At 37.1% G+C, this 57671-nt stretch carries 53 protein-coding genes (2 of these 53 running past the window's edge); 21 read left to right on the top strand and 32 right to left on the bottom strand.

The features are described 5' to 3' along the window. The 6 genes from LUD75_RS14870 to LUD75_RS14845 all read right to left on the bottom strand — a co-directional run. Positions 1–961, bottom strand: partial view of an ABC transporter permease/substrate-binding protein gene (locus LUD75_RS14870; protein WP_232706609.1) — the 5' portion only. The gene continues 605 nt to the left of window position 1, outside the view; only the first 961 of its 1566 coding nucleotides appear in the window; it begins with the start codon at positions 959–961; the stop codon falls past the left edge of the window. Beyond that, on the bottom strand, positions 958–1878 hold the full coding sequence (locus LUD75_RS14865) for an ABC transporter ATP-binding protein (protein ID WP_232706608.1): 921 nt from the start codon (positions 1876–1878) through the stop codon (positions 958–960). Before LUD75_RS14865 ends, LUD75_RS14870 begins: the two co-directional genes overlap by 4 nt. Positions 1879–1884: 6 nt before the next feature. Next, on the bottom strand, positions 1885–3075 hold the full coding sequence (gene egtB, locus LUD75_RS14860; protein WP_232706607.1) for an ergothioneine biosynthesis protein EgtB: 1191 nt from the start codon (positions 3073–3075) through the stop codon (positions 1885–1887). An 18-nt stretch (positions 3076–3093) separates the two neighbouring features. Continuing rightward, on the bottom strand, positions 3094–4077 hold the full coding sequence (locus LUD75_RS14855; protein WP_232706606.1) for an L-histidine N(alpha)-methyltransferase: 984 nt from the start codon (positions 4075–4077) through the stop codon (positions 3094–3096). A gap of 246 nt (positions 4078–4323) precedes the next feature. Continuing rightward, positions 4324–4500 carry a histone H1 gene (locus LUD75_RS14850; RefSeq protein WP_232706605.1) on the bottom strand — a complete coding sequence of 59 codons (177 nt, stop codon included), beginning with the start codon at positions 4498–4500 and terminating at the stop codon, positions 4324–4326. A 184-nt stretch (positions 4501–4684) separates the two neighbouring features. Then, positions 4685–7684: a LamG-like jellyroll fold domain-containing protein gene (locus tag LUD75_RS14845; RefSeq protein ID WP_232706604.1), complete on the bottom strand. Its 3000-nt coding sequence runs from the start codon at positions 7682–7684 to the stop codon at positions 4685–4687. Positions 7685–7945: 261 nt separating this feature from the next. Here LUD75_RS14845 and LUD75_RS14840 point away from each other — a divergent pair, with 261 nt between their 5' ends. Further along, complete coding sequence (locus LUD75_RS14840; protein ID WP_232706603.1) at positions 7946–10240, top strand: GH92 family glycosyl hydrolase; 2295 nt, start codon at positions 7946–7948, stop codon at positions 10238–10240. Positions 10241–10317: 77 nt separating this feature from the next. After that, positions 10318–10800 carry a histidine phosphatase family protein gene (locus tag LUD75_RS14835; protein ID WP_232706602.1) on the top strand — a complete coding sequence of 161 codons (483 nt, stop codon included), beginning with the start codon at positions 10318–10320 and terminating at the stop codon, positions 10798–10800. Between the two features lie 95 nt (positions 10801–10895). Here the strand turns inward: LUD75_RS14835 and LUD75_RS14830 are convergent, their stop codons facing one another. The 5 genes from LUD75_RS14830 to queG form a co-directional block, all read right to left on the bottom strand. Continuing rightward, positions 10896–13349 (bottom strand): hypothetical protein, encoded by a 2454-nt coding sequence (locus LUD75_RS14830; protein WP_232706601.1) that lies wholly within the window; start codon positions 13347–13349, stop codon positions 10896–10898. Positions 13350–13533: 184 nt separating this feature from the next. After that, on the bottom strand, positions 13534–16137 hold the full coding sequence (alaS, locus tag LUD75_RS14825) for an alanine--tRNA ligase (RefSeq protein WP_232706600.1): 2604 nt from the start codon (positions 16135–16137) through the stop codon (positions 13534–13536). A 123-nt stretch (positions 16138–16260) separates the two neighbouring features. Next, positions 16261–17853 (bottom strand): T9SS type A sorting domain-containing protein, encoded by a 1593-nt coding sequence (locus tag LUD75_RS14820; protein WP_232706598.1) that lies wholly within the window; start codon positions 17851–17853, stop codon positions 16261–16263. A 53-nt stretch (positions 17854–17906) separates the two neighbouring features. Beyond that, positions 17907–18587 (bottom strand): TIGR02117 family protein, encoded by a 681-nt coding sequence (locus LUD75_RS14815; RefSeq protein WP_232706597.1) that lies wholly within the window; start codon positions 18585–18587, stop codon positions 17907–17909. 233 nt (positions 18588–18820) lie between these two features. Continuing rightward, complete coding sequence (gene queG, locus LUD75_RS14810) at positions 18821–19744, bottom strand: tRNA epoxyqueuosine(34) reductase QueG (protein ID WP_232706596.1); 924 nt, start codon at positions 19742–19744, stop codon at positions 18821–18823. 113 nt (positions 19745–19857) lie between these two features. Here queG and LUD75_RS14805 point away from each other — a divergent pair, with 113 nt between their 5' ends. Beyond that, positions 19858–20145, top strand: a complete 288-nt coding sequence (locus LUD75_RS14805) for a rhodanese-like domain-containing protein (protein WP_232706595.1) — start codon at positions 19858–19860, stop codon at positions 20143–20145. Positions 20146–20204: 59 nt separating this feature from the next. Here the strand turns inward: LUD75_RS14805 and LUD75_RS14800 are convergent, their stop codons facing one another. Together LUD75_RS14800 and LUD75_RS19150 are read right to left on the bottom strand one after the other, a co-directional pair. Further along, a complete protein-coding gene (locus LUD75_RS14800; protein WP_232706594.1) occupies positions 20205–20369 on the bottom strand; it encodes a phosphatidate cytidylyltransferase in 165 nt (54 codons plus the stop codon). A 129-nt stretch (positions 20370–20498) separates the two neighbouring features. Further along, the gene (locus tag LUD75_RS19150; RefSeq protein WP_262908217.1) at positions 20499–20624 is read right to left on the bottom strand and encodes a hypothetical protein; all 126 of its coding nucleotides are present in this window, start codon (positions 20622–20624) and stop codon (positions 20499–20501) included. Positions 20625–20741: 117 nt separating this feature from the next. Between LUD75_RS19150 and LUD75_RS14795 the strand changes: the two genes are divergently transcribed. Next, positions 20742–20942: a YqaE/Pmp3 family membrane protein gene (locus LUD75_RS14795; protein WP_232706593.1), complete on the top strand. Its 201-nt coding sequence runs from the start codon at positions 20742–20744 to the stop codon at positions 20940–20942. Between the two features lie 106 nt (positions 20943–21048). Here LUD75_RS14795 and LUD75_RS14790 read toward each other — a convergent pair whose 3' ends face one another. The 6 genes from LUD75_RS14790 to LUD75_RS14765 all read right to left on the bottom strand — a co-directional run bounded on the left by LUD75_RS14790 (position 21049) and on the right by LUD75_RS14765 (position 27796). Further along, on the bottom strand, positions 21049–22461 hold the full coding sequence (locus LUD75_RS14790) for a T9SS type A sorting domain-containing protein (RefSeq protein WP_232706592.1): 1413 nt from the start codon (positions 22459–22461) through the stop codon (positions 21049–21051). A 21-nt stretch (positions 22462–22482) separates the two neighbouring features. Next, positions 22483–25395: a M16 family metallopeptidase gene (locus LUD75_RS14785; RefSeq protein ID WP_232706591.1), complete on the bottom strand. Its 2913-nt coding sequence runs from the start codon at positions 25393–25395 to the stop codon at positions 22483–22485. Between the two features lie 431 nt (positions 25396–25826). Further along, a complete protein-coding gene (locus LUD75_RS14780) occupies positions 25827–26354 on the bottom strand; it encodes a hypothetical protein (protein WP_232706589.1) in 528 nt (175 codons plus the stop codon). Continuing rightward, positions 26341–27057, bottom strand: a complete 717-nt coding sequence (locus tag LUD75_RS14775; RefSeq protein ID WP_232706588.1) for a serine protease — start codon at positions 27055–27057, stop codon at positions 26341–26343. The genes LUD75_RS14780 and LUD75_RS14775 overlap by 14 nt, the downstream gene beginning before the upstream one ends. A 121-nt stretch (positions 27058–27178) precedes the next feature. After that, the gene (locus tag LUD75_RS14770; RefSeq protein WP_232706587.1) at positions 27179–27364 is read right to left on the bottom strand and encodes a hypothetical protein; all 186 of its coding nucleotides are present in this window, start codon (positions 27362–27364) and stop codon (positions 27179–27181) included. Between the two features lie 123 nt (positions 27365–27487). Beyond that, positions 27488–27796: a hypothetical protein gene (locus tag LUD75_RS14765; protein ID WP_232706586.1), complete on the bottom strand. Its 309-nt coding sequence runs from the start codon at positions 27794–27796 to the stop codon at positions 27488–27490. Positions 27797–28543: 747 nt separating this feature from the next. Here LUD75_RS14765 and LUD75_RS14760 point away from each other — a divergent pair. From LUD75_RS14760 to LUD75_RS14750, 3 genes are all read left to right on the top strand, one after another. Next, positions 28544–29095, top strand: coding sequence for a hypothetical protein (locus tag LUD75_RS14760; RefSeq protein WP_232706584.1), 552 nt, complete (start codon positions 28544–28546; stop codon positions 29093–29095). Positions 29096–29125: 30 nt separating this feature from the next. After that, entirely contained in the window at positions 29126–29647 is a 522-nt protein-coding gene (locus LUD75_RS14755; protein WP_232706583.1) for an STM3941 family protein, read from the top strand. 80 nt (positions 29648–29727) lie between these two features. Continuing rightward, positions 29728–30729 (top strand): SDR family oxidoreductase, encoded by a 1002-nt coding sequence (locus LUD75_RS14750; protein ID WP_232706582.1) that lies wholly within the window; start codon positions 29728–29730, stop codon positions 30727–30729. Positions 30730–30817: 88 nt separating this feature from the next. On the opposite strand, the gene LUD75_RS14745 is transcribed toward LUD75_RS14750, so the two are convergent. From LUD75_RS14745 to LUD75_RS14735, 3 genes are all read right to left on the bottom strand, one after another. After that, positions 30818–31324 carry a hypothetical protein gene (locus tag LUD75_RS14745; RefSeq protein WP_232706581.1) on the bottom strand — a complete coding sequence of 169 codons (507 nt, stop codon included), beginning with the start codon at positions 31322–31324 and terminating at the stop codon, positions 30818–30820. Positions 31325–31339: 15 nt separating this feature from the next. Further along, positions 31340–31939: a hypothetical protein gene (locus LUD75_RS14740; protein ID WP_232706580.1), complete on the bottom strand. Its 600-nt coding sequence runs from the start codon at positions 31937–31939 to the stop codon at positions 31340–31342. A 145-nt stretch (positions 31940–32084) separates the two neighbouring features. Continuing rightward, the gene (locus tag LUD75_RS14735) at positions 32085–33119 is read right to left on the bottom strand and encodes an acyl-CoA reductase (RefSeq protein WP_232706579.1); all 1035 of its coding nucleotides are present in this window, start codon (positions 33117–33119) and stop codon (positions 32085–32087) included. A gap of 49 nt (positions 33120–33168) precedes the next feature. Here LUD75_RS14735 and LUD75_RS14730 point away from each other — a divergent pair, with 49 nt between their 5' ends. The 6 genes from LUD75_RS14730 to LUD75_RS14705 all read left to right on the top strand — a co-directional run bounded on the left by LUD75_RS14730 (position 33169) and on the right by LUD75_RS14705 (position 39996). Next, the gene (locus LUD75_RS14730) at positions 33169–33519 is read left to right on the top strand and encodes a 4Fe-4S dicluster domain-containing protein (protein ID WP_232706578.1); all 351 of its coding nucleotides are present in this window, start codon (positions 33169–33171) and stop codon (positions 33517–33519) included. 77 nt (positions 33520–33596) lie between these two features. Further along, positions 33597–34652, top strand: a complete 1056-nt coding sequence (gene serC, locus LUD75_RS14725; RefSeq protein ID WP_232706577.1) for a 3-phosphoserine/phosphohydroxythreonine transaminase — start codon at positions 33597–33599, stop codon at positions 34650–34652. 181 nt (positions 34653–34833) lie between these two features. Continuing rightward, positions 34834–35790, top strand: a complete 957-nt coding sequence (locus LUD75_RS14720) for an NAD(P)-dependent oxidoreductase (RefSeq protein WP_232706576.1) — start codon at positions 34834–34836, stop codon at positions 35788–35790. A gap of 2 nt (positions 35791–35792) precedes the next feature. Beyond that, on the top strand, positions 35793–37034 hold the full coding sequence (locus tag LUD75_RS14715; RefSeq protein ID WP_232706575.1) for a DUF1015 domain-containing protein: 1242 nt from the start codon (positions 35793–35795) through the stop codon (positions 37032–37034). Between the two features lie 240 nt (positions 37035–37274). Next, positions 37275–39479: an ATP-binding protein gene (locus tag LUD75_RS14710; RefSeq protein WP_232706572.1), complete on the top strand. Its 2205-nt coding sequence runs from the start codon at positions 37275–37277 to the stop codon at positions 39477–39479. Then, on the top strand, positions 39460–39996 hold the full coding sequence (locus LUD75_RS14705; protein ID WP_232706571.1) for a biliverdin-producing heme oxygenase: 537 nt from the start codon (positions 39460–39462) through the stop codon (positions 39994–39996). The genes LUD75_RS14710 and LUD75_RS14705 overlap by 20 nt, the downstream gene beginning before the upstream one ends. Before the next feature lie 51 nt (positions 39997–40047). Here LUD75_RS14705 and LUD75_RS14700 read toward each other — a convergent pair whose 3' ends face one another. Then, entirely contained in the window at positions 40048–40281 is a 234-nt protein-coding gene (locus LUD75_RS14700; protein ID WP_232706570.1) for a hypothetical protein, read from the bottom strand. A 39-nt stretch (positions 40282–40320) separates the two neighbouring features. Here LUD75_RS14700 and LUD75_RS14695 point away from each other — a divergent pair, with 39 nt between their 5' ends. Continuing rightward, positions 40321–40692: a helix-turn-helix transcriptional regulator gene (locus LUD75_RS14695; protein ID WP_232706569.1), complete on the top strand. Its 372-nt coding sequence runs from the start codon at positions 40321–40323 to the stop codon at positions 40690–40692. Between the two features lie 78 nt (positions 40693–40770). Here the strand turns inward: LUD75_RS14695 and LUD75_RS14690 are convergent, their stop codons facing one another. The 3 genes from LUD75_RS14690 to LUD75_RS14680 form a co-directional block, all read right to left on the bottom strand. Continuing rightward, on the bottom strand, positions 40771–41868 hold the full coding sequence (locus LUD75_RS14690; RefSeq protein ID WP_232706568.1) for a peptidylprolyl isomerase: 1098 nt from the start codon (positions 41866–41868) through the stop codon (positions 40771–40773). A gap of 20 nt (positions 41869–41888) precedes the next feature. Further along, complete coding sequence (locus LUD75_RS14685; protein WP_232706566.1) at positions 41889–42404, bottom strand: FKBP-type peptidyl-prolyl cis-trans isomerase; 516 nt, start codon at positions 42402–42404, stop codon at positions 41889–41891. A gap of 146 nt (positions 42405–42550) precedes the next feature. Beyond that, positions 42551–43621 carry a branched-chain amino acid aminotransferase gene (locus LUD75_RS14680; protein ID WP_232706564.1) on the bottom strand — a complete coding sequence of 357 codons (1071 nt, stop codon included), beginning with the start codon at positions 43619–43621 and terminating at the stop codon, positions 42551–42553. Positions 43622–43704: 83 nt separating this feature from the next. Between LUD75_RS14680 and mnmD the strand changes: the two genes are divergently transcribed. Together mnmD and LUD75_RS14670 are read left to right on the top strand one after the other, a co-directional pair. Then, positions 43705–44379, top strand: coding sequence for a tRNA (5-methylaminomethyl-2-thiouridine)(34)-methyltransferase MnmD (mnmD, locus tag LUD75_RS14675; RefSeq protein ID WP_232706562.1), 675 nt, complete (start codon positions 43705–43707; stop codon positions 44377–44379). 33 nt (positions 44380–44412) lie between these two features. Then, positions 44413–44829, top strand: a complete 417-nt coding sequence (locus LUD75_RS14670) for an NUDIX domain-containing protein (RefSeq protein WP_232706560.1) — start codon at positions 44413–44415, stop codon at positions 44827–44829. Between the two features lie 18 nt (positions 44830–44847). Here the strand turns inward: LUD75_RS14670 and LUD75_RS14665 are convergent, their stop codons facing one another. The 4 genes from LUD75_RS14665 to recQ form a co-directional block, all read right to left on the bottom strand. Continuing rightward, the gene (locus LUD75_RS14665; RefSeq protein WP_232706558.1) at positions 44848–45300 is read right to left on the bottom strand and encodes a hypothetical protein; all 453 of its coding nucleotides are present in this window, start codon (positions 45298–45300) and stop codon (positions 44848–44850) included. Positions 45301–45320: 20 nt separating this feature from the next. Next, positions 45321–46391 carry a glycosyltransferase gene (locus tag LUD75_RS14660; RefSeq protein WP_232706557.1) on the bottom strand — a complete coding sequence of 357 codons (1071 nt, stop codon included), beginning with the start codon at positions 46389–46391 and terminating at the stop codon, positions 45321–45323. A gap of 313 nt (positions 46392–46704) precedes the next feature. Then, the gene (locus LUD75_RS14655) at positions 46705–46950 is read right to left on the bottom strand and encodes a hypothetical protein (protein ID WP_232706556.1); all 246 of its coding nucleotides are present in this window, start codon (positions 46948–46950) and stop codon (positions 46705–46707) included. A gap of 17 nt (positions 46951–46967) precedes the next feature. Continuing rightward, positions 46968–49178 (bottom strand): DNA helicase RecQ, encoded by a 2211-nt coding sequence (recQ, locus tag LUD75_RS14650; RefSeq protein WP_232706555.1) that lies wholly within the window; start codon positions 49176–49178, stop codon positions 46968–46970. Positions 49179–49359: 181 nt separating this feature from the next. On the opposite strand from recQ, the gene LUD75_RS14645 reads away from it, so the two are divergent. Beyond that, a complete protein-coding gene (locus tag LUD75_RS14645; RefSeq protein WP_232706554.1) occupies positions 49360–50319 on the top strand; it encodes a KpsF/GutQ family sugar-phosphate isomerase in 960 nt (319 codons plus the stop codon). Between the two features lie 85 nt (positions 50320–50404). Next, the gene (gene tatC / locus LUD75_RS14640; RefSeq protein ID WP_232706553.1) at positions 50405–51232 is read left to right on the top strand and encodes a twin-arginine translocase subunit TatC; all 828 of its coding nucleotides are present in this window, start codon (positions 50405–50407) and stop codon (positions 51230–51232) included. 79 nt (positions 51233–51311) lie between these two features. On the opposite strand, the gene LUD75_RS14635 is transcribed toward tatC, so the two are convergent. Beyond that, complete coding sequence (locus LUD75_RS14635) at positions 51312–51884, bottom strand: Crp/Fnr family transcriptional regulator (protein ID WP_232706552.1); 573 nt, start codon at positions 51882–51884, stop codon at positions 51312–51314. A gap of 66 nt (positions 51885–51950) precedes the next feature. Next, positions 51951–52448, bottom strand: coding sequence for a thiol peroxidase (gene tpx / locus LUD75_RS14630; protein WP_232706551.1), 498 nt, complete (start codon positions 52446–52448; stop codon positions 51951–51953). 203 nt (positions 52449–52651) lie between these two features. Between tpx and LUD75_RS14625 the strand changes: the two genes are divergently transcribed. The 3 genes from LUD75_RS14625 to LUD75_RS14615 all read left to right on the top strand — a co-directional run. Beyond that, the gene (locus LUD75_RS14625; protein ID WP_232706550.1) at positions 52652–54871 is read left to right on the top strand and encodes an NADP-dependent isocitrate dehydrogenase; all 2220 of its coding nucleotides are present in this window, start codon (positions 52652–52654) and stop codon (positions 54869–54871) included. A 105-nt stretch (positions 54872–54976) separates the two neighbouring features. Continuing rightward, positions 54977–57376 carry a hypothetical protein gene (locus tag LUD75_RS14620; protein WP_232706548.1) on the top strand — a complete coding sequence of 800 codons (2400 nt, stop codon included), beginning with the start codon at positions 54977–54979 and terminating at the stop codon, positions 57374–57376. Between the two features lie 103 nt (positions 57377–57479). Continuing rightward, positions 57480–57671, top strand: the start of a protein-coding gene (locus LUD75_RS14615; RefSeq protein WP_232706547.1) for an alpha/beta hydrolase. Its footprint extends 636 nt past the window's final position; the window shows 192 of its 828 coding nt (coding positions 1–192); its start codon is at positions 57480–57482; its stop codon lies off the right edge, out of view.

Here is a 57671-nt window from a genome sequence, read left to right as displayed (position 1 = left end):
TGATAATCGGTGCCGCAAAATAGGGTGGGAAAATCTTTTTATCATCCTCCAATACATACAAATCGAACGCTTTGATTCTTCCGTCTGTAGAATATCCGCTGATTAAATCCAATTCATTTTCGAAAGCGGCTTTGTACATCACGGCATCATTCACGACTTTAGGATTGACATTCAAACCATAAACGGAACGCAAACCCAAATCTCCGTCCTGTCTTCCCATAAATTCTGGCGTAAACCCTGCTTTTAACTTATTATCTGAAACGGAATTCATTAAATAAACAATTCCAAATACCAATAAAACAGCAGGAATGATGTATTTTAATTTCTTTAAAAACTGATAGCCGGATTTCTGCAAAACAGCAATCGTCTGGTCGAGCAAAATCGCCAATAATGCTGCAGGAATGGCACCTGCCAATATCATATTGGTGTTGTTTAAAGAAATTCCACCGAAAATAAATTCACCCAAACCACCAGCGGCAACAAATGAAGCTAGGGTCGCCACACCAACATTGATAACTGCAGCGGTGCGAATTCCAGCAATAATTACAGGCATTGCCAGCGGAAGTTCAACTTTGAAAAGCATTTGCTTCCGGTTCATTCCCATAGCTTTTGCCGCTTCGATGACTGTTGGATTTACACCCGTAATTCCTGTGTACGTATTTCTTATAATCGGTAAAAGGGCGTAAATCAACAAAGCGACGATGGCCGGAGTTGCCCCAATTCCAAAAGCAGGAATCATAAAACCTAATAAAGCGATACTTGGAATCGTCTGTAAAATCCCGGCAAAACCAAGAACAGGATTTGATAGTTTTCTTTTTCGGGCAATCAAAATTCCCAGTGGTAAACCGACAATGATTGCTAAAATTAAAGACAGAAAAGTCAAGCCCAAGTGCTGTACAACCTGAGTCAGTAATTTTTGGTGCTGCTCGATGACGAACTGCCAAAGATTTTGCTGCGTCATACGATTTGTAATTTTCGGTATTCGTTGAATGCTTTAATCAACATTTCGTAAGCATCTGTATTTTTATGGTCAGAACTTAATTTCTGTAACGCATTCCAGACGCTGGTATCTTCTGTAAATTGAAACTCTTTGATTAAATTTTCTGAATCGATAAAAGATTTGACATTATTCAAACTTGCGACTTTGTATTCCAATAAAAGTCTGTTTTCGGCAAAAAAATCCTTTACAAAATCATTTTTGGGACGATACAATATTTCTTGTGGAGTGCCGGTCTGAATAATTTTCCCCTTATCCATTAAACAAATTCTTTGTCCCAGTTCAAAAGCTTCCTGAACATCGTGCGTAACAAGAATAATGGTCTTATTTTTAAGTTCTTCCAACGATTTGAATTCCGAATGAATATCAGCCTTCGTAATATTATCTAAAGCTCCGAAAGGTTCGTCCATCAACAGAATTGGTGAATTGGCAATCAGAGCGCGGGCAATGCCCACTCTCTGCTGTTGGCCACCACTTAATTCGTTGGGAAAACGGGAAAGTACATCTTCAGGAAGGTGAAGTTTGTGTAAGAGTTCTTCAGTTCTGTTTTGAATCTTTTGCCTATTCCATTTTAATAATTCCGGAACAACGGCGATGTTTTGCTTAATCGTGTAATGCGGAAACAAACCGGAATGCTGCATAACAAAACCGATTCCCATTCTCAGCTCTTCCACTTTTTGGTCACGGATATTTTTTCCGTCAATCAAAATATTTCCAGAATCAGCTTCTATCAGACGGTTAATCATTTTTAAGGTGGTTGTTTTTCCGCAACCACTCGTTCCCAAGAGCACCAATATCTCTTTATCATTGGCCTGAAAAGAAATATCGTCCACTGCTGGTCTTCCGTTGAAAATTTTTGAAACCGATTCTACTGTAATCATACGCAGTTATTGAGCTAGTCTGATTCCAGTAAACTGCCACTTTAAGCCAGTCTGAAAGAAGTTGCGGTATGTATTTCTGCTGTGTCCGCTTGGCGTTGCATCTGAAGCGCCACGCAAAACCATTTGATTGACCATAAATTTGCCATTATACTCTCCTACTGCGCCGGCTTCTTTCTTAAATCCTGGATAAGGCAAATAGGCAGAGTTCGTCCACTCCCAACGGTTTCCCCACTCAAAATGATTGGAGGCAACTTCCCACTCAGCTTCGGTTGGTAGGCGCATTCCCTTCCAGGAGGCGAGGGCTGAAGCTTCATAAAAGTTGATGTGACAAACGGCATCATTTAAATCTAATTCCTGAAGTCCATTTAAAGTATAATTCATCCATTGCCCGTCAATCAAATGCCAGTACAGAGGAGATTTAGCTTCATTCTGTTTCACCCAATCCCAGCCTTCAGCGTGCCAATGTCTGAAATCATTATAGCCTCCTGCATCCATAAATAATAAATATTCTCGGTTGGAAACTAAGCGGTCAGCAATTTCAAAATCATTAAGATACACTTTATGTCTTCCCAGTTCATTATCAAAACTGAAATCTTCTCCCTGAAAACCGATTTCGTAAACACCTTCGTCAAAGTGAATCATTTCGATAATTTCAGAATGTTCTTTTTTCAAAATATCTTCATTTTTATACGCCGGAAAAAGCGGATTGTGACCTAATATATATTTGATATCTGTTAACAACAATTCCTGATGCTGTTGCTCGTGATTGAGACCAAGTTCGAGTAAAGGTTTGATTTTTTCCGTTAAATATTCGCTTTTGAGAAATGCATCCATTTGCTCATCAACATATTTTCTGTATTGATAAATGTCAGAAACGGAAGGACGGCTCAAATTTCCTCTGTCGGTACGGATAACTCTTGCGCCAATCGTTTCATAGTAGCTGTTGAAAACAAAGTTATATTGAGCATCAAAAACCTGATAACCAGGAAAATTGGGTTCCAAAACAAAAGTCTCGAAAAACCAGGTCGTGTGACCCAAATGCCATTTCGGTGGACTTACATCGACGATTGGCTGAACCACATAATCCTCGATTTCCAGAGGCTCGCAGATTTTAACAGAATGATTTCGAATCTGTAAATATTTCTCGGCCCAATTGGTTATGGAATTTGGTATCGTAAGAACGGAATTTTCTTTCATTGAAATTTATTTTAGAAATTATAAGACTTGCCAAATCGAATCTACAAACCAATTTTTAGAATCTGCAATCTCATCAATGATATGAAATTTGGAATCCCGTGCAAGTTTGTTGATATCGTCGATAAAAAATTTTTGTGAGATTTCCATATCGATCAATTCATTTTCTTCGAAGCGAAAAATCTGGTTTCCAATATGTACATTTTGTTCCGTCAAACTCACAAGATAACTTTTGCAAGCGCCTGATATTGGATCATAGGTTTGATAATGTTGGAAATTCAGAACATCGAAATCCGCTTCCAGTTCGCGGTTCATTCTGATGAGAAGATTGAGGTTAAATGAAGAAGTAATTCCTGCAGAATCATTGTAAGCCTTGAGAATTATATGTGGGTTTTTCTTTAAGTCAAAACCAATCAGGAGAATGTCTCCACGGTTGAGTTTTCTTCTCAGTTCTCTGCAAAAATGGTAAGATTCTCCCATATCCATATTGCCGATATTGCCACCAAGGAACAAAACCACTTTTCTCCTATTCGAAATGGTCATAGCCTTGTCGAGCATATCAAAATAGTCGCCTTCTAAAGTAATGACATTCAATTCAGGCAAATCTATATTGAATTTTTCATTTAATTCTTCCAGAATATGTCTGGAAATATCGATTGGCATATAGGTGAAATCGATATTTTTTGTGGTCAAATGTTCGAGCAGATAACTGGATTTCATCGCATCACCAGCTCCCAATTCTATCAAATCAAAAGGCTCATTATCGATCAGAATGCTTTTTGCTAATTGCTCAGTTTTATTTTTGAAGATATCGAGCTCGCAATCGGTCAGATAATAGTCGGGCATATTCATAATCTGTTGAAAAAGCCTGTCGCCTGCCTCGTCGTAAAAATATTTTGAATGTAATTTTTTTGGACTGCTGTTCAAGCCTTCCAGAACGTCCGCCAGAAAAGTTTCCTTGGAGTCGTTATGCGTCTGAAACTCTGTTTCCACCTGTGAATTCATAAATATTTTTTTTTGGTTTTTAGAGAACTACAACTATCTTGCCGCCAGCGGAATTGACTTCTATAAATATTGAGCTTCTACAATCTCTTTTAGGTGGAAAATGAAATTGCCAAAGAACAATTAGATGAAAATTGAATTAGTTAAAGATTTTAAAATATACTGTAACTGTAAAATTAATAAAATCGGAAGAAACGTATTTTAACAAAAAATCCCTGCATTGCTGCAGGGATTTTAATTGATCAGTTTTTATTTCTTAGATTCTTCAACTGAAACTTTTCTGAATTCTTTGAATAATTTGCTCAATTCCAAAGCAGATTTTCTTGCTCTGGTTCCAGCAGCTTTATTACCTTTTTCTGATTGCTGATTAGCTTCATTAGAAAACGCTTCAAATTCAGCACTGATTTTTTCAATAAGTTCTTTCATAAGTTTATTGTTTAAATTATTAATTGGGTTGCAAATATAATGGATTATTGTATTTGTGAAATATAGGTTTGATAAAAAATTGATTTTCTCATTCGAAAATATTTTTGATTCAAACGATTTTTAAGAAAATCAAAACCTTTTCAGATGAGTTGAAAAGGTTTTGTTGAAAAATTGAAATTGATTTTTATTTGGCAATTATTTTAAAATTACTGTTCAGATTCGCACCGGAAACATTAAGAATATAAATTCCGGACATCTTTTTACTGGCAATATTCAGATTGAAAAGGCCTTTTGAGGTGGATTTGATTTCTTCCTGTAAAATAATTTTTCCGCTCATATCACTTAATGTGGCTGTAAGATTGGATTTTTCATAGTTTGGAAGCTGGATGAAGATGTTGTCTTTCGCAGGGTTTGGATAGACAGTTCCTTTGTTTTTGTCAAAAATCAAATTCCCATTGCTTAATGTTGCCTGATTGTAAAGATTCTGAACTTCCGATGCAGTCAATGCGTAATTGAACATTTTCAGTTCGTCAAATGCGCCTTTGTATGGTGCCGGAGCATTGGTGGTAGCTTTAAATTCCAATTCGCCAATATTCCCGATGATCAGATCACTTGCTTCGCCAATGCCTGTGACAGCTGTTTCATCGCCTTCGGTTATAAGAACGCCATCGGTATAAATTCTCATTTTATGGGACACAATATCTCTCATTATCACCACATGTACCCAATTGTCTGTAAAATATTTGGCGATACTGGAAGTGATTTCCTTCTTCGTCACATCATCATCAATAGCAAAACGCAACTGTCCGCCTTTGATCTCAACATTAAAACGTTTTCCGGTGGCGCCTGTTGTATTATTTTTGGTAAAAGAACCTTTGCACAATACATACAGACTGGTTGCTGATGAAGTTGGAATCATATTTGGCGGCGCTTTCATCCAAAAAGAAACGGTAAATGAATTTCTGTCAAACCTAATATGATCCTGATCCGGAATACTTGTGATGTACATATTACTTGGCGCTGTGGCGAGGTTGATTGCATTGTTTTCCTTGCCTGGAACTCTAACGTTGGCATTGTCGTAGGCTACATCCAATAAGCCTTCATTGGCATAGTTCGTGACGTCAGCAATTTTTTCTCCTTCCAAAGGCGCTTCCTGAAATGGCCAATGTCCTACAAGACTCGGCGTCAAAGCTTTGAAAGTCCAAACATCGCCTGTTGCGACACCTTTGGCATTAGAAGCATCGATTCTCCAGTAATAATTCGTGGCTGGACTCAGGCTGGTCATTTGGTATGATGGTGCAGCACTGTAAGCCACATCAGCTACTTTACTCAGATTGGTAGCATTTGTTCCAAAATAAACGGCATAAGAAGTGGTATTGGAACTGCCTGTCCATTTCAAAAGTAGATTGCCATTGGTCAGTTCTACATTATTGTTTCCGTTTGCAGGATTGGGATTAACTGCTTTTGTAGGAGCAGATGGAATTGGCGGTGTCGTAACAGATGCAACTGTGGAGTAAACCGAAGATTCTGTTGCATTGACTGCCTTTACACGATAATAATATTGAGTATTAGGTGTTAATCCGGTTTCATTATAGCTTGTAATATTAGCACCAAGTGTTGCAAGCTCCGTAAAAGTTGTTCCGTTGTTTGAACGTTCCAAGATGTAATTCGTTTCGTTATCTGCATTGTCATTCCAGTTAACTGTAAATGAACTGGCAGCCGGAACTTCCGTTGAAACTACATTTGTGAAATTGACATTGGTTGGCGGAATAATGAAATCCGGCGGTGTATGACTTGTGAGTCCGTTAATGTAAACTTCAATATTAAGATAAGGCGCATTGGTAGCACTGACTGCCAAAGCATCATTGACATTTTTGTTCAATCCGTTAGCATCTTCCCAGGCATCAGGCATTCCGTCGTTATCTGTATCCAACGGAGCCGGCGCACCATAAACATGTCCAGCACCCCCATTGGTAAAACCAAATTTTGTGGTTAAATCCGACTGCACATAAACATAAGTTGCAGTTGTGCCTTTAGATGACAGGTCTGAAATCATCAGATTCTCGACCTGATCTCGTCTTGGATAAGATGCGCCAACACTCAAAATCGCTTTGTCAAAAGCTTGCTGAGCCGTAAGTGCCGTATTTTTCATCGGATAATCATAAGGCTCTGACTTGATGGTCGAAATATCTCCTGTTGGATAACCTGATAAATCTGCCGGAACTAATGTTCCATCTAAAACACCATTTCTGTTATTATCAAAATAATTTCCTGATCCGTATAATGAAAAATTATCATTGCCTCTGTTGAAAGGAGTTGTCAGCGTAGTTTGCGTATTTGGTCCGCCGATGAAATAATTATTAATGATATTCACATCCGAACTTCCTGCAGAGTCTCCACCCATAATGTACGCATCTCCAGATTCTGTGTGTCCGTAAGTGTTGCCGTAATTTCCCCAGTTATAAACCACATTGTTTACAAACTCGTTGATGCCTTTAATCTTATTGTTACGGGTTTTGTTGCAGATGTATAAATTTCCGATCAAACTTATTTTACCGCCAGAAGGCTGCATCAATCCGCCGGCTGAGTGGTTGTGGCGATGCAAACCCTGGCCAATGATTGAATTTTGAATCGTAATATTATCCGGACTTTCACCTTTATTATCCCAATTAATGGAGAAAACTTCATCAGTTCCCCAGGTAAATGACATATGATCGAGAATGATATTTGCGCCGTTTGAAAGACCGGAAGTATCCTGTCCTTGAGTCGTATTCCCATATCTGATACGCACGTAGCGGGCAATCGTGTTACTGGCTCCAGTAAATGTGACTTTTGCACCCAATAGCACAATGCCTTCTCCCGGAGCGGTCTGTCCTGCAATAGTGGTGTTTTTTGCGATGACGATTTGAGAAAGTGTATTAATAATGCCACCAACTTTGAATATCACGAACCGACCTTCCTGACTCACTGCGTCCCGAAAAGATCCTGGTCCGCTGTCATTTAAGTTAGTTACCAGATAAACCTGAGGATTCGCAGCGCCTCTTGCGCCAGTCGTATATCTGCCGAAACCTGTAGCTTCCGGAAAAGCCAAAGTCTGGGCATTCATACCGACAGAAGCGGATGTCAGTCCCGTAAATATGAAAATTTTCAGAGCCTGACTAATTGGTAATTTTCTTCTTTTCATAATATTAATATTAATTGAATGTTAATGATTTGTTGCATTGGAAAATTAGAAACATCGAAAAAGAAGAGCGTCCTGCTCCATCCTGTATTGCTTTATTAATCAGTTAATTATCTTGTTTTTATTTTAATTAATCTATCAAATGTTATAATAACAGTCAATGGTTTTCTGTAAATCTGAGTTAAGATAATCGGGTAAAAAAAATAATTTAAATTCAGTATTTTTTGTTCATAAAGCTTTATTTTTGATATAAATAAATTGTGAATGAAAGGCCTAAAACTATTCCTGCTCTGCTCTATTGTTTCCATTGGTATCAAATCTCAGGAAATTAACAATTGGATTAAAAGTCCTGTAGATTACGTGAATCCTTTGATGGGAACGCAGTCTTCTTACGAATTATCCAACGGAAATACTTATCCAATAATAGGATTACCTTGGGGAATGAATTACTGGACGCCGCAAACCGGAAAAAACGGAAACGGCTGGCAATATACTTATGATGCCAAGAAAATTCAGGGATTCAAACAGACGCATCAGCCTTCGCCTTGGATGAATGATTACGGCCAGTTTTCCATCCTTCCGATGGTTGGTAAACCGGAAATAGATCAGGAAAAAAGAGCAAGCTGGTTTTCTCACAAAGCAGAAGAAGTAATGCCTTATTTTTACAAAGTCTATCTGGCAGATTATGATGTATGGACAGAAATTGCCCCTACGGAACGTGCTGCAATTATGCGTTTTACATTTCCGGAAACCAATCAGGCTCAGGTACTTTTAGATGCTTTTGATAAAGGTTCTTATGTTAAAATTATTCCAGCAGAGAGAAAAATAATTGGCTACTCCACAAGATATGCAAGAGGCAAAATGGAGAATTTTAAAAATTATTTTGTTCTTCAGTTTGATAAGGATTTTATCAATCAAAATGTCTGGAACGACAAAGAAATTTTAAATTCAAATATAGAAATCAAAGCCGATCACGTTGGTGCCTTAGTCAAATTTCCTCAGTTGAAAAAAGGTGAGCAAATCACTTTAAAGGTTGCTTCTTCCTTCATAAGTGCTGATCAGGCAGAACTTAATCTGAATGAAGTCAAAGGCAAAACATTTGATCAGGTAAAAAATGAAGGAAAGGAAATCTGGAATAAGACTTTAAATAAAATCGAAATCAAAGGCGCAACTGTTGATCAAGCCAGAACTTTTTACAGCTGTCTGTATCGCAGTGTCCTTTTCCCACAAAGGCTTTATGAGAAAGATAAATCTGGAAATATCCAACATTATAGTCCTTACAATGGCAAAGTAATGCCGGGATATTTATACGGTGGAACTGGATTTTGGGATACATTTCGTGCACTCTACCCGCTTCTGAATTTGGTTTATCCTTCAGTGAATGTAGAGATGCAGAAAGGTTTGATTTCCGCTTATCAGGAAGGCGGATTTCTGCCGGAATGGAGCAGTCCGGGTTACGCGGATATTATGGTTGGGAACAATTCCGCGTCTGTAGTATCCGAAGCATATCTCAAAGGTTTACGAGGGTATGATGCTGAGATTCTCTGGCAGGCTTTAAAACACGGCGCAAATAACGAAGGTCCAATAAGTGCTGTAGGAAGAAAAGGTGTTGAGGATTATAATAAACTTGGTTATGTGCCGACTGACACGGGAATAGACGAAAGTGCCGCCAGAACGTTGGAATATGCGTACGATGATTACGCAATCTATGAATTTGGAAAGGCGCTGAAAAAATCCGAAACCGAGCTTCAGCCGTACAAAGAAAGAGCGATGAACTACAAAAAGCTCTTTGACCCGAAGTATAATCTGATGCGGGGCAAAAAGAAAAACGGCGAATTTCAGGATAATTTTGATCCTTTTGAATGGGGAAATGCTTTCACAGAAGGCAACAGCTGGCACTACACGTGGAGCGTTTTTCAGGACATCAATGGACTCAAAGAATTGATGGGCGGCAAACAAAACTTCGCAAAAATGCTGGATTCAGTTTTTGTAATGCCACCGACTTTCAACACCAATTACTATAAAGAGGTGATCCACGAGATGCGCGAAATGCAAATTGTAGGAATGGGTCAATATGCCCACGGAAACCAGCCAATTCAACATATGTTGTATCTTTACAATTATGCCGGCCAACCGTGGAAATCGCAATATTGGGTAAGACAGGCGATGGATAAACTGTACAAACCCACGCCAGACGGTTATTGTGGCGATGAAGACAACGGACAAACTTCAGCCTGGTATGTTTTCTCAGCTTTAGGTTTTTATCCTGTGACGCCTGCAAGCACGCAATACGTTTTGGGTGCACCACTTTTCAAATCAATCAAAATTAATTTAGAAAATGGTAAATCGATTTTGATTGATGCACCAAAAAATTCAAATTCAAATATTTATATCGATCGAATGAAATTCAACGGAAAAGATCATTCTGAAAACTGGATCGATCATTTTGAACTGTTAAAAGGTGCAAAATTAAGGTTTGATATGACGAACAAGCCTAACCAAAAAAGAGGTACGGAAGATGCCGATGCGCCCTTTTCCATAAGCACTTATGAGAAATAGCATATAAAAAATTATTTGATAAAAGATATTAACTGATTTTTTTTTACTAATTTTAATTTATTATTAATCATTTGTTAATGAAGACACTACTACTCGTGAGACACGCCAAGAGTGATTGGCCTGTAGATGTTGAAGATTTTGACCGCCCGCTCAATGAGCTGGGAATGATCAACGCACCCAAAATGGCACTTTTACTAAAGGACAAATCAGTGGATATTGACACCTTCATTTCAAGTCCTGCTAAGCGTGCATTGGAGACGTGTAAATTATTTTCAGAGGTTTATGAAAAAGAATATTCAGTCGATGCATCGCTTTACAATCCCAAAGAACGTAATTTTGAAAATCTGATCATAGGACTGGAAAACTCAGTCAATTCAGTGATTTTGTTTTCGCACAACAATGGGATTTCGAATTTTGCCAATTCTTTGACAGACGAAATCGTAAACCTTCCGACTTCCGGCGTTGTTGGCTATCAAATTGATTGCGATAACTGGAGCGATTTTGTGAATGCTAAAAAAGAATTTTTATATTTCTATTCGCCTAAGAATTTTGCGAAATAGATTCGAAATTTAAATTTATAAAACAGAAAACTTTCAATATTTTGGGAGTTTTCTGTTTTACATAATGTTACAAATTGATCATTTTAATATTTAAATCAAAATACACTAAATCTAAGTCTAATTCCAAAATTATCCTTAAATCTAGACGTCTGATAATATCCTAATCGATAAGAGAATCCAACGCCAAAACTTCTGCCCAGAAACTGATTCCAAATCAAACCAACTTCCTGATAATAATGATCTAAAGCCCGAAATTCAAACTGATGGTCTGTTCTGTGTTTGAAAGTACCAATCGCCGACTGATATTCCAAATCAATACTGGAATATCTTTTTCCTAAAGTTTTAAATCTGAAAGGTAAATTCTGTGAAATTCTGAAAGCAGCAAATTGATCTGCGAAAAATGTCCCGGCAGGCATTGTTGCAAATCCCAAATTGGATGGTGTATTGATATTTGAATCCCAACTTTCCGGATTTCTATCATTCTGACCCGCAATTTCAAAGTTTTTCCAGATTGGTGCACTTCCGGAAGACAAGCCTCCAAAAAGTTTCAAATTGGTAACTCCTAATTTCGTTCTGAATTGATGGATAATCAAGGCATCAAATCTTTGATAATTCAAATCTCCACCAAGAGCATCAACACCTTTTTCGAAGTTCATAAATATTTGTGGAAAGCCTTTTTCAAAGGTGTATTTTCCGCTCGGCGTCATAATATTTTTGTCATTCGGAGAGTATTTCAAAGATAAAATGGCATTTACATTGTCAAAACCGTTTCCCATATTTTTATATTGATAATCGAAAAGAGCATTCTGTTTCTCCTTATTTACCGCTATTTTCACGCTTAGTGAATTGGACAGATCATAAAGAAACGAAGCTCCGAATTTTTGGCTTTTATAAAAATTAGCATTGTACCAGTCCAGATTGAGATCAGAAAACTTCATCGTCATATCCCACATATGATTGCTGAATCTGCCAGCAGCAAAGACATCATCCAAATAATCAATACGCAAAACGGAGGTTCTTTTTTCAGATAGTTTGACATCAAGTCCAAATCCGTATTTCCAATTGTGATCTTTGAAACCATAACCAAAGTAGCCATCCGGAGAAAATGTTTTATTAAATTTTTCATTAAGTTTCAAACCTGCGCCCAATCTGAGACCTTGGTATTTGTCATAACTTATAAATTTTGTCACATCAAAATCGATCATTTTGTAACGCAGATTTCCTCTCAGCAGCTGCGTCAGAAAACCAAGTTTCTTTTCGAAATCGTGCTTTTCTACAAAGCTGTCAATTTTTATGTAAGTTGCGCTTTCCCTTGCTGTTAGACTGTCGGTTCTGTACTGCTGAAGCTGGTTTCCATCAGAATTTTTCAGTTCTAAAGAGTAACCTTTGAACGCCGTTGCTTTCTGTTCTTCATTCAATTTAAAATCGAAAAACCGGTTTTTGACATACAGATAATTTCCAAAAACTTTTTCATTGTATTTTTGTTTTTCTCCGGCTTTCACGCTGTCTTTTTTTGATGTTTTGAAGCTTTGATCGCCCATTTTCAACCTAATCTCTTCATAATCAAGAAACCACTTATTGCCGATAGGTTTCCAGACAGAAACGATGTTGCCCTGACCTTGTTTTTTACTGATGCTTTCAAACTTTTTCAATGCAAAACTTTCTGCATCCACATAGATCTTCCCATTAAACTTTCTTGGATTCTGTTTTTTTTTATCCGTAATTTCCTTGAATTTTATAACATAAGTTTTTCTCCCATCAATTTCTAAAGTATCTGAAAGATAATAATGAAAGAGATTTCTGTTTTCAAATCTTAGCTGTCGCGGCGTGCGGTTGAGATTAGAAATATTAATTGCGAGTGCCTCATAAATTGGATTTTTGAAACCGGACATTCTGTTATCAATAACATTGATTTTTTCACCGAATTTTTTGGAATATTTGTATTCTGTCGCCTTTTCCCAAAGAAACATCTGACTCACCAAAGTGGCATCCAACAAATCCTCGTTGATGAGAGAATCCTTTTTTTCGCTGTCTTTTTGTTTGAATTCTTTGTTCTCAACTTTTGAAAGTGAATCTTTTCTGCTTGCGATAAAATTTTTATAAGTGTCAACAGAATCTTTATCTACGTCAATAGAAAATTTGGAATAGGATTTAAAATCATAAGAATCAAGCGATTTTGGAGCGTTTTCTTTTTCTCTTTTATTGAGTTCGTCCAGAATTTTCAAAGCTTTGGGATCGCTCTTGTCCGTGATTACAACTCTGTCGATATTACTCGATTTTTCTGAAAGCAGATGCATTCTTACATCCATAGATTTCGTGACATCTACCGTAATATCTTCGAAATTGCTCGCCAGAATTTCAACTTTTTTACATTTTGTTTTAAAAGTTAAAATGCCTTCGTAATTTGTTTTTCCGAGAAGATTATCATCACAGTATACGGATGCGTTTTCAATAGGCTGTTTGTTAGCTTTGTTCAAAACCTTCACTTGACTTTGCCCGAAAAGTAAAACAGTGAAAAATAATGTAACAAGAAGTAGAAATTTAGTCATATAGTTTTTTTTTATGAAACAAAACTATTGATTAGAAAGTTACAAAACCATACGTGAAAATATAATGTTTTGTTAAAACAAAAATCAGCTGTATCGTGCTTCGATACAGCTGATTGTAAGTTTTTTAATCTCCAAATAATGAGAAGATAAAAGTTTATTTAAGAAATTTTTATATTATGAATTTTTAAATTTCCAAAGCTTTTTGATAAGCATTTTCGATCCCAGCCAGATTTTTTCCGCCAGCTGTAGCAAATCCTGGATTTCCGCCGCCACCGCCTTGGATTTCTTTTGCTAAATCTTTTATGATATTTCCAGCGTGATAAGTTGCTTCTAAATCTGAGGAAACTCCAACAGTAATCATTGGTTTCTCACCAGCATCAGAGATGATGATGATGACAGAATTTGGGGTTTCTTTTTTCAGTTGAAAAACGATATCTTTCACAGAACCTGCGTCCAGAGATGTTTTCTTAACCAATAATTTCTTTCCGTTTTTATCTTCGAAATCATTTTTCCAGTTTTGGATCTCGCCTTTTGCTTTTTCTTTTTTGAATGAATCGATTTCGGATTTCAAAGCTGAATTTTCCTCCAACAATTTTTCAATTGATTTGATCAGATCTTTTGATTTTAACAATTGTGAGATCTCAGAAACCTGAGTTTCCAAATTCTTGAAATATTCATCAGACTTTTCTCCGGAAATTGCTTCAATCCTTCTGATTCCTGCCGCAGTTGAACTTTCCGAAGTTAATTTGAAATGTCCAATTTCGCTCGTAGTTTTCACGTGCGTTCCACCACATAATTCTTTCGAACTTCCAAACTGGATCATCCTTACATTATCACCATATTTCTCTCCGAAAAGTGCCATTGCACCTTTGTCCAAAGCTTCTTGAATCGGAATATTTCTGAACTCTTGAAGCGCTAAATTTTCTTTGATCTTCGCATTCACTTTCTCCTCAACCAAAGCCAATTCTTCCTCGGTCATTTTACTGAAATGTGAAAAATCGAATCTCAAATAATCCGGACCAACATAAGAACCTTTTTGCTCCACGTGCGTTCCAAGAACTTCTCTCAAAGCTTCGTGCAACAAGTGCGTTGCAGAGTGATTGGCCTGAGAATTCTTTCTGTCAGCAACATTCACTTTTGCGTAGAAAATTGCGCCTGCATCTTTCGGAAGTCCATTAATTAAAGAAATGATCAATCCGTTTTCTTTTTTAGTTTCTAAAACTTCGAAGCTCTCGGTTGCATTTTCGATAACGCCTTTGTCACCAACTTGTCCGCCACCTTCAGGATAGAAAGGCGAATTACTCAAAACGATTTGATAAAACTCGCCGTCTTTGTTTTCTATTTTTCTATATCTTGTAATGTAAGTTTCGGATTCCAAAACATCGTAACCAACGAAGGTTTCCGGCTTTTCTTCCAAAACAACCCAATCGTAAACTTTTGCCGCCGAATCTTTTTTCGAACGTTGTTTTTGTTTTGCCATTTCCGCTTCGAAACCAGCTTCGTCAATCGTTAAGCCTTTTTCCTCAGCGATAATTCTCGTTAGATCATCAGGGAAACCATAAGTATCGTACAATTCAAAAACTTCTTCGCTTGGCAATACTTTTTGACCGCTAGCAATTGTTTGCTGAATTAATTTCTCAACTCGGATCAAGCCGTTTTCAATAGTTTTAAGGAAAGATTCCTCTTCGCTTTTGATGACTTCTGTAACTAGAGTTCCTTGCTTCTGAAGCTCAGGGAAAAATGCGCCCATCTGATTTTGAAGTACAGCTACCAATTCGAAAAGGAAAGGTTCTTTTCTGTCCAAAAATCTGTAAGCATAAGAAATTCCTCTTCTCAAAATTCTTCTTATCACGTAACCTGCGCCACCGTTGGAAGGCAATTGCCCGTCAGCAATCGCAAACGAAACCGCACGGATGTGATCCACAACCACACGAATGGCAATATCTTTTTCGTCCGTTAAAATTCCTGTATATTTTTTCCCCGAAAGATCTTCAACCTTAGCGATCAAAGGTGTGAAAACATCGGTGTCATAATTGGATTCTTTTTGTTGAAGTGCCATACAAAGACGCTCAAATCCCATTCCTGTATCAATGTGTTTCGCAGGCAAATTTTCCAAACTCCCGTCTGCTTTTCTGTTGAATTGCATAAAAACGAGATTCCAGATTTCCACAACTTGAGGATGATCATTGTTCACCAATTCCAATCCGGAGACTTTCGCTTTTTCTTCTGGTGTTCTCAAGTCAACGTGAATCTCCGAACAAGGTCCACAAGGTCCGCTCGCTCCCATTTCCCAGAAATTATCTTTCTTATTTCCATTGATGATTCTATCTTCGGAAATGAATTGTTTCCAAAGATCGTAAGCTTCAGTATCACGTTCAAGATTTTCTTTTTCGTCACCTTCAAAGATTGTTACGTAAAGATTTTCTTTTGGGATTTTATAAACTTCTGTCAACAGTTCCCAAGCCCAGGTAATCGCTTCTTTTTTGAAATAATCCCCAAAACTCCAGTTTCCCAACATCTCGAACATCGTGTGGTGATAGGTATCACGACCAACATCGTCCAAGTCATTGTGTTTTCCGGAAACTCTGAGACATTTTTGCGTGTCGGCAATTCTGGAAGATTTTGGTTCTTTATATCCTAAAAAATAATCCTTGAACTGTGTCATTCCGGAATTGGAAAACATCAGCGTCGGGTCATCTTTCAAAACAATTGGTGCAGAAGGAACGATCAAATGTTCTTTGCTTTTGAAAAAATCTAAAAATTGCTGTCTTATTTCTTGTGAAGTCATAGTTTGGGCTTTTGGCTAACAGCTTTTTGCTGTTGGCTTTTTGGTTGGCAAATTTAATGAAATTATGTGATTTGGGGAATGTTTTTTCTGTCTTGGAATGTGAATTTTGAAATGATCAAGATATTATTGTTTTAGTAATTTAAAAGTTTTGATTGCGGTTTTTCCTTCCACTAATTTTAGAAGATACATGCCTTTTGTTTTCCCAGACAAATCAACTTTATTCGTTTTGTTTCCAAATTTTCCTTTAGAAATCAATGAACCAGTGGAAGAAAATAGTTCAAACTTGAGATCATTTTTCACACTATCAAAATCAATTATAAAAATATCCTTGGATGGATTAGGATAAACTCGGATATTATTTGATACTGTACTTTCTGAATTTCCTAGATTCAGTACCGGAAAGTTGTCTAAAATCAATACTCCTGAGTTTATTGGATCCAACCAGTCTTTTAGCTGTGCATCCAAAGTTCCGCCGCCATCCCAAGAAACATCCAATCGTCCGTACTGATAGTAACCACTTTGATATGTAGTCCCATTACAGAAGCTAGCTCCACAGCAAAGCTGACCGATAATCTTCCCATTACTATTATATAAAGGTGAGCCGGAAGAACCTGCTTCTGCGGAACCCATTTCCCAATTATTAAACGTCCACATATTGCCTTCTAAAGTAGGGTTTCCACCTCTACTCACCTTCATAATGTCTCCTGCAGGATGATGTATTCCGAAAATCCAGGGAGAAATATCTTTTGTTCTGTCCCAACCTGACCAAACCGTCTCCCAATTTTCCGGAATTTCTGAATTTATTTCTACAAGACAAAAATCGGTACTTTCTCTTTTAGCCTTTAAAGTTGCACCACTGATCGTATGGTAATCAGTATTACTCACACTATCTTCTGTAGTTCCACACACGGTGTTTGTACTTATCCAATTAAATCTGAAAGCCCACGTTGTAGGATCGGAATAGCAGTGATTGGCCGTTAAAAAATATGGTTTTTTATCATTTGCAGTGTTATTTATCAATGCTCCAGAACACATTGCTGCTCCATCTACCAAAACTAAACCGATTGATTTTTTCAAAACATTTTTCAAGGGATCTGCATCATTTCCGATTGAGCAATTTACATCAATATTACAGTCAGAAGATGCATTTAAATTACCACCGGAACGATAGCCGTGTGTTATATTTTTAATTGTGAATGAACCTTTTCCCGCTTGAGATGCGGGCTCGAAATATTCTATATAAACATCATCTCCTTTTACAAGCCAAGTTCCTAATGTTTTACTCGTGTTATTCTGGATGAAGGTGTAAGCGCCTAAAAGATCGGTTCCATCATCATTATATAGAAATAGTTTTGCTCCTATCGGAATGAAAAAATCTTTAAGAATAAAGTTCATACTTACCGCGCCAACAGAAGAAAAACGAATTCTCCAAATCCTGTCCCCATTAGCTAAATTTTCCCATACGCCGGAATTTTGAAGACTGTAATTTACCTCAAATTTGTGCCCGAATCTAAATGGAATTTCTGTGTTTTTATCATTTAACTGATCTTCATTTTGAATCAATTTTAAATCAAAAGAAGGGAGATTAATTGGTTTTGGTTTCTGAATATTTTTTAATTCCCAGCTTTTTGGCTTTCCTTCATTAGTGACTTGCGATTGAAACTGCGTAAAAGTCAAGAGATACAGTGCTAGTGTCAGGATAGAGTTTAACTTCATAGTTTATTAGGTTATTATAAAACTATAACGTTTAAAATCTTTTCTTTATTTCACTAATTTTTATAATGTCTGAAAATCCCAAAATCCGTAGGCGTCCAAAATGCGGCCTTTTGTCCAGCTACTTTTAGTCCGTCATTTGCCCAAGTGTTACAAGTGTAGGTGAAGTTGTAACTGCCTTTTGCATCGTAGAAGGCATCATTGTTTCCGTACACGGCATCGGTTTTTATGAATTGATAATTGCCGGAAGCATCTTTGTCGAATTTGTCATCAATGAAGTTGATTAAAGCCTGATATTGTTTCTCGGTCAGCATTATCTTTTTGCAGTCTTCTCCGATCTTCATTTCATTGTAATAAGTGCAATGCATTGCAGATTCACTGAGCCAGAATGCAGCTTTGAAGGCTGTTGAGAATTTGAGATCAGCCCAGGTTGGCGTGTTGAGATAAAATCCCTTATCGCCCCATCCAAACGAGATGAATTTGAAGTTGTCCTGTTTAGATTTTGTATTGCTGTATGGTAATTTGGTACTCCAATCTATAAAGTCAGTCTTTACAGGAACCACCAGATCAGTATGGACGCCATTGGTCAGGATGTAGGCTTCGATGACTTTTGGGTCGTCTGTTTTCTCTGCGGATACAGGAATTAATGGAAGTAAAAGTCCAAGAATAATATACAAAAAAACGGCTCCGAGTATGAAGCCGATTATCTTTAAGGTTAGAAATAATGTTTTTTTCATCTTATTGGGTTTCCCGAATCGTGCGAACTATAAAGGTAATAAAATTATTGAAACAAAATCAAGATGTTAATTTTTTTTAATAATTCTTGCTTTTATAGAATTTTATTTTGAAATTTAATAGCGAAAAATCATCAAAATATGCCGAAAAATCGCCAATCCAACAAAAGACAAAAAATCAGAGTAAAAGTTGCCCCGAAAAGAGTTCAGAAAAGAAAATGATTTTAAAAGAAATCTTATTCTGAGAGAAAATCCAGATTTCTTTTCAAGCCAGAAAACTTAGTTCTCTTCACCGCAGACTTTTTGAAAACCGAGGAAAATATTTCTTGGGTAATGTCCTTCCACTCTTGTTTTGTGAAGTTCTTGATCTCAGAGTTCGGTCGGAATTTCTCTTCCAGAGTTGGTGCAGAAAACCTGTTCCACGGACAGACATCCTGACAAATGTCGCAGCCAAACATCCAGTCTTCCATTTTATCCTTGAAGAAATCCGGGATCTGATCCTTCAACTCTATGGTGGCATAAGAAATACATTTGCTGCCGTCTATAATTTTATCAGAAACAATCGCCTGAGTCGGACAGGCATCAATACATTTGGTGCAGCTTCCGCAGTGATCTGTGACTTCAAAATCCTCAATTAAATCCAAATCACAAATGATCTCTGCCAAGAAATAAAATGAACCATTTTTCTTTGTAATCAGATTAGAATTTTTCCCAACCCAGCCAATTCCAGATTTTTTCGCCCAGGCTTTTTCCAAAACCGGCGCCGAATCTACAAAAACACGGAACGCAAACTCCCCTATTTCCTCCTGAAGTTCCGCAACCAATGTTCTCAGTTTGTCCTTGATCACATCGTGGTAATCTTCGCCGTAAGCATATTTTGCCAATTTGAAATTAGGATTGTCCTGAAGTTCTTCCGGAAAATAATTATAACTGAGAGAAATGATAGATTTTGAACCTTCAACCAATAATCTTGGATCCAGCCGTTTATCAAAATGATTTTCCATATAGCGCATCTCGCCGTGGAAATTATTTTTGAGCCATTGTTCCAACCTTGGCGCTTCCTCTTCCAGAAAATCAGCTTTGGAAATACCGCAGGACTGAAACCCAAATGCCAATGCTTTGGATTTAATCAAATTGCTGTATTTCTCTTTGATGCTCATTTAGAGCACAAAATTAATGTTTTAAAATTAGATATTTTTTAACGTGAAGTATGGAATATTTTAAAGATTTATATTGTAGTTTTGTTACCATTAAAATGTAAAAAATCAAAATTATGGCAATAGAAGACGTATTAAGAGCCGGAAATTATCACCTGATTGATGTTCGCGAACCGTTGGAACTGGAAATGGACGGACATATCGAGGAAGCTCAAAATATCCCATTGGGTGAATTGGAAGACAGAAAACAGGAAGTTACTAACCTGAGCGGTACTAAGATTTTCTTCTGCAGATCGGGAAACAGATCTGGGAAAGCGACAGAATATTTTAAATCAGAAGGATTGACCGATGTTTACAACGGCGGTGGCTATGTAGATTTGAAAGAAGTTTTGGATAATCTTTAGAAACAGACTTTCTATAAAAGTAAAATCGTCCTGAAATCTAAATTTCAGGACGATTTTTTTTAGTTTTTACCCCTTGATAATAACCATAATACCAAAGCGACTATACCGACTACGACGATGATTCCCCACCACATACCGGCTTTGAAAATGGTTTCGACTGCCTCACAGCTCGTCAACATTCCTGCTAATAAAAACAATGGAATGAAATTCATATATTTTTTCATAGTAATAAAATTTTTGAGTTAAATTCAAATGCTGCGCCAAAACTTAATTAAACAATGATAAATGCTTATTTTTATCAAATCAATAATGAATCTTGAACATCAAAAAAGCCACCTGATCCGGTGGCTTTCTTATGCTTTTGCAACTGCTTTTTCTTCAGATTTTCTGGCTTGTCTCTCTTCGAATTTCTTCACGACATATCCAATGATAAAAGGCGCTGCATAAGTTAAAATGGTTTTAATCAGTCTTGGGTTCATAATTTTAAATTTCCGAGAAAGTTGCAAGAAGTGCGCCATTTTGGAAATTGATTCATACGAACCGAACATTCTGATTTTAAATCGAAATTATTTATCTTGCTACAAATTTGTAAACCTATGTTACTAGCCATTATATTTCCATTTCTATCATTCTTCTTCCGGGGAAAAATCATTACTGCTGTTATCTGTTTTATTTTGCAGATTACCGTTTTGGGCTGGCTTCCTGCTGCAATCTGGGCTGCAATGTCTTTGAGTAATGAGAGAGCTGAGAAACGAAATGAGAAGTTGATTCGGGCTGTTAAAGAAAATAGGAATTAACGAGTAAAGTTAATAGTGAACGGAAAGGCTAATGTAAGACCAAATCAAAAGAATAAAAAAGGATGAGCCCTCGCCCATCCTTTTTTATTTAAAGTCTTAATATCTTCTAGTCTTTAATAAATTTAAAACTTTTGATTCCCTTATCTGTTTCAACTTTCAGAATATAGTTTCCCTTGAGTAATCCTTTCACATTAATTTTTGTGAGCGCTCTTGAAGACATTACCTGATTGCCAATCATATCATAAATCGTGATATTCTTGATCTCAGAATCTCTGGTATTGATATTTATGATATCCGTTGCGGGATTTGGATAGATAGAAATTTTAGTTCCATTCGCATTTTCTACAGACAAATCATCTCCCAATAGCAATCTAGCAATTCGGTTTCTTGTGACACCATTATAGCTATCAAAATTACCTCCAATCAAAATTTTTGAATCTGACTGAAGCACTATCGAATTCACGGTAGCATTACTTACGCCCGTTCCTGAATTGAAGCTCGTATCCAAGCTACCATCGGCATTCAATCTTAAAATACTGCTTGTGATTATTCCATTATATTTAGTTATATATCCGCCAACCAAAATTTTCCCATTTGTTTGTAAAACAATACTTTCAATATGATTGTTGGGTGTAATACTATTGCCATTTGTAAAAGTATTATCAATTGTTCCGTCCTGATTCAGTCTGGCAATTCGGTTTCTTGGATTGCCATCGTAAGAAGTAAGTTGACCACTGATCAAAATTTTGCCGTCTGGCTGGATGATAATCTTGGATATAGAATCATTTGTTCCCGATCCGGTTTCGAAGGTCGTATCAAGACTACCATCAGAATTTAGTCTGGCAATTCGTGTCGAGCTCATTCCATTGTAGGATGTAAAATCTCCACCAATTAATATCTTACCATCGGATTGCACAGCTAAGGCAGTAACTGCAGAGTCTACTCCAGTACCGATATTGAATGAATTATCAATACTTCCATCTGCATTTAATCTGACCAGATTATTTTTTACAACGCCATTGAAAGATGTAAAATATCCACCTATAAGAATTTTATTATCAGATTGTACCGCAATCGTAAAAATAACGTGATAATTCTGTGCACCTGTTTCGGGATTAAAAGTGGCATCAAGAGTACCATTTTCATTTAATCTTGCAATACCTCTTCTTGGAATCCCATCATAGGAAGTAAACTCTCCTCCTATTAAAATTTTACGATCTGTTTGTAATACAATACTATAAATTCTTGCAAAAAATTCTTCATTCACAGCTCCTGTGAGCGGATTGAAGCTTGAATCCAGACTTCCGTTTTCATTTAGTCTTGCAACTCCCCTTCTGGTAATGCCATTGTAATCAGTAAAAAATCCGCCAATTAAAATTTTATTGTCGGGCTGTAAGGCAAGTGATACGATACTCATATCTGGACCATTTCCGGGATCGAATGTCGTGTCTAAAGTACCAGCCTGAGCAGGAAGAATCAGAGATGACACTAAGCAAATTACTAAAAAGAAGTTTTTCATGGTTATAAGTTTTTTCTTTAATTAATATCCAAATATCTCCTCCAAACTCACTTCTGTAAAAGTTCCCATTTTATTAATGGAATCCATATTCAGGTTTTCTTTTTTCCCGATGATGGCTGTGTTGTAAGACAATGGCTTCACTTCGGTGTTGTAGAAACTGGTCAGTTCCGGTAATGTCAAGGTTTGGATTTCTGCATAAACATCTTTTCTTATGTCGTGGTCTACGCCTAATTTCTTAAGGGAAAGCTGGTTGTAGAAAATCGTGGTTCTGTTGATTCTGTTGGATGCAATCTGTTTCAAAGCTGAACCTTTGGCGTTCTCAAACTGAGCCGGGATTTGCGGCAATTCCACCATCAATTCGCTCATTGCAGCAACGGCTAATGGCAATTTGTTGGCTTGAGTTCCGATGTAGTTGGTCACATAATTCGGTTTGTTGATCTCCGTTGCATTCGCATAAGAAACGTACGCCGAATAAGCCAAAGACTTACTTTCTCTAATCTCCTGGAATACGATAGAAGATAATCCACGTCCAAAATACTCATTGAAAACGCTGGCCTTTCCGAAGTTTGCTAGGTTCACATTTCCGGCTTTTGCCACTTTGGACATTTCCATCTGCACCATATCGTAGCCTGTGAAATATACTTTTCCGTCAGTTGCCAGCTCTGTGTATTCCTTTGCTTTTGCAGGCTGAAGTTTTGTTGCAGAAATGTAAGGTTTCACCGCTTTTTCCAGACCTTTCTGATCTTCTCCGTAAAGGAAAACTTCGTAAGGATAATCGTTCAGCGTTTTGATTTTCGACATCAGTTCGTTGACGTTGATGCTCTGTAGACGCTCTTTCGAAATCACATCTGTCATACGGGACTCTTTCCCGTATTTGGCGTAATTCGTCAAAGCTGCCATAATTCTGGTTTTGTCTTTCTTCGCAACCTCTCTGGACTCCAAAATCGTTTTTACGGTTTGGTCGTAGATGGACTGGTCCGCTTTTACATTGTTGATCCAGTGGTTCATCAGCTCTACTCCTTTTTTCATATTGCTTTCAAGTCCGCTCAGGGCGATGATCATCTGATCATTCGTCGTTCTGAATTGATTCGTAATTCCCAGTTTGTAGAATTCTTCTTTCAGTTGTTCCGGAGTGTATTTATCCGTTCCAAGGTATTGAAGAACCGTTACGCCCAAAGCCAATTCTTTGTCATTATCAGTTCCAAAAGGAAACACATAATTGACCTGAGCCACTTCATTATATTTATTTTTAACGAAGCTTACTTTTTTATCTTTAATAGTTGACGTTGCGATTGCTGTATTAAAATCAATGAACTGAGGTTTGATGTCAGACGATTTTGCATTGATGATCTCTTTCAGGAACGGCGATTGTGCTTCTCTGTTAAGTTTGATTGGTGTGATACCCGGATTCTGAACACGAACTAATTTGTCGTTCACGCCTTTTTCCTTGTAAACCACCACATAATTATCCTTAAAGAAATCGTTGGCAAACTTCACCACATCAGCTTTGGAGATTGCTTCATAATTGTTGATCTCCGCCAACTCTTCTTCCCAGGTTCTTCCGTTAATGTAAGTTGAATATAAAGTCGTTGCCAATCCGTCAGCCGTTTCCCAGTTTTTCATTCGCTGAACTTTCATATCGTTCACAATGGCGTGTAGCATCCAATCCGGGAACTGTCCTTTCTTCACCAATTCGATTTGATCTAATAACAGTTTCTTCGCATCTTCAAAGCTTTGCCCGTCTTTTGGAACGACACTTAACACAAATGCACCGTAAGTTTTGAAAGCCGATTCGTAAGCGCCCGCTCCCAATGTTTTTTGTTTTTGATTGATGTTAAGATCGATCAAACCTGCGTCGCCGTTATTACTTAAAATTTCAGCCACAACATCCGCCAATCTCGCATCCTGCGTTCCGTAAGAATCTGTTCTCCAGGCTAAAGTCATTCTTGGCGTGGACGGACTTTTTACAGTTCTGGAAATCACGCTCGTCATTGGTTCTTCCGACACCATTTTCTTCATCGGTAGTTCTTTGTATTTGAAGGTTCCGAAGTATTGATCGACCATTTTGATGGTCTTATCAAAATCCAAGTCTCCAACTAGAACGACTGCCATATTATTAGGTACGTAATAAGTATCGAAATATTTGTGGATCGCCACCATAGACGGACTTTTCAGATGTTCCGAAGTTCCTATAGTCGTCTGCTGACCATTTGGATGTTTCGGGAAAAGCGCTTCCATCATTGCGTAATTTACAAGACGACCATCATTGTCCTGAGCACGGTTGAATTCCTCATAAACTGCTTCCAATTCAGTATGGAACAATCTCAAAACCAATTCTGAGAAACGTTCTTTCTCCACTTTCAGCCATTTCTCCAGTTCGTTGGATGGGATATTATTTTTGTAAACCGTTTCGTCCAGCCACGTGTGGGCATTAGTTCCTGTGGCGCCAAGAGATGAGATCGCCTTGTCATATTCGTTGGCGATTGCATATTTGGATGCTTCCTGAGAAACTTCGTCGATTTTTTTGTAAAGTGCTTTTTTCTTTTCCGGATCTTTTTCCGCTTTGTGCTGTTCGTAAAGATCTGAAATCTGCGTCAGCAACGCTTTTTCCTTTGCCCAATCCTGAGTTCCCAAATGAGAAGTCCCTTTGAAAACCATATGTTCCAGGTAGTGCGCCAATCCCGTATTGTCGCTTGGATCATTATTAGAACCGGTTTTTACCGGGATATAAGTCTGGATTCTAGGAGCGTCATCATTTTTTGCGAGATAGACTTTGAGTCCGTTTTTCAGGGTATAAACGCGTACGCCGGATTGGTCATTTTTTACGGTTTCGTAGGTGTAGCCCGCAGCGTCGGTTTTGGTTTGTGTTTCAAATTTCTGTGCCATTGCATTCATCATAAATAAGAGTGAAATTGAAATAAATAGTTTCTTCATACTATACTTTTATTTTTTCTGGAGCGTAATTTACGCAACATTTTATTAGTTGCCAATTGTTGGGGTTTGTTACTTTATATGAGATGTAAAAAAGCACAGATCAAATCTGTGCTTTTGGTACTTTTGCTAGTGTGAGCTTCTCAATGGGCACGAGCAAGATGATCGCGCCAGCGTGGGTTTGTTACTTTGGATTTGATGTAAAAAGCACAGGTTTGATCTGTGCTTTTATATTTTCGCTAGCGCGAGCTTCTAGCTCGTGTTGTTTATTAATGGACACGAGCAAGATGCTCGCGCCAGCGTGGGTTTGTTACGTTAGATTGAGAAGGAAATGTGGAAATGAAAAAGCACGGATTTGAATCTGTGCTTTTGACTTTTTTGTTTCTTGCTACTAGCAAAATTACATCGGTATAATATAATTGATAGGTAAAATATTAATTTATATAATACTTCCAAAAATTGTTTTTGTCAAAGTAATTAAACCCATTTTCCGAATTTGGTTCCAAATGCCCAATAAATTCGTTTGAAGTACTAAAAATAACATAGCCATTCAGATTATGTTTAACTGCAAACATTGAGAATTCATTTTCGGTGTTATAGAAAATAAATATTTTTTCAATCATAATAGCGAAATGTGTTACTGTGTTGGAATTGGCATCAAAAATATAATATCCCTTGATATTATCATTAAAAATAGGGTTTATATCCCTATTAAAATAGGGATTAATATTTCTATTAAATACTGGATTTATATTCCTATTAAAAAAAGGATTTATATCTCTGTTAAAAACTGGATTTATATCCCTGTTAAAAACTGGATTTATATCTCTGTTAAAAACTGGATTTATTTTTCTATTAAAAATAGGATTTATATCTCTATTAAAAACTGGATTTATTTTTCTATTAAAAATAGGATTTAAAACTCTATTAAAAATAGGATTTCTATCTCTATTGATTAGCATACTCTAATTCTTTTAAAATTATATCCAAAGGTAAGCATATTGCATAACCTGAATTGAAGAAATCTTGTCTTGATAAAGATTTTTCATGTTTGTTTCTCCACTCGGTTATAAAAGGCACAAACCTGGAAACAATTCCAATTATACTAAATTCATCTCCGTTCTTTTGCAAAACCGGACCTCCGCTGACTCCATAATATGCGATTGAATCAATAATGAAAGTTTTATTCTTAATATTTTTGCCTGCAACAATGCCATATCGTAATAAAGGACTATTTATCTCATAAAATTCTGTGGATGTTAAAGAATATGGAAAACCTACTTGAAAAATAGTTGAGCCGATTGTTATACCCTCGTAGTCAGTCAGATTTTGTAGACTTGGTATAGATATATTTTCACCTATATTTTCCACGTGATATTCTGGGCTACCAGTTAATTTAATTAATACTATATCTAAATCAGAAAAAGTTTTGACATTTTGTTTATTTAATAAAATTGTTGCATCATAGTATTGGTTAGTTAAACTATCATAATTCCTAGATATAATCCAAGTATCTGAAAGCAATGTATTTTCATCATAAATAACGTGCTTAGCTGTTACAATATACTCTATTTGTTCATGGATTAGCCTAAATCCTGACCCTATTGATTTGCCAGATTCAACACTTAAAAATGTGGAGAAGCTTAAGTTTTCTAATGTTATCATTTTCAATATTTCAGTTTCCTTATTTGCATCCTAAAATTATTATATCTTTCCAAAATCTCAATGATTTAAAAATTTGCTTGCTTTTATAAATTAATCAAATATAATTCAATTACTCACACATTCACAAGAATTCACCAATTCTTACTGATAAGCTCTTATCATTTCCATCACTCTCCACAAAAAAACCACCTCCAGCCACTTCACAAGTGGCTAAAGGTGGTCTGCATAGTGTCAAAAGGTGGTTGGTCAAGTGTCTGTCGGCACTTGTGCAAGTGGTCTCAGGCAGTTGCGAAGTACTTGGAGGCACTTAGGTAAATGGTTCCGGACACTTATGCAAGTGGTTGCAGGCAATTCGGAACCTGCTTCAGACACTTACCCCACGTGTTGCAGGGACTTCGGAACGTGGGATACCCCCCTCCCGAACCACCCCTTATTCGGTTTTGTCCACATCCGTATTGGGCGGCGTGATGGGCGCTCCCGCGATGAAGAACTGTTTCATATCTTCATAGATCACTGTGGTGCCGGGCATATTCTCTCCTGCCAGATATTTCACATTTCGGTAGAACGTGATGGCGTTGTGATAGTTGTCAAAATCCAGAAGGATCTTGGTGTCAGAAAGCTGCTCTGCTATGGAGTTGATCCGTTGAAATCGGCTTTCCAGCTGCTGCCTTGCTGCAAAATCGCGGTCAAATTCTGCCTTGTCCAGGAAAACAGGAACGAACATGATGTACTGTTCCATATAGTTTTTGGCCATATTGACAAAAAGTTTGTTTTGCTCGGCGATGCTGCCGTACTGCTGTCTCTGCTCGGGGGTCAGGTTGGTGGTTTTGCCTAAAAGTACCTCTTCTATCAGAGCAATTCCCTGATCTAATTTTTCAAGTTCATCCTTAGTGAACTCTAAACTAAATAAATTTTCTAAAGCCATGTGTTTGTGGTTTTTAATGATTAATAAAATATTTTAGATACACACCAAAGAAATTATAAGAATTTCCATCGCCCAAACGGGCTTCACACCATCCTGTAATTACATACGGATGGGATGACATTTGAGTCGGATTTGTCTGGAAAAGCTTGTTTGCTGATGTAAAGTCACTGCCACAGAAAGGCAGAATTGGGATTCTGGAATCATTAGAATATCATTTGTGTGTCTTACAAATATATTTAAAATTTTAATACAGAAAATGATTTGGATTAATATTTTTTAGAACAATCTGATCCTGCCAACAGCGATGGATACAATGATTATACAAAATCGATGATAGGTTTAATAATCTGGATAAATTAGGATTGAAAATTAAAACAGCGGAGAATGAAGCCTTTACACATTTCCTTCCTCAGCAGCTGTTCCAAGGTCTAAATTTTGCTAATAGAGACAACTTAAAGAAAAATGCTTTTTTTCCAATAGACATCGGCATTTTACATCATTCGGAACCAAATTAATCTGTGGTTTAAAATCAATCATAAACTTTAAATTCAATAAAAAATTATGAAAAACGTTAGCAAAACTTTTACAAACTTCTTCGCATTTGCAGTGCTTATTTTATTTTCTTTGTCTGTGCTATCCTGTGCAGAGCCGGCCGAACGGTTTTTCGGTACCGCCATTTTGAATACGAATGCCATCGGTGATTTTGCAACGCCCACGCTGGCAAAACATATCAATGATGAAACCACCGAGTTTCCGGACATCCCATCCAGCAAAAAGAAAGGTGATGAAGCCGGGAAACTTGTACAGAACAATATCTTATACATGGAAAAATCGCTTAGTGACATTAAAGCGCTAAACGCCAATTCTGAAGACCGGAAAGCGATTAAGGAGAAGTCGATTGCACTTTATGAATTCGTGATTCCTGTTTATAAAAATGAATACACCAACTACGCAAAACTCTGCGATACAAAAGCCGATCAGGCCAGGAAAGACGAGCTAGCCTACTCGATAGAGCAAAAGTACGGTGCAAAGTTCGAAAAGATGTACACCGAACTGATGGAAATCGGAAAAGTCTTTGCTGCGGAAAACAAGCTGGATGTTAATTGGAATTAAACAGAAAATCTTCACATTTAAATCATAACAATGGAATTCTACAGAGACAGAAAAAAATCACTCAACCTAATCCTGATTTGCTCAGGAATATTAATCGTTTCGATCGCCACATTCCTCTACAGTATTGGTTTGTTTGATGATCACGTGGGAACAAAGCTGGCTGCTGTCAGCGGATTGTTCAGTATCATTCTGGCGATTATCATTTTCAGGAAATTGTTTACCCTTCGGGATTCAGCGCCTTTGGTTATTCTAAGCAGTGAAGGACTTATTTCGAAAACTACCGCTGTAAGTAAAGCTGCAGGACTGATTCTTTGGAAAGATATTACTAATGTCAATTTAGAAAAAGTCGGTGCCGATACTTTGATTACGCTGACAGTTAAGAACTCGGATCATTATCTTCCATTAATCAAAAAGAAACTATCCGGAATGATCACCAATGGTTTGGCAGATGCCAATGGAAATCTGCCTATCAGTCTAACAGCCTCGGAACTGACTGTCAATGCGGAAGAATTATTTAACACCATCACAAATTTTAGAAAAGAAGTAGGATAATCTGGTACGAAGCCAACTTGGAATGTTGATTGCTTAAGATAAAATTTAAATCAAAACATTAACATCAAATCACAATTTATATGGACGATCAAATTACAAGAAGAGAAGCACTCGACAAACTCATAGACATTATTACGCCTGAAGAATCTACGGAAAATCAGGAAAACATTCAGGAAGAACCTCTTACGAGCCAAGGCAATTCCAATCTGGAAGATCCAACTACAAAACATCCCAAACCACCTTTCAACAAACAGTTTCAGCCATTCCCAGGATTAGCTGGCAAGATGGATCCGGTTCCCGATCACGGTGAAGAAAGCTATGTAGGTTCAGGAAGACTGACTGGCCGAAAAGCCCTTGTAACAGGCGGTGATTCCGGGATTGGCCGTGCTGCAGTTATCGCATTTGCGAGAGAAGGTGCTGATGTTGCGATCAATTATCTGCCGGATGAGGAATCTGATGCAAGAGAAGTTGTAGATCTAATCACAAAAGCTGGCAGAAAAGCAGTTGCAATTCCAGGCGATCTGCGTGATGAAGCGTTTTGCCAAAGATTGGTTTCCGAAGCGGTGATTCAATTGGGAGGACTTGATATTTTAGTCAATAATGCCGGGCATCAAAAAAGCAATCAATCGATTCTGGATATCAGTACAGAAGATTTTGACAGAACGATGAAAACGAATCTCTATGCGCCGTTCTGGATCATTAAAGCAGCACTACCTCATTTGAAACCGGGTTCCAGCATTATCGGACTGTCATCAGTACAGGCTTATGATCCTTCTGCCGATCTTTATGATTATGCACAGACAAAGGCAGCAACCACAAGTTATGTGAAATCATTAGCAAAACAATTAGGTCCAAAAGGCATCAGAGTAAACGGTGTAGCGCCGGGACCAGTCTGGACCGCACTTGAAGTAAGTGGCGGACAAACGCAGGAAAAACTGGTGGAATTTGGTGGCGACACGCCATTGGGAAGACCGGGACAGCCTGCAGAACTGGCTTCGATATTTGTACAATTTGCTGATAACAACGGGAGTTTTGCAACAGGACAAATCTACGGTTCGGCTGGCGGAAGCGGGCAACCTTAAGATATTATTTACTTCTACATTTTAGAATTGAAAAAGACCGTAATGAATTTTACGGTCTTTTCTTTTTTATGATTATTTTTTTTTAAGATTACTGCAATTTCCTTACAGAGACATTTGGCTGTTCTCCGGCCGGCACAATGAAAATAGCATTGTCATTTACAGAATCGCCAATATCCAGATAATAGGAGGCGATGATTGGGATTATGGAACTTTCATATTTGCCATCTTTTGTGTAAGCCCAATAAGTGACATTTACATTTTGAGGTTTTAATTTTAAATCCAGTTTTTTGGAAGTTAATTTTGCACCCGTTGCATTGATGCAGTTAAGCTCTACCAACGCCGTATTGGTAACAATTTGAGGTGCGTTGCTCATTCGGATGTTGTATGCTTTCTGAGAGTTGTTGACCAGATTGGCAGAAACTTTATAGCGGTCAAAGTTTTTTCCGCCCACATTTACAGACTCCTTATTCAAGACGCTGAAGGTTACAGCCAATCCGTTCAAATCTACCGTTTCGCCGTCTGCAATTTTTTGAGCTTTTGTGAAAGAAAATGAGCATAGCAAAATCAATATTGCTAAAGAAGTTAGATTTTTCATAATTATTTATTTTTATTAGAAGTTGTATATTTTGGATTGATTTCGATCTTTAAAAATTGAGATTGATTTAGCATCCGGCTCAGCTTTGCTGTCTTTTACAACAGAAGGATTGGAGGGATATTTACCGTTTTCATATTCCAAAGCTTTCCATTGTCCTCTGTTTTTTGTATAAATTACTTTCCATCCGTTTTTGGTGTCAGGACTGATGAAAAGCGGTGTTTCAGTCACTGTAAATCGGTTAATGATATTCAGATCCGAATCTAAAAGAGCCAAGGAACAGCCGCCGGATCCACAAAAGTAAGGTGTGAAAAAATTGACGAATACTTCTTTTTTACCATCATTGTTGAGATCAATTTCCTGATAAGAAAACTTACGTTCGGCGCTGTCGATTACTTTAAGATCTTCAGGTTTAAGATACTTTGTTGTAATTACTTTTTTAATATTTTCAGCCAAATCTTTTTCAGAAGAAGAAACAGAATCGACTTTTACGATCGAATCTTTCTTTGGCAATTCATTAGCTGTAGAATCATCTTTACTGGTTTTACCACAGGAAACTGCACCGAAAATGAGAATTGCACTGAATGCCGCTTTTGTAAAAATCAGATTCTTCGTCATATTGAAATTTTAATAACTAAATTAAAAATAATAATTAATATGGTTGCTGTTTTCGTAAAAATAAAAGTTAAATGTGGTTTTAATTTGCTAATAAAAAAAACGGAAACTTTCGAATCCGTTTATTGTTTACGTTTAATTTAACTGGCTAGATCACACTCAAAAAAGCCATCGTATCCACATCATCCGCATAAGTGTCTAACGAAGGATTCTGAGTTTCTCCAAAACCAATAGACTCCAATCCTAATTCCGGTTTCGCAACTATGGCTTGGATTTCTTCTCTGTTATCTTCCACGAATTTCTTCGCATCTTCCAAACTTTCATATCGTGAAAAATTGACTACTGACAAGGGACTGAACAACTTCTCATCCTCTCTTAGCATCACAAAATTATTATCCCAGAAAAGATCTTGATTTAAAAGATAAACCGCACGATTATAATCGTAATTATTAGCGTATTTATTATGATTAATGACATCCTGATATTTGACGAAGTTTTCAAATAAACCATCCACTTTCATCTCTTTTGGAAGCAAAAGTTTGGTCACATTTCTGCAACCCAATCCGAAATATCGAAAAATATCATCTGCTAAAAGCTGAAGTTCTTCGACTGTTTCATCACCTTTCAAAACAGCGATGGATGTTCTGTTTTTTCGAATAATACTGAGGTGATTTTTAAAATAATATTCCAGATATCTCGCTGTATTATTACTTCCGGTTGCAATCACGGCATCGAAGTTTTCCAATCTATCAACGATTTCAAATTCAATATCATTATTAGAAAATTCTTTCCATAAATCTAATAGAAATGGCAGCATCAATTTGTCTTTAGAAGATAATTTGATGATTGGAATATGATTGCTCAAAACCACAGAAATGATATCGTGAAATCCAACAATCGGAATATTCCCGGCCAGAATCAAACCAACCCGTTTTGGTGTATTCGACAATTCATATTTTGATAACCAGTTTTCAATATTTTCTTTCGTGAAAAGTCCTGCCCATTGTTTCAGATTATAACGTTGATTTTCCAAAGTAAACCAAGGATTTTCAATCTCAGAACGCTTCATCAGATAAGCCATTCGCTCTTCTTTCTCACTGTAATTTTCATCATCTTTTTGAATAAATTCGTTGATGAAATTTCCTAATTTTTCGAGTCCCAAAATTTTGTTTTCGTTCAGCATAGCTGGCTTTTTTTTTGTAATTTTGCACAAAATTAAAAATAAAATAGCAATGGCTATCAAGATAACTGATGAATGTATCAATTGTGGCGCCTGTGAACCGGAATGTCCGAACACCGCCATCTATGAAGGAGCAGTAGATTGGAAAGCTTCCGAAGGAACCGATTTGAAGGGAATGGTAGTTCTTTCTTCGGGACTTTCTGTAAATGCAGACGCTGCGCAGGAACCTGTTGCGGATGATTACTACTTCATTGTAACAGACAAATGTACCGAATGTAAAGGTTTCCACGAGGAGCCTCAGTGTGCTGCAGTTTGCCCTGTTGACTGCTGCGTTCCCGATGAAGACAATGTGGAAACCGAAGAACAGCTTCTGGCGAAAAAAGCATTCCTTCACAACGAGTAGCACATTGCTGATGGCTTTTTGCTATTAGCTTTTAATACTTCTATAACCTAAATCCTAACACCTAATCACTTATATAAATGAAAAAACATAATTTCAGCGCAGGTCCAAGTATTTTACCACAGGAAGTTTTCCAAAAAGCTTCAGAAGCAATTCTAGATTTCAACGGTTCAGGATTATCACTTTTGGAAATCTCTCACAGAAGCAAAGATTTTGTTGCAGTAATGGACGACGCTCGTGCTATCGTGAAAAGATTGATGAATCTGGGCGATGATTATGAAGTTTTGTATTTGCAAGGTGGCGCAAGTCTTCAGTTTTTGATGGTTCCTTACAACCTTCTTTCTGTTGACGGAAAAGCGGCCTACACCAACACTGGAACTTGGGCAGCAGGCGCAATCAAGGAAGCGAAGATGATTGGAAATGTAGATGTAGTGGCGACTTCCAAAGAAGCTAACTATTCTTACATTCCGAAAGAATTTAAAGTTGGTTCAGAGTACGATTATTTCCATTGCACTTCCAACAATACAATTTTTGGAACGCAAATGAAAGAATTCCCGAAAGTTGATACACTTTTGGTTTGCGATATGTCTTCCGATATTTTCAGTAGAGAATTGGATTTTTCTCAATTCGATTTGATTTATGCAGGTGCTCAGAAAAATATGGGTCCAGCTGGTGCAACCTTAGTAGTTGTTAAAAAATCGATTCTTGGAAAAACAGGCAGAACAATTCCTACTTATTTGGATTACGCCGTTCATATCGATAAAGAATCAATGTCCAACACGCCGCCAGTTTTTGCAGTTTATGCGTCCTATTTGACCTTAAAACATTTGGAAGATAACGGAGGAATTGCAGCTGCTGAAGCGAGAAATAATGCTAAAGCCAAATTGCTTTATGACGAAATCGACAGCAATCCAAACTTCCAAGGTGTTTCTGCCATCGAAGACCGTTCTTTTATGAATGTGACTTTCACTTTGACAGACGAATCCAAGCAAGAAGCATTTGATGCAGCCTGGAAAGCAGCCGGAATCAGCGGACTGAATGGTCACAGAAGTGTCGGCGGTTACAGAGCAAGCATCTACAACGCAATGCCGATCGAAAGTGTGCAGGTTTTAGTAGATGTTATGAAAAGCATTTAATTAAAAATCCCCTTTAAATAATATATTTAAAGTAAAAATATACAAAACGTCTTCATCAATTTGAAGACGTTTTTTTGTTAAGTTAATGTTAATTTGGGAAAATATCGTATCTTAGCACACCTTGAAATTTAGCTCAAACAATTCAGGGAAACTCAATTATAAAAGCATTTTTGAATTAAACATGATTGTATTAGCCAATGATGGGATTTCCGAATCGGGGATTCAACTTTTGAAAAACGCCGATATCACGGTTTTGGAAAGCCGTGTTTCGCCGGAGCATCTCAGCAAATTCATTAATGAAAATAATGTAGATGTTCTCCTCGTAAGAAGTGCGACGCAGGTAAGACAAAATCTGATAGACGAATGTCCAAACCTTAAAATAGTTGGACGCGGCGGCATCGGGATGGATAACATTGATGTAGAATATGCCATTGATAAAGGTCTTTACATTATCAACACGCCAAAAGCTTCCTGCAAATCTGTCGCAGAACTCGTTTTTGCACACTTCTTTTCTTTAGCAAGATTTCTTCATGAGAGCAACAGATTGATGCCTTTGGAAGGAGAAACCCACTTCAATGCATTGAAAAAATCCTTTAATAATGCTTCAGAACTTTCCGGAAAAACATTGGGTGTTATCGGAATGGGAAACATCGGATTGGAAGTCATTAAGATTGGTATTTCTTTGGGAATGAAAATCTTAGCTTACAACAGAACGCCGAAAACAAGCAACGTTGAAATTACTTTCTTCGATGGTCAATCTGTAAATTTTGAAATAAAATCAGTAACTTTAAATGAAGTTTTGGAAAATTCCGATTTCATAAGCCTGAATACAGGTAAAACTGATCAATATATTATTGACACCAACGAATTCGCAAGAATGAAAGACGGTGTTTTCATCGTGAATGCAGCAAGAGGCGGCGTCATCAATGAAGTGTCTATGATCGATGCAATCGAAGATGGAAAACTTGCAGGAGCAGCTCTAGACGTTTTCGAGAAAGAACCGAGCCCGGAAGTGGAAATATTAATGAACGCAGGAATGTCACTTTCTCCACACGTTGGCGGAAACACAATAGACGCGCAAAACAGAATTGGAGAAGAATTAGCCATTCAAATTATTAAACTGAAAGATCAAATATAAATATGCCAGTATTTAAACCCTTTAAAGGAATCAGACCGAACCACGATTTTGTGGATATTTTTCCGACTTATTCCTTGGATAATTTCACTCAGGAAGAGATCAACAAAAAATCTCAGCAGGACAATTCCTACATCCAGATGATCAAACCTGCTGTTGTCAGCAAATCAAAAGATATTGACAGAAACTTCAGAAAAATCCGATCCAACTATGAAGAACTTTTGGAGGAGAAAAAACTGACTCAGGACGATTCCTCTTATTATTTATACGAGCAGACTTTGCCTGACAAAAGCAGTTTCCGAGGTCTTTTGGGACTTGTAAGTGTGGACGATTTCTGGGATGGGAAAATCAAAAAACACGAATCTACAATCACAGAACGCAGGATGAAAATGGCGCATTATCTGGAGAAAGTTAATCTTCAGGCAGAGCCGGTTCTACTTACCTATCATTCCAATTCCAAAGTAGAATTACTGATGACGCACGAGCAGAAAAATGTTCCAATCATCAATTATAAAGATGAAAAAGGTGTGAAACATAAGATCTGGAAAATCGATAACCGACTGAAACTTCAGCAGTTCAAGGAAGTTTTGGATCCAATAGATTCTTTCTACATCGCAGACGGACACCACAGAATCGGATCCGTTGCAGAATATGCTAAAAAGCAAAGAGACAAATACAAAAGGTCGCACGGGACGGAGCATTACAACTTTGTTTACAGCTTCATTGTTTCCAATCAATCGATTAAAATTAATGACTACAACCGTCTTTTGAATGATTTGAATGGCTTGTCTAATGAAGAAATTCTTGACAAACTAAAAGAAGATTTCCAAATTCACGACAAAGGTGAAGCGCCTTATTTTCCTTCGCAAAAATTCCATATCAGTATGTATTTGGATGGCAGATTCTACAGCCTTCACGTGAAGCACAACATCCGTGAGGAACTTAAAAATGAGAATGACCTGGATCATCATTTGGTAGACAAATATATCTTCGAAAAGATCTTTGGGATTACCAATGCAAAACATACCGACAAGATTACTTACCTGAAAGGAACTTCCGACACGAAAGGAATTGAGGAAATCAAGGAAAAAGTGGATTCTGGAGATTACAAAATCGGTTTTGGCATCTACCCGATCAGCTTCAATGATCTTCTTAAAATCTCTGACAAAGAAATCAAAATGCCTCCAAAATGTACCTTGATTGAGCCAAAACTCATTACAGCATTGATGATGTACGATATGAAATAGATAGAAACTCCTATATCTTCCTAAAAGACGTCAACAAAATTGGCGTCTTTTTATTTTGAATTGTTACAATTAATTTATAATTAATTTATTTTCAAATACTTATAAACACTTACCCAGCAACCAGTTGACCGAAAAAACTTTGGCATCTGATTCATTTTTATTCATATCTTTACATCATTAACATAAGTATATTTTTACTTTGGAATCACAAAAAAAATTATCAAAAAAGTAAGAACAAAAATGTATCCAAAGGAATATATAAACTGCGACCAGGAACCGATTCATATCTGCGGAGAAGTTCAAAAATATGGCTATTTATTAGGCACCAAAGATTCTAAAATCAGTTTTTACAGTGAGAATGTTCTGAATCTTTTTTCACTAAATCCCAACTTGGTTTTAGGACAGGACATCAACACACTCTTTAATGATCTGCAGCTGGATATCAACTGGGATAATTTCTCAGACAGTCAGGAGCTTGCAATCCAGCATATTAATTACAAAGAAGAGCAATACACGCTTTCCATACATACCAATGAAGGTTTTACTTTTTACGAAATCGAGAAAGTAATTCCTAATCATAAGATCAATCAGGAGTATAAAGCAATTCAGAATATTCTCAGAATGTCCAATGACGAGAATATCTGGAAACTTTTGTTGCAGGAAGTTCAAAACATCATCGATTTTGACCGTGCGATGATCTATCAGTTTCTGTATGATGGCAGTGGCGAAGTGGTAGAAGAATCTGTAAAACCAGGTTTGGAAAGCTATCTTCATCTCCACTATCCCGAATCCGATATTCCGGCTCAGGCAAGAGCTCTTTATCTTAAAAATACTGTCCGCATTACCTCTCACGTTTCGGGAGAAACCTATCCTATATACGGTGTAAAGAAGGAAAATATAGACCTTACATACAGCGTTACAAGATCTTCATCGCCAATTCACCGCCAGTACCTTAAAAATGCGGGAGTCGAATCCAGCTTCAGTACTTCGATTATTGTAAATGGGAAATTATGGGGTTTGGTAGCATGCCAGAATGCTGAGCCAAAACATCTCGATCTTCAATCCCGGCTATTGGTTGAAACCTTGACCAGAACGGCAGCAAATGCCTATGGATCTTACAGATCGCTGCAGACTCTGGAAGATTATCAGAGAATTAATCTTAATAACATTTCGCTTCGTCACAATCTTTCTAGTGAAGAGAATTTTGGAAAAGCGCTCGAGAACAGTATTGATGATGTTAAAAATGCTTGTGAAGCAGACGGAATGATCATCAAAATCAACAACGAAATCATCACCTCCGGAAACGTTCCGAACCATTCTGATATCGAAAAGATCATCAACTGGAGCAAAGATAACAATCAGAATTTCGAAGAGAATATATTCATTTCCAACACATTCTGCAAAACCAGCGGACTGGAACTGGACAACTCCGAAAAAAGCTGCGGTATCATTATCAGCGTCCTTGGAAGCAACACTTCCGATATGCTGATCTGGATGCGAAAAGAACAGGGACAGAAAATAAAATGGGCAGGAAATCCTGAAAAAGAAACAGTTTCTGAAATAAAAGACGGTGTAGAAATCATCAAATTCTCGCCAAGAAAGTCTTTCGAAGTGTGGAAAGAATATGTGAAAGATACCGCTCTGCCTTGGAAAACCAGAGAAATAGAATCTGCAAAATGGATCACTTCTGTGATCTTGAAGGCTTCTCACACCAAATCTTCACAAATCCTTGATCTTAATAATCAGCTGAAAGAGCTGAATCAGGAGTTAGATTCTTTTTCTTACACAATTTCTCACGATTTGAATACGCCTCTGACTGTCATCAAATTGAATGCGCAGCTGATGAAAAGGCTGATACAATCCGACGACAATACTCATAAATATCTTGATAATATCGTGACCCAGGTGGATTCTATGAGCGATATGATCAAGAACGTACTGGAGCTGAGCAAGATCAAAAAATCTGAGATTGAACTCAAAAAAATTGAAGTTGATGATCTGATCAACAGACTGGCTGTAGAATCAAAAATCAGTTTTGATTCGCCGCATACTGAGATTATTATAGAAAATACACCGGAAGTTTTGGGTGATCCGACGATGGTCTATCAGGTTTTCGGCAATGTCATCGGAAACGCCATCAAATATTCTTCAAAATCTTCCAAGCCAACAGTGAAAATCATTGGTGAAGTTTCTGAGAATGAAGTGATGTACAAAATATCTGATAACGGCATTGGGATCGATAAACAGGACGCCGGCAAGATGTTCAAGATTTTCAGCAGAATGAGTAATGCGACAGCTTTCCACGGCAATGGCGTTGGCCTTAATATCGTGCAGCATCTGATGGAGAAAATGGGCGGCGAGATCAGCTACGAAAGCGAAAGCGGCATTGGGACAACCTTTATTTTAAAATTTCAAAAACCTGATTATGATTTCAGTATTTCTTAAAGAACAAACTAAACAACAACACGACGATACAGAAGCAAAACTGCAGTCACAAAAGATCTTCGACAAATCTTACACGCTGGACGATTACAAAAAGCTGCTGATCCACAATTATAAATTAATCAACCGATACGAACCGCAGATCCAGGATCAACTGAAAAATTATCCTGAGTTGAAATTAGATTTAAGAAGTAAAATCAACGCTCTTAAAACTGATCTCAATAATCTGAATATCGAAACGGAAACCGGAGTTCCCACTCAAAATCTTGAAAACGAAGCCGAAGCTTTTGGTGCTTTGTACGTGATGGAAGGCTCTACTTTAGGTGGAAATGTCATCGCAAAACAGTTGAAAAGAAATCCCGAATTTGAGAATGTGGAGTTCAATTACTTCGGAGTTTACGGCGAGAACACAGGACCATATTGGCAGGAGTTCAAGTCGATTATTGATGAGAAGATTACTGAAGAACATTATGACGATTGTGTGACCGGAGCCAAGAAAGCTTACCAATTGTTGTCATAACATTCAAAATAGAACATTTAAAAGGAGCGAAATTAGTTTTTCGCTCCTTTTTTATTGCTGTCTGGCTTCCGCTCCGCAACCTATCTCTGAAAAAATACCTTTATTAGAGCTTTTGGATTTTCTATTAGATAATGACGAACTTCTATTAGATAACGGCAAACCTCTATTGGATCTCGGTGAACCTCTATTAGAGAACGACGAACCTCTATTGTAGGTAGATGAAACTGTATTGGAGAATGGAGAACCTCTATCAGAGAATGGAGAACTTCTATTGGAGAATTTCATTTTTTTTCCTTATCTTGGTTTTAATAAAAACACAAAGATATGTTAAGAAGAAAACGTGGTGATCTTACACCAAGACAGAGCAGTATTGTCCTGAATCTAAAACCTATTATGACTGCAAGACAAGTCATTTTCCCTTACGCTTTTCTCAGAAAGATCGGTATCAGTAGCAATTCTGTGAATAAAATTTTGAATGGCGAGGCTGTTCAGGTTAATTTTAGACAATTAACTGCGATGTGCCTCTCGCTGAACTGCACGCCCAATGATCTTTTCGCCCTGCGCGATATGCAATCACACTTACCGGAAAATCATCAGCTGCACAGACTGCAGGACATCAACCAGCCAATAGTTGAACTGCAGGATTTTTACAAGGATAAAAGTCTTGAGGAAATCAGGAAGATGAATGAGGAGTGACCACACTGATTATTAAAATTAAAAAAGGAGTGAAAAATTAATTTCACTCCTTTCTTTATGTATAAATCTAAACTTAGATTATTTCTGGATGCTTACCAATTCAACGTCGAAAACCAACCAAGAGTTTGGTGGAATCACGCCGCCTGCACCTCTTTCTCCGTAGCCTAATGCCGGTGGAATCAGTAATGTTGCAGTTTCGCCTTCTTTCAAAAGAAGGATTCCTTCGTCCCAGCCTTTGATCACCTGTCCTACGCCAATTGGAATATCAATCGGAGCATTTCTTTTGAAAGAGTTATCAAACTCCTCACCGTTGATCAGTTTTCCTGCATAATGTACAGCTACTGTTTGTCCCGGAGCTGGATTTGCGCCTGTCGTAGTTTTGGTAATTTTGTAGAACAAACCTGAAGGCGTCGACTGCATTCCTGCTTTCATATCGTTTACCAATTTGTCCTGTGCCGCTGCAAATTCTGCAAGTTTTTTAGCTTTTTCTGCTTCAGCTTTAGCTAAATATGCTTTATTTTTCTCCTCGATTTTTGCTTTACCTTCAGAGAATACTTTTGCAGCATCGTAATGTTTGTAAGCGTCGCCTTTTCCAAAGACAGCCACTTTTGTCAAAACAACATCTGTTTTCGGTTTGTCCTGAGGTCCTTTTTCTACGTTTGCGATAGAATCGATAGTCGCTTCTCCACCTACAACTTTTCCAAAAATCGTGTGTTTTCCGTCCAACCAAGGTGTTGCAATTTCTGTAATGAAGAACTGAGAACCGTTGGTATTAGGTCCGGAATTCGCCATAGAAAGGATTCCTTTTCCTGTATGCTGAAGGTCGTTTTTCTCATCGGCAAATTTATATCCGGGATCTCCCATTCCTGTTCCTTGTGGATCTCCACCCTGGATCATAAAATCCTTGATCACTCTGTGGAAGATGGTTCCGTCATAGAAAGGCTCACCTTTTTTCTTTGCTTTGTTTTCGATTTTACCTTCCGCAAGACCTACGAAATTGGCCACGGTAACCGGAGATTTTTCATCCTCGAATTTTACCAAAATCTCACCTTTGCTTGTTACAAAATTTCCATAAAGCCCGTCTGGCAGACTTTTATAAACTTCTTTGTCTATTTCCAATGTTTTACAATTTAATAATGTTAATAATGTTATAGAAAGTGCTATAATTTTTTTCATTGTTTTTATATAGTCGTTAGTTATAATACTTTTACTTTGATAATGAGCGGCATATCGTTGGATATTTTTTTATTGTCGCCGTAAGTTCCATAGGCCAAGACGGAAGGAACAAGAATCTCTGCCTCCTCACCTTTTTTGAGGTATCTGATGACATCTTCCACCGCATCCATCTCTACAAAATGACCGAATTCGACATCTGTATTTCCTAATGGATTTTGATATAATTTGGTTCTGTTGAAATCGTAAATATCATACTGATACGATACTTTGTCGCCGTTATTTTTCCGAGGAAGGCTTTCAAGTCCTTCAATATTGACCCAATAGTTCATTCCCATTGGATAATATTTCACATCCTGAGACTTGATCCAGTCCTGGATTTGAGTTCTTTCCAGCGTATTCAGCTCTTTGGTTCTGTTTTTAGAAACTTCCATCTCGCTGTCGGACATAAATTGTTCTGCCGTATCCTGATGTGTTGGACTCTGCTTAGCACAGGCTGATGCGAGGATCAAAGATGATATACAAATTATTTTTTTCATATTTCAGAAGGTTCTTTGAAATCAAATCAGATTATCTTCAAAAAACTTTGGCAAAATTAAGAATTTTCAGAGACTTAATAACCATCAAAACAAAAACCGGAAGATAATTTCCGGTTTTTACTTTTCAATTTACTTTTTATTTAATTCTATATGCTATAGACATTTTCTTCTACCAATACTCTCCATCCAAAAGGATCTTCGGCATTATTGGTCTGGATATTCACAAGATCATTTTTAAGCTGTGCTGCAAAACTTTCTTCATCGGATAGTTTTGGTAATTCCAGGTGTTCTCCCTGATAGCCTAAAGCTTCAAATATACTTGTTACAACAGCGGTTCCAACGCCCCAAACTTCTTTCAAAGTTCCGTTCTTCTGCGCTTCGATCACGTCCGTCACTTTCACATTTCCTACCACTACATCGATTCCTCTTCTTTCAGCAAGCTTCAGGAAACTGTCTCTTGTGATTCCGTCCAGGATTTTATCGGAAGTTTTAGGTGTATAAATGGTATCGTTGATTCTTACAAAAACATTCATTGTTCCACTTTCCTCAAAATATTCGTGAGAACAGTCGTCTGTCCAGATGATTTGGTCATAACCTTCTTCAATCGCCAATTGCGTTGGATAGAAAGAAGCTGCGTAATTTCCTGCCGCTTTTGCCGCACCTACACCTCCACTTGCAGCTCTGGAATAATGATCAGAAATTTTTACAGAAACCGGCGCTGTGTAATAACTTTTCGCTGGTGTCGCAACAATTGCAAACATATATTTTTCTGAGATTCTTGCCTTAAGTGCCTCTTCTGTCGCGAATAAAACTGGTCTGATGTATAATGACATTCCTTCTCCCTTTGGAATCCAGTCTCTGTCAATATCTACCAAAGCCTTCAGTCCGTCAATGAACATTTCTTCGGAAATCTCAGGAATAGCCAATCTTTTTGCGGATTTGTTAATCCTTTCAAAGTTCTTTTCCGGACGAAAAAGGAATACCTGATCATCGTTATCCTTATAAGCCTTCATTCCCTCAAAACAAGCTTGCCCGTAGTTGACCCCCATCATAGCTGGGGTAAAACCGATCGGTCCATAAGGAATCAATTGAAGATCCCCCCATTTTCCGTTCTCGTATTCACAAATTATCATATGATCTATAAAAGTGTTCCCGAAAGAGAAATTATTAGGATCAAATGTGGAAATTCTTGGGTTGGTAGATTTTTGAATTATCATTTTTTAAATTTTAATTGAGGTATTACAAATATATAATAAATATTTAATAATCAAAATTTATGTTAAATTTGTAAAAAAATACTTTGAAAAGAGAATTGATTACCACAAAAGACGGAAGTAAAACATTATTAATCAACGGTTTAGAAGAGACTTACCACTCAAAGCACGGTGCCTTGCAGGAAGCAATACATGTATTTGTCGAAAATGGACTTAAATTAATAAATAGTTACGAAATTAATATTTTAGAACTCGGTTTTGGAACAGGTCTTAACGTTTTGGTAACAATTGATGAATATTTGAAAAAAAGTAGAGATAATAAAATCAACTATTTCGGCGTGGAAAAATATCCGATTTTTTTGGAAGAAGCATTAGAACTTGTTTATTCTGAATTATTTTCTAACGATTTTGTCAAAGATTTGTCTCTGAAAATCCACGAGTTAGATTGGGAAATCCAAAATGAATTGACATCAGACTTTTTCCTTACCAAACTTAAAAAAGACTTTTTCGATCTTAAAACCACAGAACTTCCTCCAATAGATCTTGTATATTTTGATTGTTTCGGTGCGAGAGTCCAGCCCGATCTTTGGGAAATGGAATTGCTGGAAATCGTTGCTTCAAAAATGAGATCCGGCGGTTTGCTAACCACTTATTCGTCAAAAGGAAGCGTAAGACGAAACTTAATGGAACTTGGTTTTGAAGTTGAAAAAAAACAAGGACCTCCGGGAAAAAGAGAGATGATGATTGCCTGGAAAAAATAATTTTCCCTAAATTAGACATTCCAAATCACAGCTATGATAGATAAGATCAACATTCGTGTTTATGCCCTTTGTATTAAAGATCATAAAATCCTTGCTCTTCACGAAGAATATGCGGGAGATTTCCTCATTAAATTGCCAGGCGGCGGCTTGGAATTCGGTGAAAGCACGATTGAATGTCTGAAAAGAGAGTTTCAGGAAGAACTGAATCTTGATATTAATGTTACAGAACATTTCTACACTCAAGACGATTTTTTGGTTTCCAGATTTCGGGAAAATGAGCAGCTGATCACGATTTATTATCTGGCTGAAATTCTGAATGAGCAAGATTTATTAATCTTAGATCCTTGTATAGAAAAGACAGAATGGTTTTCTCTGGATGGCGAGAATCCTTTCCCATTGCCGATAGACAAACGTGTTTTTGAGTTTGCAAAAGAAAAATTCCTGAAGTAGTTTTCAGGAATTTTATTTTTATTTTACTTCAACAAAATTAACGTCGCCATTATATTTATTGTCAATTATTAATATCATCACTGGCTGAGAGGTGTACGATTGATTTTCGCCAACGATCTTTCTGTATTTAATTTCAAGAATATTGGCATTTTTTCTGATCGAAATCGGTTTCAGTTCAACTTTCTGAGTTGACGGATCTTCAATTTGTGCCACTGCAAATTCTTTAGAAAAATCAATTGCTGTAGGTTTTCCACTCTCGCCCATCGTTGTCGCCATTCCGAATACCTGATCAAAATCCTGCTGATTTTCAAACTTCGGATTATCAATAGCTGCATCAATATTATTTTTTACGAAATAATTCTTTGCCACTTTGTACGGAACTTCCTGATTAAGAACCGAATCTCCAGGTTTTGCAGAACTACAGGAAACTGAAATCACACTTACTAGTGCCAATAAAAAAATACTTTTCATAATTTTCAATTCAGTTTTGGTTATAAATTCCAGAGCAGATCTTCATATTTTTTCAAAATAATATCTTTCGAAAATCTAGATTTGATGGCTGTTTTGATGTCTTCTTTGTTGTTGTTTCTGTGGACAGAATGTTTTATCCTTTCAGCAAAATCATCATAATTCTCAATGTTGGCAATTTCACCATTAATCTGGTCTAAAACAATTTCATCAATTCCGCCGGGACAGTTATTGGCTAAGGCATAAATACCGCAAGTTCCGGCTTCTAGAAGCACATTCGGAAAACCCTCGTATCTGGAAGACAGGATGAAAAGATCTGCAAATTTTAAATATTGATATGGATTGCTTTTCTTGCCGTGAAAAATGACGTGATCCAATCCCAGCATTTCTTTCATCTGCAAAAGAACATCTTTATCTTTTCCATCACCAAGAATATGAAGTAAAATGTTTTGATTTTTCAAACGTGAAAAAACCTTTAACAGATTATCAAAACCCTTTCTGGCAGAGAGATTTCCGATGGCAACAACGTGTTTATATTGTGGTGAAAATTCGGCAGGTTTTCCAGAAAGTTTAAGTTTTTCTTCAATGAAATCGATATCTACCGGATTGTTGATTTTGATCAATTTATTCTTTCTGATTCCAAAATTATTGATCAAATCTGTCTGCATATCATTACTTTGTGCAATGATTCTATCATAATTGTTGTAGAATTTATAGAAAAATCGGATTTCTTTCCTGGTAACGTGCTGGGAAACGACATTGGTTTCTCTTGCAATAAATTTTGTATTCGGAAAAAGCTTGATGAATAAAGAAAGATAAGCATTCACTTCACCAAAACCCGAAAAAACAATGTCTGGTTTTCGTCTTTTGATTTCAAGAAGAATTGGTTTTAAGGAATGTCGGATTCTGGGTGTTTGGATGTCTATAATTTCAACATCGGGTTTCAGAAAATCAAGATAAGCACCTTCTTTCCTAAGCAACAGGATGGAAGGCGAAAATCTGTCTCTGGGAAGATGATTCGCAATGGTTGTGATGATGCGTTCTGCACCACCGGTTTCCAGATCTGGCAATATGAAAAGGATGGATTTTTTCATTCTAAAAATAATTCCGGAAATTGCTCTGTATGATTATTTAAAATGTAATTAACGAGAAACCGTTTGTCCCTTCTGTCAAAGAAAATATACCACGTTGTATTCTCGTTGGCTTTGTATTTTATGTAAAACTTCCCAAATTTTTGAAAAGCTTGGGGTGTAATTTTGGAAATCGGCTTATCAATATTGTCATAAATATAATTGTGAATTTTTTCGACATAATGATATGCATCTTCCAAAAATCCAAAATAGTGATTTTTATACAGAATGATTGAAATATTATCTAAATAATCGGAAACTTCCTCTGAGAAAATAACTATTTTCCCCACCATCCTCTAATCTTACTTTTGCTTCTTTCGATAGATTGTTCTTTTGTCAAACCTTTCGCCCATCGTTCTTCAAAATCATCTTTTAAAGCATATTCTGTTTTTGATTCATTTACAGAGGAAGAAATTTTTAAATTGTTTTTGAGTTCCAATAATTCTAAAATAACATCCTTATCCTGCAGATCAGAAATCCATTGCAAAAGTTCAGTCTTTTTATTATTTAGATCAGAATTCATTTCGCATCAATTTAAAATTAATTCGCAATATCACTTATGAATTTGATTCGTAAGATTCTCACTTCTTCGTCTGTCAAGTCATCGCCATATTCTGCAAGTAGTGTTTTCATACTGTCGCTTTCAGAATTTTTCATAAAATCCATAAATTCTTCTACGATATCTTCATCAAAATTTTCATTGACATAATAGTCGATATTCAACTTTGTTCCTTGATAAATGATGCTTTCCATTTCAGAAAGGAGATCCGTCATCGAAATGTTTTTTGCTTTCGCAATATCTTCGAGATCGATTTTCTTGTCCGTATTCTGGATGATAAAAACCTTGTGGCTGGACTTATTGGCAACTTGTTTTATAACTGTATCCTGAGTCCTTTCGATGTCATTTTCTTCAACATATTTCTTGATAAATTCAGCGAAATCTTTACCGTATTTTTTGGCTTTTCCTTCGCCAACACCATAAATTTTAGCGACTTCTTCTACAGAAATTGGATATTGAACGGTCATATCTTCCAAACTCGGATCCATAAAAACCGTGTAAGGCGGAATGCCGTATTTCTTGGCAACTGTTTTTCTAAGTTCCTTTAATTGTCCGAAAAGAACCTGATCCAGGCCACCGCCTGCTTGAATTTGAACCTGCTCATTATCCGCTTTGGTTTTGGATTGGGCAAGATCATATTCTCTGTCTTCAGCAATTTGAAACTTATTTTTTGATTTTCCGTTGATGACTTCCTGTCCTTTTTCAGAAACTTTCAGAACACCATAAGTTTCGATGTCTTTTTTAAGATAATCCTGTACTGTCGCTTGTCTGATAATGGATTTCCAATAATTATCACTTTCCGATTTTCCGAAACCGAAATATTCTGTCTGTTCTAATTTATAAGATTTGGTAACGGCAGATTCTTTTCCGGTTATTAATGAAATCAAATCCTTAGTTTTAAATTTTTCGCCCAAAACTTTTATCATTTCCAAAACCTTTTTCAGGTCATTCGTTGCATCTTTTAAGGTTGGAGGATTCTGAGAATTATCGCACATCAATGCACCTTCACCTTTTACAGGATCGAATATTTCTCCAAAATAATAAAGCAGATATTGTCTTCTGCTCATTGAAGTTTCGGCGTAACCAACGACTTCGTTTAATAATTGAAGTCCAATTTCTCTTTCGGAAACAGGTTTTTGCGCAAGGAATTTCTCTAATTTTTCGATGTCTTTTGGATCATAAAATGCCAAACAATAGCCTTCTCCGCCATCTCTTCCGGCACGGCCAGTTTCCTGATAGTAGCTTTCCAAAGATTTCGGAATATCGTAATGGATGACAAATCTAACATCCGGCTTGTCAATTCCCATCCCGAAAGCGATTGTTGCTACAATAACGTCCGCTTCCTCCATCAAAAATTTATCTTGGTGCAGAACTCTTGTTTTCTGATCAAGTCCCGCGTGATATGGCAAAGCATTGATTCCATTCACCTGTAAAAGTTGTGAAAATTCCTCTACTTTTCGTCTGCTGAGACAATAGACAATACCTGATTTTCCCTTATGCTGATTAATGAATCTTACAATTTCTTTATCCACATTGACTTTCGGACGGATTTCGTAAAACAAATTAGCTCTATTGAAACTTTCTTTATATACCAAAGCATTGTTCATTCCCAAAGTTTTCTGAATGTCGTCCTGAACTTTTGGTGTCGCCGTGGCGGTAAGCGCAATTACAGGCACGTCTGCGATTTTATCAATAATGCCTTTCAGATTCCTGTATTCCGGGCGGAAATCGTGTCCCCATTCCGAGATACAGTGCGCTTCGTCTATCGCTACAAAAGAGATTTGCACGTTTTTCAGAAAGTCAACGTACTCCTCTTTTATTAATGATTCTGGAGCCACGTAAAGCAATTTTGTTTTTCCTGCAGTGATGTCATCCATCACCTGCTTTGTCTGGGTTTTGTTTAATGAGGAATTAAGTACGTGCGCCACGCCTTCATCGGAAGATAATCCGTTCACGGCATCCACCTGATTTTTCATCAGGGCAATCAATGGCGAAACTACAATTGCAGTTCCTTCAGAGATCAGCGCAGGTAATTGATAACAAAGTGATTTTCCGCCGCCGGTTGGCATTAGAACAAAAATATCTTTACCACCAAGAAGTTCTGTTATGATCTGTTCCTGTTGGCCTTTAAATTTTGAAAATCCAAAATATTTTTTGAGTTCGGCAGATAAGTTGATATCTTTTGTGTCCATCCTTTGATATTGTTTGCTAAATTTGCATATTATTAAAGGTTATACAAATTATCGATAGTAATTTTTTGTTTTTTTTAGATAAAAAAATGAAGCCTAAAACTTCATTTCATGATTTTAAAATTATTGAAGTGAAGATACAAAATTAATATTATTAAAAAAAATAATAAAACATTTTAAAATTTTGGATCCAAAAGAAATTCTCTCTAATGCTCATCAGGCGCTTGATATCGAAATAAGCGAACTTACAAGTCTTCGGAACCGCCTGAATGACAGCTTTATAAAAAGTGTTCTAACAATCAATGAAGTTAAAGGGAAGCTGATAGTTGTTGGCATTGGAAAATCTGCTCACGTTGCAAATAAGATTGTGGCAACGCTTAATTCTACAGGAACCCCTTCGCAATTTCTGCATGCAGCTGAAGCCATTCACGGTGATCTTGGTGTGATCCAAAAACAAGATGTAGTTTTATGTATTTCTTATTCCGGAAATTCTCCTGAGATCGTGAATCTTTTGCCATTTCTGAAGGAATATTCGGCTGCTTTAATTGCTATGACTGGCAATGTTGACAGTAAACTAGCCAAAGCTGCAGACATTGTTTTGGATACACACGTGGACAAAGAAGCCTGTCCAAACAAGCTTGCACCAACAAGTTCTACTACCGTTCAAATGGCTCTGGGAGATGCTTTAGCAGTATGCCTAATGGAACTGAAAGATTTTAAAGAAATCGATTTTGCGAAGTTTCATCCTGGTGGAAGTCTGGGGAAAAATCTTACAGCAAAAGTAGAACAGTTCGTTTCTATGAATAAACCGGAAGTTACCTCTGAAGCTTCAATTCGGGACGTTATTATTTCTGTCAGCGGGTCGAAACATGGGATCACAGTTGTTGTTGAAAATGGAGAAATTATTGGCGTGATTACAGATGGTGATATTAGAAGAATGCTGCTGAACCAAAATGATATTTCAAAAGCGAAAGCTTCGGATATCATCAGCAAAAACCCTAAAACCATCGATAAAAATAAGCTTGCAAAAGAAGCAATGCAGATTTTGAAAGAATACAACATCGGTCAATTGGTAGTGACAGACGAAAATCGATATTACGGCATCATTGATATACATAAATTGCTCGACGAGGGAATTAATTAAAGAAACAAGAGCAAAGAATCGGGATAAAAGATTAATTTCGTTTTGCGAATCATCTATCAAAAATAAATTATCATTAATATAAATAATGAGTGAAGAAAAAGAAATGTCCTTTCTTGGGCATATTGGAGAGTTAAGATCCCACTTGGTAAGGTCTATTTTAGCGATTATTGTTTTGGCAATTGTTGTCGGATTTAATATCAATTGGGTCATGGATCATATTTTTTTCGGTCCCACGAGGAGTGATTTTTTCACTTTTAAAGTTGTTAATCATTTTTCCAGAGAACTGACGGGCGTTGATAGCTTTATTATGCCTGCCAAATTCAGTGTTCAGCAGAAGCAGTTGTTTCAGCAGTTCAATGTGATGATGGCGGTTTCAATTTTTTCAGGTGTAGTCTTGGCTTTTCCTTACATAGTTTGGGAAATCTGGAGGTTCATCAGCCCAGCTTTGATGCCGGCAGAGAAGAAAAATTCTATTTTCTACATCAATTCTGTCTGGATTTTATTTATGCTTGGTGTTTTGACTGGTTACTTTTTGATTCTGCCTTTTGCAATCAATTTCGGATTACTCTTCAAAGTTTCTGATAATATCGTTCAGTTGTTTGATTTGTCAGATTACACGACTCTATTTCTACAGGTTACAATGGGAATGGGCGTTGTTTTCCTTTTTCCGATAGCAGTTTATATCCTGACATCAATCGGGATTTTGACCCCGAAATTCTTACGAACTTACAGACGTCACGCTATTGTTTTGATCATGGTAGTTGCTGCAATCATCACACCTGCCGATGTTTTGAGTATGATGGCCGCTGCACTTCCACTGGTTTTGCTTTATGAGATCAGCGTTATTATGTCCAATGTGATTTACAAAAAGATGCAGAGAAAACTGGCTTCGAATGATCTTACTAAACCATAAAAACAAATAGTTTATAAATTAAAAAAAAATCAGCAATATTCTAGTATTGCTGATTTTTTTTGAGTTTATTTTTAAAGAATCAACCTTTCACAATTTCCTTTCGGATTCTGCTAAGTGATGTATCTGTGATTCCAAGATAGGAAGCCATATTTTTTAACGGCACAAATTTCAGGACATCAGGCTTTGCTTGAATTAAATCGAGGTAACGCTCTGTTGCAGATTTAGTTATCACTTCGACTGATCTTTGCTTAAGATAAAAAAGCTGGTAAGACATCCACGCTCTTCCCCATTCTGCAAGGGCGGGAATGGTCAAAAATAATCCCTGAAAATCATCATAATCAATCTTCCAGACCACGCAGTCTGTTTCCGCCTGAATATTCTCCATCGACGGAATTCTTTGGAAAATTGAAGAAGCTTCTATAATAATATCCGATTCTGTAAAGAAATTAATCGTAATATCATTGTTATCAATATCAAAAACAAAAGATCGCACAACGCCTGATTCCAAAACGAAATACTCATTGGAAACTTCATTTTCTTTAAGGAAAAACTCACCTTTTTTGAATGTCAGTTTTTCGTGCTTATCAAAAATCAGTTTCAAATCTTCTTCTGAAAAAGCAGGATGCTGGTATATATTTTTTAAAACCTCCATAAAATAAAAAAAACGGAAAATCTAAAATAATAGATTTCCCGTTATGTTGAATGATTTATTTTGAATTTATTTCAAAGCATTCACAGCTTCGGAATAATTTGGCTCCTGTCCTATTTCCGGCACTTGTTCTGTGTAGATTACTTTTCCGGTTTCATCCAAAGCCACTACAGCTCTGCTCAACAAACCTCTCAATGGAGAATCGCTAAGTGTAACGCCGTAATCTTCACCGAAATTTCCTCTGAAATCTGAAAGAATCTCCACGTTATCAAGACCTTCAGCTGCACAAAATCTGTTCAATGCAAATGGTAGATCTCTGGAAACATTGATGACAACTGTGTTTTCCAATGAACTAGCTTCCTTGTTAAATTCTCTTGCAGACGCTGCGCAAACACCAGTGTCGATGCTTGGGAAGATATTTAGAAGAACCTTTTTTCCTGTGTAATCAGCCAAATGCTTTTCTGAAAGATCAGCACCAATTAATGTAAATTCCTGAGCGACAGTTCCAACTTCCGGCAAAGTGCCAACGGTATTGATCGGATTTCCTTTGAATGTAATTTGTGACATTGTTCGTATAATTTATTTCTTCAAAGTTAACGGTTGATTTCTGAATTCTCAAACAATTCATTCTACTTTAATAAAATTTAACTTTTACTATTAATTAGAAAAAAATTAATCCCGATTTGAACAAAAATCATATTTTGACTATCAAAAAATCATTATAAAATATGTATTTTTGTGATTCAATACGAAATAAAATCAACTAAATAATGTCAGAAAAATCAAAAATTATTTACACGCTTACGGACGAAGCACCGATGCTTGCAACACATTCTTTTTTGCCTATCGTAAAGGCTTTCACATCTGTTGCAGACGTTGACATTGTTGCTAAGGACATTTCTCTTGCTGGTAGAATTCTTGCCAATTTCCCAGAGTATCTATCAGACGATCAAAAGATCGGAGATGCATTGGCGGAATTAGGACAATTGGCTACAACGCCGGAAGCAAACATTATTAAATTACCAAACATCTCTGCATCTGCGCCTCAATTGGAAGAAGCGATCGCAGAATTGAAAGCTAAAGGTTTTGCTTTGCCAAACTACCCTGCTGAACCGAAAAATGACGAAGAAAAAGCGATCAAAGCTAAATATGCTAAAGTTCTTGGATCCGCAGTAAATCCTGTTCTTAGAGAAGGAAATTCTGACAGACGTGCACCAAAAGCAGTTAAAAATTATGCAAAAGCAAATCCACACAAAATGGGTGCTTGGGCATCTGACAGCAAAACCGATGTTGCCAATATGGAACAAGGTGATTTCTACGGAACAGAAACTTCTACAACTTTGGAAAATGATTCAAAATTCAAAATTGTTTTCTTTGGAAATGACGGTTCTGAAAAAGTATTGAAAGATTTCGCAAACCTTAAGGCTGGTGAAGTAATCGATTCTTCTGTCTTGAATATCAATTCATTGAAAGCATTTGTTCAGGAAGCAATTGAAGAAGCTAAACAAAGAGGCGTGATCCTTTCCGCGCACCTGAAAGCGACAATGATGAAGGTTTCTGACCCGATCATCTTCGGCGCGATCGTTGAGACTTTCTTCAAAAATGTTTTTGATAAATACAAAGAGACGTTCAAGGAATTGGACATCAACCCAAACAATGGACTGCAAAATCTTTACGATAAAATTGCCGGAATTCCACAAGAAGCTGAGATCAAAGCTGACATCGACAAAACTTTGGACGATGGTCCAAAAGTAGCGATGGTAAATTCTGACAAGGGCATTACCAACTTCCACGTTCCTTCTGACATCATCGTAGATGCTTCTATGGCAGCATTAATCAGAAATGGCGGAAAAATGTGGGACAAAGCTGGTGCTGAAGAAGATACAGTGGCTATTATCCCAGACCGTTCTTACGCAGGATTCTACCAAGCGGCAATCGATGATATGAAGAAAAACGGAGCGCTTGACCCTAAAACAATGGGTTCTGTTCCAAATGTAGGATTGATGGCTCAAAAAGCTGAAGAATACGGATCTCACGATAAGACTTTCCAGGCAGATGCGGACGGAACCATCAAAGTTCTTGATGAAAACGGAAACACTTTGCTTGAGCAAAAAGTGGAGAAATTTGACATCTTCAGAATGTGTCAGACCAAAGATGCACCGATTCAGGATTGGGTAAAATTGGCTGTCAACAGAGCAAGATTGTCTGATACACCAGCAATCTTCTGGCTAGACAAAGCAAGAGCGCACGACAGAGAAATGATCAAAAAAGTGGAGAAATATCTTGCTGATCACGACACCACTGGACTTGACATCAAAATCCTGGATGTGAAAGATGCAATGACCGAAACTTTGGAAAGAGCAAGAGAAGGAAAAGATACGATCTCCGTTTCTGGAAACGTGTTAAGAGATTATTTGACCGACCTTTTCCCTATTTTGGAATTAGGAACTTCTGCAAAAATGTTGTCTATTGTTCCATTGATGAACGGTGGCGGATTGTTCGAAACCGGAGCTGGAGGTTCTGCGCCTAAGCACATCGAGCAATTTATTGAGGAAGGTTACTTGCGTTGGGATTCTCTTGGAGAGTTCTTGGCGTTGCAGGCTTCGTTGGAACATTTGGCTCAGACTCAAAACAATACAAAAGCCCAAATCTTGGCTGATGCATTGGACGAGGCAAATGCTAAATTCTTAGCAGAAGACAAATCGCCAGGAAGAAAATTAGGGACTATCGACAACAGAGGTTCACATTTCTACTTGGCAACTTATTGGGCAGAAGCTTTGGCAAACCAAACCAAAGATGCTGAGATTGCAGCTAAATTTGCGCCTGTAGCTAAGGCATTGACAGAAAACGAAAGCAAGATCAACGAAGAATTGATTGGTTCTCAAGGTCAGCCAAAAGAGATCGATGGTTACTACAAACCAGATTTCCAAAAGACAGATGTGGCAATGAGACCATCAGAAACACTTAATACAATTGTAAACGGCATCTAAACCGTGTTAAATATTACATAAAACCCTCGGCAAATGTTGAGGGTTTTCTTTTGTTTAATTAATTTGCAGAAAGAATTTAAAATCAATAATAATACGCTTTTTGATATGAAAAAAATCTTCCTATTTTTTCTTTATGTTGTTGGGATGTCACAGCTGAATGCGCAGGACAAAATAGATAAAGCGATTCAAAATCTGGAACAAAATTATCCGCAGGAAAAAGTCTACTTACTTCTGGACAAAGACAAATATGTGGTTGGAGACCATATTTATTTCAAATCGTTCGTCTTCAATGGTTATGGACGTTCGACAATTTCAAATACACTTTTTGTTGAATTGTATGACCACAACAAAAATATGGTCGACAAGAAAACAGTTTTCCTGAAAGATGGTGAGGGTGACGGAACATTTGTCCTCAATGATTTCCTTAATGAAGATATCTATTTCCTAAGAGCCTACACGACCTGGATGGCGAATTTTTCTGAAGAGTTCAATTTTATGAAACAGGTTCCGATCTACAATCCGAATTCTGAGTCAAAATTAATTCTTGATAAAAACACAAAATGGACAGCCAATGCTTTTCCCGAAAGTGGAACCTTCATCGAGAACATCCCGACCAAATTTGCGGTGAGATTATATTCACAAGGAACTCCACCGGCCGCTTGGAGTGGCTACGTCATCGATTCTGAAAAACCAAATGAGAAATTGGTGACCTTCAAGAATATTGATGAAAATGTTGGTACTTTCACGATCAATCCAAAAGCTGGAAAATCATACAAAGCGATTGTCGAAGACAATAAAGGTGTAAAACAAACCATTAATTTACCTGCAGTTTCAAATTCAGGAATTAATCTTCAGCTGACTAGCGATCCAAAAGGTATTAATTATAAAATGCTTGGTGCAAATCTCGCACAGGGCCTTCAAGGTTACACAATCATAGGAACGATTAATAATCAGTTGGTTTACAGAGCTAATATTAAAACAAACGCCAACGAAGCGTCCAGCAATATCCCAAATAAAGTGAGCAACGATGAAACGGCAGTTTTGAACCTTACCATCTTTGATGAGAAACAGAACGTTGCGGCACAAAGATTATTTTTCGTCAATCCAAAAAAAATTAATCTTGATGAGCCGACTTTAGCTTTATCAATGAACAACGAGCCTAGAGCGTTCAACAGTTTTGATATTGAGCCGGATGGAGATCATTCAAGCTACACGGTTTTAGTCAAAGAAAACAATCCGGGAGAAATTAAAAATGAGAATACGCTTTTGAGTGCAAAATGGTTGACTGGTGATTTTACAGATTCCATTTTCAATCCTTCTCAATATTTCGAAAAGGATTCAAATCCGGAAGCGATTGATGCAATATTAATTTCAGAAAAATGGAAACGTTTCGACTGGGAATCTGTGCTGGCAGGAAAGACTCCGGAATTCAGCTACAAACCTCAAAAAAATCTTTCATTCAAAGGAAAAGTCACCAATAATGGGAGGTTTATTCCGAATAAAAGTCTCAATCTTCTTCTGAAAACTGAAAAATCTGATAAAAGTTTTGTGCCGGTTGTAACGGATGACAACGGTTTTATTTATCTTGATAACATTTATTTTGACGAGCCTCTGACCATTTCATATTACCTTAATAAAGACAAAAAACAAGTTTCAGAATCAGATAATCTGAACATCAGTTTCCAACCGTTGGTAACAAGTATTCCTTATAAATCGGCTTTGCCAGCGACGAATTATCGTTTAATTAATGATAAAAATGCTGCACAAGACCCGGCAATTGCAAAAGCACTTCAAAACAGAAAAAACAATAAGGGAATTGATGACTTCAACAAAGAAACATTGATTGAAGAAGTGAAAGTGACAGCTAAAAAAGTAGATAAAAAAGCAGAATTGGACAAGCAGCTTTCTAGTGGGAAATTCAGTGGCATGAATTCTACAATTTTTGACTTAGTTAATGAAAATAAAGATGCGCAGACTTCTCAAAACATATTGCAGTGGCTGCAGGGAAGAGCGGCCGGTTTGACCTTTACAATGGATGGTTCAGGTAATTTGATTCCAAGTATTCGTGGTTCGCAGGCAAGTCTGTTTTTGGACGAGATGCCGGTGGATGTCAGTATGATTAATTCTCTTCCGGTAAGTGATATTGCAATGGTAAAAGTGATGAAAAATGATGGTTTGGTTGGCAACGCCATCGCAATCTATACACGAAGAGGCGATATGATAGCTGAGGAAGATAAAAACAAAGAAAAAATCAACAAACTGGTTTTGAAAGGTTACGACAAATCCATCGAATTTGAATTGCCTGATATTACAAGTGATGCTTACAAAAAAATCACGAAAGACACACGGGAAACCCTTTACTGGAATCCGTCACTCTCCGAAGATGGCGGGCTGGCGCCAAGAGCAAAATTCTTTAATAATGACGAAGCGAAAAACCGGCAGATCATTATCATCAGCTTCGATAAAAATGATAAATTACTCTACTATAATGAAATCGTAAAGTAAAAAGTTAAAATAATATTAAAAAGACTTTTCGCATGAAAAGTCTTTTTTATGGTCTGATGTTTGGATAAAAATATTCAAATATTAATATCAAAAATTTAACATTATGCCTTACATCACAAAAGACATTGACAAAAACTACAGTATTTATTACGAAGATTTCGGACAGGGACAACCTGTTATTTTAATTCACGGATGGCCGCTCAGCGGTAAATCCTGGGAACCTCAGGTGCGGGCATTATTAGATGCAGGCTATAGAGTCATCACTTATGACAGACGAGGATTTGGAAAATCTCAG

It is taken from the genome of Epilithonimonas sp. JDS (assembly GCF_021261315.1).
Lineage (GTDB): Bacteria > Bacteroidota > Bacteroidia > Flavobacteriales > Weeksellaceae > Epilithonimonas.
This window is presented reverse-complemented; position numbering and strand designations above follow the sequence as displayed.

Excerpts from the sequence above, each read along its gene's own strand:
- LUD75_RS14865 (WP_232706608.1), bottom strand. The coding sequence starts at position 1,878 with ATGATTACAGTAGAATCGGTTTCAAAAATTTTCAACGGAAGACCAGCA.
- egtB (WP_232706607.1), bottom strand. The coding sequence starts at position 3,075 with ATGAAAGAAAATTCCGTTCTTACGATACCAAATTCCATAACCAATTGG.
- LUD75_RS14855 (WP_232706606.1), bottom strand. The coding sequence starts at position 4,077 with ATGAATTCACAGGTGGAAACAGAGTTTCAGACGCATAACGACTCCAAG.
- LUD75_RS14850 (WP_232706605.1), bottom strand. The coding sequence starts at position 4,500 with ATGAAAGAACTTATTGAAAAAATCAGTGCTGAATTTGAAGCGTTTTCT.
- LUD75_RS14845 (WP_232706604.1), bottom strand. The coding sequence starts at position 7,684 with ATGAAAAGAAGAAAATTACCAATTAGTCAGGCTCTGAAAATTTTCATA.
- LUD75_RS14840 (WP_232706603.1), top strand. The coding sequence starts at position 7,946 with ATGAAAGGCCTAAAACTATTCCTGCTCTGCTCTATTGTTTCCATTGGT.
- LUD75_RS14835 (WP_232706602.1), top strand. The coding sequence starts at position 10,318 with ATGAAGACACTACTACTCGTGAGACACGCCAAGAGTGATTGGCCTGTA.
- LUD75_RS14830 (WP_232706601.1), bottom strand. The coding sequence starts at position 13,349 with ATGACTAAATTTCTACTTCTTGTTACATTATTTTTCACTGTTTTACTT.
- alaS (WP_232706600.1), bottom strand. The coding sequence starts at position 16,137 with ATGACTTCACAAGAAATAAGACAGCAATTTTTAGATTTTTTCAAAAGC.
- LUD75_RS14820 (WP_232706598.1), bottom strand. The coding sequence starts at position 17,853 with ATGAAGTTAAACTCTATCCTGACACTAGCACTGTATCTCTTGACTTTT.
- LUD75_RS14815 (WP_232706597.1), bottom strand. The coding sequence starts at position 18,587 with ATGAAAAAAACATTATTTCTAACCTTAAAGATAATCGGCTTCATACTC.
- queG (WP_232706596.1), bottom strand. The coding sequence starts at position 19,744 with ATGAGCATCAAAGAGAAATACAGCAATTTGATTAAATCCAAAGCATTG.
- LUD75_RS14805 (WP_232706595.1), top strand. The coding sequence starts at position 19,858 with ATGGCAATAGAAGACGTATTAAGAGCCGGAAATTATCACCTGATTGAT.
- LUD75_RS14800 (WP_232706594.1), bottom strand. The coding sequence starts at position 20,369 with ATGAAAAAATATATGAATTTCATTCCATTGTTTTTATTAGCAGGAATG.
- LUD75_RS19150 (WP_262908217.1), bottom strand. The coding sequence starts at position 20,624 with ATGAACCCAAGACTGATTAAAACCATTTTAACTTATGCAGCGCCTTTT.
- LUD75_RS14795 (WP_232706593.1), top strand. The coding sequence starts at position 20,742 with ATGTTACTAGCCATTATATTTCCATTTCTATCATTCTTCTTCCGGGGA.
- LUD75_RS14790 (WP_232706592.1), bottom strand. The coding sequence starts at position 22,461 with ATGAAAAACTTCTTTTTAGTAATTTGCTTAGTGTCATCTCTGATTCTT.
- LUD75_RS14785 (WP_232706591.1), bottom strand. The coding sequence starts at position 25,395 with ATGAAGAAACTATTTATTTCAATTTCACTCTTATTTATGATGAATGCA.
- LUD75_RS14780 (WP_232706589.1), bottom strand. The coding sequence starts at position 26,354 with ATGCTAATCAATAGAGATAGAAATCCTATTTTTAATAGAGTTTTAAAT.
- LUD75_RS14775 (WP_232706588.1), bottom strand. The coding sequence starts at position 27,057 with ATGATAACATTAGAAAACTTAAGCTTCTCCACATTTTTAAGTGTTGAA.
- LUD75_RS14765 (WP_232706586.1), bottom strand. The coding sequence starts at position 27,796 with ATGGAACAGTACATCATGTTCGTTCCTGTTTTCCTGGACAAGGCAGAA.
- LUD75_RS14760 (WP_232706584.1), top strand. The coding sequence starts at position 28,544 with ATGAAAAACGTTAGCAAAACTTTTACAAACTTCTTCGCATTTGCAGTG.
- LUD75_RS14755 (WP_232706583.1), top strand. The coding sequence starts at position 29,126 with ATGGAATTCTACAGAGACAGAAAAAAATCACTCAACCTAATCCTGATT.
- LUD75_RS14750 (WP_232706582.1), top strand. The coding sequence starts at position 29,728 with ATGGACGATCAAATTACAAGAAGAGAAGCACTCGACAAACTCATAGAC.
- LUD75_RS14745 (WP_232706581.1), bottom strand. The coding sequence starts at position 31,324 with ATGAAAAATCTAACTTCTTTAGCAATATTGATTTTGCTATGCTCATTT.
- LUD75_RS14740 (WP_232706580.1), bottom strand. The coding sequence starts at position 31,939 with ATGACGAAGAATCTGATTTTTACAAAAGCGGCATTCAGTGCAATTCTC.
- LUD75_RS14735 (WP_232706579.1), bottom strand. The coding sequence starts at position 33,119 with ATGCTGAACGAAAACAAAATTTTGGGACTCGAAAAATTAGGAAATTTC.
- LUD75_RS14730 (WP_232706578.1), top strand. The coding sequence starts at position 33,169 with ATGGCTATCAAGATAACTGATGAATGTATCAATTGTGGCGCCTGTGAA.
- serC (WP_232706577.1), top strand. The coding sequence starts at position 33,597 with ATGAAAAAACATAATTTCAGCGCAGGTCCAAGTATTTTACCACAGGAA.
- LUD75_RS14720 (WP_232706576.1), top strand. The coding sequence starts at position 34,834 with ATGATTGTATTAGCCAATGATGGGATTTCCGAATCGGGGATTCAACTT.
- LUD75_RS14715 (WP_232706575.1), top strand. The coding sequence starts at position 35,793 with ATGCCAGTATTTAAACCCTTTAAAGGAATCAGACCGAACCACGATTTT.
- LUD75_RS14710 (WP_232706572.1), top strand. The coding sequence starts at position 37,275 with ATGTATCCAAAGGAATATATAAACTGCGACCAGGAACCGATTCATATC.
- LUD75_RS14705 (WP_232706571.1), top strand. The coding sequence starts at position 39,460 with ATGATTTCAGTATTTCTTAAAGAACAAACTAAACAACAACACGACGAT.
- LUD75_RS14700 (WP_232706570.1), bottom strand. The coding sequence starts at position 40,281 with ATGAAATTCTCCAATAGAAGTTCTCCATTCTCTGATAGAGGTTCTCCA.
- LUD75_RS14695 (WP_232706569.1), top strand. The coding sequence starts at position 40,321 with ATGTTAAGAAGAAAACGTGGTGATCTTACACCAAGACAGAGCAGTATT.
- LUD75_RS14690 (WP_232706568.1), bottom strand. The coding sequence starts at position 41,868 with ATGAAAAAAATTATAGCACTTTCTATAACATTATTAACATTATTAAAT.
- LUD75_RS14685 (WP_232706566.1), bottom strand. The coding sequence starts at position 42,404 with ATGAAAAAAATAATTTGTATATCATCTTTGATCCTCGCATCAGCCTGT.
- LUD75_RS14680 (WP_232706564.1), bottom strand. The coding sequence starts at position 43,621 with ATGATAATTCAAAAATCTACCAACCCAAGAATTTCCACATTTGATCCT.
- LUD75_RS14670 (WP_232706560.1), top strand. The coding sequence starts at position 44,413 with ATGATAGATAAGATCAACATTCGTGTTTATGCCCTTTGTATTAAAGAT.
- LUD75_RS14665 (WP_232706558.1), bottom strand. The coding sequence starts at position 45,300 with ATGAAAAGTATTTTTTTATTGGCACTAGTAAGTGTGATTTCAGTTTCC.
- LUD75_RS14660 (WP_232706557.1), bottom strand. The coding sequence starts at position 46,391 with ATGAAAAAATCCATCCTTTTCATATTGCCAGATCTGGAAACCGGTGGT.
- LUD75_RS14655 (WP_232706556.1), bottom strand. The coding sequence starts at position 46,950 with ATGAATTCTGATCTAAATAATAAAAAGACTGAACTTTTGCAATGGATT.
- recQ (WP_232706555.1), bottom strand. The coding sequence starts at position 49,178 with ATGGACACAAAAGATATCAACTTATCTGCCGAACTCAAAAAATATTTT.
- tatC (WP_232706553.1), top strand. The coding sequence starts at position 50,405 with ATGAGTGAAGAAAAAGAAATGTCCTTTCTTGGGCATATTGGAGAGTTA.
- LUD75_RS14635 (WP_232706552.1), bottom strand. The coding sequence starts at position 51,884 with ATGGAGGTTTTAAAAAATATATACCAGCATCCTGCTTTTTCAGAAGAA.
- tpx (WP_232706551.1), bottom strand. The coding sequence starts at position 52,448 with ATGTCACAAATTACATTCAAAGGAAATCCGATCAATACCGTTGGCACT.
- LUD75_RS14625 (WP_232706550.1), top strand. The coding sequence starts at position 52,652 with ATGTCAGAAAAATCAAAAATTATTTACACGCTTACGGACGAAGCACCG.
- LUD75_RS14620 (WP_232706548.1), top strand. The coding sequence starts at position 54,977 with ATGAAAAAAATCTTCCTATTTTTTCTTTATGTTGTTGGGATGTCACAG.